47 protein-coding genes (2 of these 47 running past the window's edge) are annotated in these 57,671 nt (G+C 73.6%); 12 read left to right on the top strand and 35 right to left on the bottom strand.

Going from position 1 to position 57,671, the window contains the following annotated elements; genetic code table 11:
- Window positions 1-215, bottom strand: partial view of a DMT family transporter gene (locus tag N0B34_RS12680; protein ID WP_263731761.1) — the 5' portion only. 718 nt of this gene lie to the left of the window's left edge; 215 of the gene's 933 nt are visible here — the first part of the coding sequence; the start codon lies at window positions 213-215; its stop codon lies off the left edge, out of view.
- Between the two features lie 71 nt (window positions 216-286).
- Between N0B34_RS12680 and N0B34_RS12685 the strand changes: the two genes are divergently transcribed.
- Window positions 287-1,189, top strand: a complete 903-nt coding sequence (locus N0B34_RS12685; RefSeq protein ID WP_263731762.1) for a LysR family transcriptional regulator — start codon at window positions 287-289, stop codon at window positions 1,187-1,189.
- A gap of 20 nt (window positions 1,190-1,209) precedes the next feature.
- On the opposite strand, the gene N0B34_RS12690 is transcribed toward N0B34_RS12685, so the two are convergent.
- The 12 genes from N0B34_RS12690 to N0B34_RS12745 form a co-directional block, all read right to left on the bottom strand.
- On the bottom strand, window positions 1,210-2,601 hold the full coding sequence (locus N0B34_RS12690; RefSeq protein WP_263731763.1) for a hemolysin family protein: 1,392 nt from the start codon (window positions 2,599-2,601) through the stop codon (window positions 1,210-1,212).
- Window positions 2,602-2,683: 82 nt separating this feature from the next.
- A complete protein-coding gene (locus tag N0B34_RS12695; protein ID WP_318529988.1) occupies window positions 2,684-3,634 on the bottom strand; it encodes a Ppx/GppA phosphatase family protein in 951 nt (316 codons plus the stop codon).
- Window positions 3,635-3,694: 60 nt separating this feature from the next.
- Window positions 3,695-4,207 carry a DUF501 domain-containing protein gene (locus N0B34_RS12700; protein ID WP_263731765.1) on the bottom strand — a complete coding sequence of 171 codons (513 nt, stop codon included), beginning with the start codon at window positions 4,205-4,207 and terminating at the stop codon, window positions 3,695-3,697.
- A gap of 165 nt (window positions 4,208-4,372) precedes the next feature.
- Complete coding sequence (locus tag N0B34_RS12705; protein WP_263731766.1) at window positions 4,373-5,149, bottom strand: FtsB family cell division protein; 777 nt, start codon at window positions 5,147-5,149, stop codon at window positions 4,373-4,375.
- Window positions 5,150-5,368: 219 nt separating this feature from the next.
- Window positions 5,369-6,649, bottom strand: coding sequence for a phosphopyruvate hydratase (gene eno / locus N0B34_RS12710; protein ID WP_263731767.1), 1,281 nt, complete (start codon window positions 6,647-6,649; stop codon window positions 5,369-5,371).
- 89 nt (window positions 6,650-6,738) lie between these two features.
- Window positions 6,739-8,121 (bottom strand): Re/Si-specific NAD(P)(+) transhydrogenase subunit beta, encoded by a 1,383-nt coding sequence (gene pntB, locus N0B34_RS12715; protein WP_263731851.1) that lies wholly within the window; start codon window positions 8,119-8,121, stop codon window positions 6,739-6,741.
- 5 nt (window positions 8,122-8,126) lie between these two features.
- Window positions 8,127-9,686 (bottom strand): Re/Si-specific NAD(P)(+) transhydrogenase subunit alpha, encoded by a 1,560-nt coding sequence (locus N0B34_RS12720; RefSeq protein ID WP_263731768.1) that lies wholly within the window; start codon window positions 9,684-9,686, stop codon window positions 8,127-8,129.
- 112 nt (window positions 9,687-9,798) lie between these two features.
- A complete protein-coding gene (locus N0B34_RS12725) occupies window positions 9,799-10,518 on the bottom strand; it encodes a MazG family protein (RefSeq protein ID WP_263731769.1) in 720 nt (239 codons plus the stop codon).
- Between the two features lie 24 nt (window positions 10,519-10,542).
- Complete coding sequence (locus N0B34_RS12730; RefSeq protein ID WP_263731770.1) at window positions 10,543-11,172, bottom strand: hypothetical protein; 630 nt, start codon at window positions 11,170-11,172, stop codon at window positions 10,543-10,545.
- 103 nt (window positions 11,173-11,275) lie between these two features.
- Window positions 11,276-14,929 (bottom strand): transcription-repair coupling factor, encoded by a 3,654-nt coding sequence (gene mfd / locus N0B34_RS12735; RefSeq protein ID WP_263731771.1) that lies wholly within the window; start codon window positions 14,927-14,929, stop codon window positions 11,276-11,278.
- A gap of 265 nt (window positions 14,930-15,194) precedes the next feature.
- A complete protein-coding gene (locus N0B34_RS12740; RefSeq protein WP_263731772.1) occupies window positions 15,195-16,565 on the bottom strand; it encodes a GntP family permease in 1,371 nt (456 codons plus the stop codon).
- Window positions 16,565-17,101: a gluconokinase gene (locus N0B34_RS12745; protein ID WP_263731852.1), complete on the bottom strand. Its 537-nt coding sequence runs from the start codon at window positions 17,099-17,101 to the stop codon at window positions 16,565-16,567. Before N0B34_RS12745 ends, N0B34_RS12740 begins: the two co-directional genes overlap by 1 nt.
- 233 nt (window positions 17,102-17,334) lie before the next feature.
- Between N0B34_RS12745 and N0B34_RS12750 the strand changes: the two genes are divergently transcribed.
- Window positions 17,335-18,051 carry a FadR/GntR family transcriptional regulator gene (locus N0B34_RS12750; protein ID WP_263731773.1) on the top strand — a complete coding sequence of 239 codons (717 nt, stop codon included), beginning with the start codon at window positions 17,335-17,337 and terminating at the stop codon, window positions 18,049-18,051.
- Here N0B34_RS12750 and N0B34_RS12755 read toward each other — a convergent pair.
- From N0B34_RS12755 to N0B34_RS12765, 3 genes are read right to left on the bottom strand one after another with little or no spacing between them, the layout of a single operon-like run.
- Window positions 17,984-18,943, bottom strand: a complete 960-nt coding sequence (locus N0B34_RS12755) for a glycosyltransferase family 2 protein (RefSeq protein ID WP_263731774.1) — start codon at window positions 18,941-18,943, stop codon at window positions 17,984-17,986. The two genes, N0B34_RS12750 and N0B34_RS12755, sit on opposite strands and share 68 nt — an antisense overlap.
- The gene (locus N0B34_RS18055; protein WP_318529989.1) at window positions 18,940-19,542 is read right to left on the bottom strand and encodes an acyltransferase; all 603 of its coding nucleotides are present in this window, start codon (window positions 19,540-19,542) and stop codon (window positions 18,940-18,942) included. Before N0B34_RS18055 ends, N0B34_RS12755 begins: the two co-directional genes overlap by 4 nt.
- Entirely contained in the window at window positions 19,539-20,384 is an 846-nt protein-coding gene (locus tag N0B34_RS12765) for a glycosyltransferase (protein WP_263731775.1), read from the bottom strand. The genes N0B34_RS18055 and N0B34_RS12765 overlap by 4 nt, the downstream gene beginning before the upstream one ends.
- Window positions 20,385-20,635: 251 nt before the next feature.
- Between N0B34_RS12765 and lhgO the strand changes: the two genes are divergently transcribed.
- The 5 genes from lhgO to N0B34_RS12790 all read left to right on the top strand — a co-directional run bounded on the left by lhgO (window position 20,636) and on the right by N0B34_RS12790 (window position 26,241).
- Window positions 20,636-21,832 carry an L-2-hydroxyglutarate oxidase gene (lhgO, locus tag N0B34_RS12770; protein ID WP_263731776.1) on the top strand — a complete coding sequence of 399 codons (1,197 nt, stop codon included), beginning with the start codon at window positions 20,636-20,638 and terminating at the stop codon, window positions 21,830-21,832.
- A gap of 130 nt (window positions 21,833-21,962) precedes the next feature.
- Window positions 21,963-22,664: a hypothetical protein gene (locus tag N0B34_RS12775; RefSeq protein WP_263731777.1), complete on the top strand. Its 702-nt coding sequence runs from the start codon at window positions 21,963-21,965 to the stop codon at window positions 22,662-22,664.
- A gap of 103 nt (window positions 22,665-22,767) precedes the next feature.
- Entirely contained in the window at window positions 22,768-24,042 is a 1,275-nt protein-coding gene (locus N0B34_RS12780) for an MFS transporter (RefSeq protein WP_263731778.1), read from the top strand.
- Window positions 24,039-25,064: a hypothetical protein gene (locus N0B34_RS12785; protein ID WP_263731779.1), complete on the top strand. Its 1,026-nt coding sequence runs from the start codon at window positions 24,039-24,041 to the stop codon at window positions 25,062-25,064. Before N0B34_RS12780 ends, N0B34_RS12785 begins: the two co-directional genes overlap by 4 nt.
- A 151-nt stretch (window positions 25,065-25,215) precedes the next feature.
- Window positions 25,216-26,241, top strand: a complete 1,026-nt coding sequence (locus tag N0B34_RS12790) for a hypothetical protein (protein ID WP_263731780.1) — start codon at window positions 25,216-25,218, stop codon at window positions 26,239-26,241.
- On the opposite strand, the gene N0B34_RS12795 is transcribed toward N0B34_RS12790, so the two are convergent.
- Window positions 26,204-27,565 (bottom strand): glycosyltransferase family 4 protein, encoded by a 1,362-nt coding sequence (locus N0B34_RS12795; protein ID WP_263731781.1) that lies wholly within the window; start codon window positions 27,563-27,565, stop codon window positions 26,204-26,206. The two genes, N0B34_RS12790 and N0B34_RS12795, sit on opposite strands and share 38 nt — an antisense overlap.
- A gap of 95 nt (window positions 27,566-27,660) precedes the next feature.
- Complete coding sequence (locus tag N0B34_RS12800) at window positions 27,661-28,848, bottom strand: glycosyltransferase family 4 protein (RefSeq protein ID WP_263731782.1); 1,188 nt, start codon at window positions 28,846-28,848, stop codon at window positions 27,661-27,663.
- A gap of 124 nt (window positions 28,849-28,972) precedes the next feature.
- Between N0B34_RS12800 and N0B34_RS12805 the strand changes: the two genes are divergently transcribed.
- Window positions 28,973-29,719: a polysaccharide deacetylase family protein gene (locus N0B34_RS12805; RefSeq protein WP_263731783.1), complete on the top strand. Its 747-nt coding sequence runs from the start codon at window positions 28,973-28,975 to the stop codon at window positions 29,717-29,719.
- Between the two features lie 6 nt (window positions 29,720-29,725).
- Here N0B34_RS12805 and N0B34_RS12810 read toward each other — a convergent pair whose 3' ends face one another.
- From N0B34_RS12810 to N0B34_RS12820, 3 genes are all read right to left on the bottom strand, one after another.
- Complete coding sequence (locus N0B34_RS12810; protein WP_263731784.1) at window positions 29,726-31,489, bottom strand: hypothetical protein; 1,764 nt, start codon at window positions 31,487-31,489, stop codon at window positions 29,726-29,728.
- Between the two features lie 375 nt (window positions 31,490-31,864).
- On the bottom strand, window positions 31,865-33,418 hold the full coding sequence (locus tag N0B34_RS12815) for a DUF4082 domain-containing protein (protein ID WP_263731785.1): 1,554 nt from the start codon (window positions 33,416-33,418) through the stop codon (window positions 31,865-31,867).
- A gap of 145 nt (window positions 33,419-33,563) precedes the next feature.
- The gene (locus N0B34_RS12820; protein WP_263731786.1) at window positions 33,564-34,229 is read right to left on the bottom strand and encodes a hypothetical protein; all 666 of its coding nucleotides are present in this window, start codon (window positions 34,227-34,229) and stop codon (window positions 33,564-33,566) included.
- A 108-nt stretch (window positions 34,230-34,337) separates the two neighbouring features.
- Here N0B34_RS12820 and N0B34_RS12825 point away from each other — a divergent pair, with 108 nt between their 5' ends.
- The 3 genes from N0B34_RS12825 (at window position 34,338) to N0B34_RS12835 (ending at window position 37,585) form a co-directional block, all read left to right on the top strand.
- Window positions 34,338-35,072, top strand: a complete 735-nt coding sequence (locus N0B34_RS12825) for a hypothetical protein (RefSeq protein ID WP_263731787.1) — start codon at window positions 34,338-34,340, stop codon at window positions 35,070-35,072.
- The gene (locus tag N0B34_RS12830; protein ID WP_263731788.1) at window positions 35,047-36,456 is read left to right on the top strand and encodes an O-antigen ligase family protein; all 1,410 of its coding nucleotides are present in this window, start codon (window positions 35,047-35,049) and stop codon (window positions 36,454-36,456) included. Before N0B34_RS12825 ends, N0B34_RS12830 begins: the two co-directional genes overlap by 26 nt.
- Before the next feature lie 85 nt (window positions 36,457-36,541).
- The gene (locus tag N0B34_RS12835; protein WP_263731789.1) at window positions 36,542-37,585 is read left to right on the top strand and encodes a glycosyltransferase; all 1,044 of its coding nucleotides are present in this window, start codon (window positions 36,542-36,544) and stop codon (window positions 37,583-37,585) included.
- Window positions 37,586-37,639: 54 nt separating this feature from the next.
- Here N0B34_RS12835 and N0B34_RS12840 read toward each other — a convergent pair whose 3' ends face one another.
- The 9 genes from N0B34_RS12840 to N0B34_RS12880 form a co-directional block, all read right to left on the bottom strand.
- Complete coding sequence (locus N0B34_RS12840) at window positions 37,640-38,770, bottom strand: glycosyltransferase family 2 protein (RefSeq protein ID WP_263731790.1); 1,131 nt, start codon at window positions 38,768-38,770, stop codon at window positions 37,640-37,642.
- Entirely contained in the window at window positions 38,767-40,332 is a 1,566-nt protein-coding gene (locus tag N0B34_RS12845) for a lipopolysaccharide biosynthesis protein (protein WP_263731791.1), read from the bottom strand. The genes N0B34_RS12840 and N0B34_RS12845 overlap by 4 nt, the downstream gene beginning before the upstream one ends.
- Window positions 40,329-41,546, bottom strand: a complete 1,218-nt coding sequence (locus N0B34_RS12850) for a glycosyltransferase family 4 protein (protein WP_263731792.1) — start codon at window positions 41,544-41,546, stop codon at window positions 40,329-40,331. Before N0B34_RS12850 ends, N0B34_RS12845 begins: the two co-directional genes overlap by 4 nt.
- Window positions 41,547-41,623: 77 nt before the next feature.
- A complete protein-coding gene (locus tag N0B34_RS12855; protein WP_263731793.1) occupies window positions 41,624-42,739 on the bottom strand; it encodes a DegT/DnrJ/EryC1/StrS family aminotransferase in 1,116 nt (371 codons plus the stop codon).
- Window positions 42,736-43,473 (bottom strand): NeuD/PglB/VioB family sugar acetyltransferase, encoded by a 738-nt coding sequence (locus N0B34_RS12860; protein ID WP_263731794.1) that lies wholly within the window; start codon window positions 43,471-43,473, stop codon window positions 42,736-42,738. The genes N0B34_RS12855 and N0B34_RS12860 overlap by 4 nt, the downstream gene beginning before the upstream one ends.
- Window positions 43,470-44,606 carry a DegT/DnrJ/EryC1/StrS family aminotransferase gene (locus N0B34_RS12865; RefSeq protein ID WP_263731795.1) on the bottom strand — a complete coding sequence of 379 codons (1,137 nt, stop codon included), beginning with the start codon at window positions 44,604-44,606 and terminating at the stop codon, window positions 43,470-43,472. Before N0B34_RS12865 ends, N0B34_RS12860 begins: the two co-directional genes overlap by 4 nt.
- The gene (locus N0B34_RS12870) at window positions 44,606-45,607 is read right to left on the bottom strand and encodes an NAD-dependent epimerase/dehydratase family protein (protein WP_263731796.1); all 1,002 of its coding nucleotides are present in this window, start codon (window positions 45,605-45,607) and stop codon (window positions 44,606-44,608) included. Before N0B34_RS12870 ends, N0B34_RS12865 begins: the two co-directional genes overlap by 1 nt.
- Entirely contained in the window at window positions 45,604-46,677 is a 1,074-nt protein-coding gene (locus N0B34_RS12875; protein ID WP_263731797.1) for a Gfo/Idh/MocA family protein, read from the bottom strand. Before N0B34_RS12875 ends, N0B34_RS12870 begins: the two co-directional genes overlap by 4 nt.
- A 171-nt stretch (window positions 46,678-46,848) precedes the next feature.
- Entirely contained in the window at window positions 46,849-51,555 is a 4,707-nt protein-coding gene (locus N0B34_RS12880; RefSeq protein ID WP_263731798.1) for a DUF4082 domain-containing protein, read from the bottom strand.
- A 234-nt stretch (window positions 51,556-51,789) separates the two neighbouring features.
- On the opposite strand from N0B34_RS12880, the gene N0B34_RS12885 reads away from it, so the two are divergent.
- Complete coding sequence (locus tag N0B34_RS12885) at window positions 51,790-52,437, top strand: DapH/DapD/GlmU-related protein (RefSeq protein WP_412175745.1); 648 nt, start codon at window positions 51,790-51,792, stop codon at window positions 52,435-52,437.
- 98 nt (window positions 52,438-52,535) lie between these two features.
- On the opposite strand, the gene N0B34_RS12890 is transcribed toward N0B34_RS12885, so the two are convergent.
- The 5 genes from N0B34_RS12890 to glmU all read right to left on the bottom strand — a co-directional run.
- Complete coding sequence (locus tag N0B34_RS12890) at window positions 52,536-54,065, bottom strand: sugar transferase (protein ID WP_263731799.1); 1,530 nt, start codon at window positions 54,063-54,065, stop codon at window positions 52,536-52,538.
- A gap of 110 nt (window positions 54,066-54,175) precedes the next feature.
- Window positions 54,176-54,799 (bottom strand): aminoacyl-tRNA hydrolase, encoded by a 624-nt coding sequence (pth, locus tag N0B34_RS12895; RefSeq protein ID WP_263731854.1) that lies wholly within the window; start codon window positions 54,797-54,799, stop codon window positions 54,176-54,178.
- Between the two features lie 93 nt (window positions 54,800-54,892).
- A complete protein-coding gene (locus N0B34_RS12900; RefSeq protein WP_263731800.1) occupies window positions 54,893-55,516 on the bottom strand; it encodes a 50S ribosomal protein L25/general stress protein Ctc in 624 nt (207 codons plus the stop codon).
- A 279-nt stretch (window positions 55,517-55,795) separates the two neighbouring features.
- Window positions 55,796-56,779, bottom strand: coding sequence for a ribose-phosphate diphosphokinase (locus tag N0B34_RS12905; protein ID WP_263731801.1), 984 nt, complete (start codon window positions 56,777-56,779; stop codon window positions 55,796-55,798).
- Window positions 56,776-57,671, bottom strand: partial view of a bifunctional UDP-N-acetylglucosamine diphosphorylase/glucosamine-1-phosphate N-acetyltransferase GlmU gene (glmU, locus tag N0B34_RS12910; protein ID WP_263731802.1) — the 3' portion only. The gene runs 625 nt beyond the window's last position; the window shows 896 of its 1,521 coding nt (coding positions 626-1,521); its start codon lies beyond the right edge, outside the window; it ends in the stop codon at window positions 56,776-56,778. The genes N0B34_RS12905 and glmU overlap by 4 nt, the downstream gene beginning before the upstream one ends.

A 57,671-nucleotide genomic window follows, 5' to 3' on the forward strand; every position in this document is an offset into this window, starting at 1 on the left:
CCGGTGCACAGCTCGGCGCCGCGCGGAAGCGGCATGCGGCGCGCCATGCCCACCGCCGCGAGCGCGACTGCCGAGATCACGTAGCGCAGCGCCAGGACGACGACGACCGGGGCCACCGCGGTCAGCTCCTTCGCCACCAGGTAGCTGCTGCCCCAAACGAGCGCGACGCCCAGCAGCACTGCGTCGACGGCCGAGCGGGACCGAGTGGTGAGCACCGGACGACCTTCCAGGTCCGGACCATGAAGATCAACGATGAGTTTCTGGATCGTTCCTTTAGAATCGCTTCATGGATCTGCGCCAGCTCGCCGTTCTCCGGGAGCTCGGCGACCGCGGCAGCGTGACCGCGGTCGCCGCCGCGCTCTTCGTCACCCCGTCGGCGGTGTCGCAGCAGCTGGCCGCCCTGCAGCGCAGCGCCGCGGTCGCGCTCACCGAGCGCCGCGGTCGCACGCTCGTCCTGACGGACGCCGGGCGCGCCCTCGCGGCAGCCGCCGCCGACGTCGCCACCGCTCTGGCCCGCGCCGAGCGCGCCGTCGACGAGCACCTGGCGGACCCGCGCGGCACGGTGCGGGTCGCGGCCTTCCACAGCGCGGCCGCCACCGTGTTCCCGCGACTGCTCCGAGCCGGCGGGGACGCCGTCCTCGAGCTCGCCGACCAGGACGTCGAGCAGGCCCGGTTCCCGGCGCTCACCGCCGACCACGACATCGTCATCGCCCACCGCCCCGACCACAGCGCGCCGTGGCCGGCGGGCACGTCGGTGACCCCGCTCCTGCACGAGCCCCTCGACGTCGCCCTCCCCGTGGGTCATCCGCTCGCCGGCCGAGCCGAGCTGTCCGTGGCGGACGTCGGCGACGAGCCGTGGATCGCGGTGCAGAGCGGCTACCCGCTGCTCGGGTCCCTCGAGGCGATCGCCGCCGCCGCAGGCCGGCCGGCGCAGCTCCGCCACCGGATCAACGACTTCACCGTCGCGGCCGCCGTCGTCGCAGCGGGCGGCGGCATCGCGCTGATGCCCCGCTACACCGCACCGGTCCGGCCGGACCTGGTGCTCCGTCCGCTGCGCGACCTGCACGTCGCCCGGCGCGTCGACGCCCTGGTGCGACCGGAACGCACCCTGCGCAGATCCGTGAGCAGCACGCTCGGCGCGATCCGCGACATCGCCAGCCGGCTGACCGAGGCCGCCGACAGGCCGTGACGGCCTAGCCGGTCGAGCGCTCAGTCGGTCGCCGGCGGCTCGTCGCCGTGCGCGGCGGAGCCCGGCACCCGGCCCTGCAGCACGGTGGGATCACCCTCCGGGTCCAGACGCACGGCCGCCACACGGTGCCCGTCCACCGCCGTGACCTGCAGCGTCGCGTTGGTCAGCCCCGAGCGCACCGTCTCCACCGGCACCCGGTCGCCGATCGCCGCCATGCGGCCGAGCCTCGACAGCACGTACCCCGCGACCGTCTCGTACGGGCCGTCGTGCAGCAGCACGCCGGTCCGGTCGGCGAACTCCTCGAGGGTCAGCCGCGCGTCGACGTCCGGCCCCGTGCCGCTCGTCTCCGGCTTCACGTCGTGCTCGTCGACGATGTCGCCGACCAGCTCCTCGAGCAGGTCCTCCAGGGTGACGATGCCGTCCGTGCCGCCGTACTCGTCCACCACCAGGGCGATGTGGGTACCCGTCCGACGCATGCTCGAGAGCGTCGGCAGCACCTTGTTGGTGCCGGGCAGCGACGGGATGGGCCGGGCCACGTCCCCGACGGTCGCCTCCGGCTCGTCGCGCACCCCGTCACCCAGGTCCACCGCGACGTCCGCCACGGCCGCGAGCAGGTCCCGCACGTGCACGAAGCCGACCACGTCGTCGAAGTCCGTCCCCGTGACCGGGTAGCGGGAGTAGGGCAGCTGCCGCACCTCCGCCGCCGCGTCGACCGCCGACTGCGCGGCGGACAGGAACCGGACCTCACCGCGCGGACGCATCGCCTCGACCAGCAGCCGGTCACCCGCGTCGAACACGTCGTCGATCAGCCGGCGCTCGTCCTCGGGAAGGTCCGGGTGGGTGGCGACCAGGTCGCGCAGCTCCTCGTCCGTCACCGCCTCACCCTTGGCCTTCGGATCCTGGCCGAGCAGTCGCACCACACCGTTGGTGGACACGGACAGCAACCAGATCACCGGCGTCATCACCCAGGCGAGGCGGTCGACCGCCGAGCCCACGGCGGTGGCGACCTTCGCCGGCCGCTGCATCGCCAGCCGCTTCGGCACCAGCTCGCCGAGCACCAGCGACAGGTACGCGATCACCAGCGTCAGCGCGATCAGCCCCACCGTGTCGGCCGCCCCCTGCGACAGCCCCCAGCGCACCAGCACCGGCGTGACGTGCGGCGCCAGCGTCGAGGCACCGAACGCCGCCGAGAAGAAGCCGGCCACCGTCACGCCGATCTGCACCGCCGCGAGGAACCGGTTCGGGTTGCGCGCCACGCGTGCGACGCGGGCGCCACGGCCGCCCTGCTTGTCCAGCTGCACCAGCTGGCTCTCGCGCAGCGACACCAGCGCCAGCTCGGTGCCGGAGAACAGCCCTCCGATGCCGATGAACAGGAGGACCAGGGCGATGTCTGTCCAGATCTCGGTGGTCACGTCTCATCCCGGGGTCGGTGAAGCTCCAGCCTAGGCACAACGCGACGGACGGACGCGCCCTCCCCTGCGGGGCACGACGCCGTCAGCCGGCGATGCTCCAGGCGATGCCGTCGAGGATGTCGTGCTCGCTGGTGACCACCTCGGTCAGCCGTCGGCCCTCCCCCGCCACCTCTGCCTGCACCCGGCCGATCACCTCGGACCAGATGAGGGCCCCGGCGCCGATCACGTCGACCCGTCCCGGGTGCATGAAGCCGAGGGCGGTGCGCTCGGCACGGCTGCGGTGCAGCAGGTCGTCGCAGGCTGCCAGGACGGTGCGGACGTCGAGCACGGCGCCGTCGATCGCCGTCCGGTCGTACCTGGGCAGCCCCAGCGTGTGGGCGGTCACCGAGGTGACCGACCCCGCCAGGCCGACCAGCGTGACCGTCCGGCCCAGCGGCACCGTCTGCTCCGCCTCGTCGAGCGCCGCGGCCACGTCGGCGCGAGCTGCGGCGATCTGCTCCGCGGTGGGCGGGTCGGACCGCAGGTGCCGCTCGGTCAGCCGCACGGACCCGATGTCCATCGAGACCGCCGCCTCGGGCTCGCGGGTGCCGAGCACCAGCTCGGTCGAGCCACCGCCGAGGTCGACGACGAGGAAGGGTCCCGGATGCGTCGCGGCGAGCACCCCGGTGGCCCCACGGAACGAGAGGGCGGCCTCCTCGTGACCCGTCACCACCTCGGGGTCGACGCCCAGCGCGCCGCGTACCCCCGAGACGAACTCGTCCCGGTTGCGGGCGTCCCGCGTCGCCGACGTCGCGACGAACCGCACCGCCTCGACCCCGTGCTCGCGGCAGGTGGCGGCGTAGCGGGCCGTCATGTCGAGCGTGCGGGCCAGCGCTTCGGGAGCCAGCTCACCGGTCCGGTCCACGCCCTGACCGAGCCGGACGATCTCGGCCTGCCGCACCACCTCGGTCAGCGTGCCGGCCGCCACGTCGAGGTCGGCCACCAGGAGCCGGATGGTGTTCGTCCCGCAGTCGATGGCTGCCACGCGTGTCACCGGCACATCGTGCCATCCGCCCCGGACACCGGCCGGGCCGTCCGGCCTGCCCTCAGCGGCTCAGCACGTGCACCTGTCGGGCCGCCACGTGTCCCTGATCAGGGCGAGCACCTCGTCACCGACCGGGTTCACCCCGGGACCGGCCGCCAGCGCGTGACCGACGAGCACGTGCAGGCACTTCACCCGCGTCGGCATCCCCCCGGCGGAGATCCCCGCGATCTCGGGCACGTGGCCCAGCGCCTCACGGTCGGCCAGGTACGCCTCGTGCGCCCGACGATGCCCCGCCGCCAGCTCCTCGTCGACCGCGAGCCGTGCCGTCAGCTCCTTCATCAGACCCGTCGCCTCGAGCGTGCTCACCGCCGCGACCGCCTGGGGGTTGGTCAGGTAGTACGTCGTCGGGAACGGGGTGCCGTCGTCCAGCCGCGGCGCCGTCTGCACCACCGTCGGGCGCCCGCAGACGCACCGTGCGGCGATCCGCACGACACCCCGGGCGGGCCGCCCCAGCTGCTCCGTCACCACCGCCAGGTCACGAGGGTCGACGGCGGGGTACGGCGGCACGTGCTGCTCGGTCATCGGGAGGGCGTCCTGTCGGGAGGGGGCTTCCATTGTCCCTGACCGCAGTCGCGCGACGCCTCGGCCGTCGTCGGACGCCGCGAACCGGCAGCTGCGCACCTCGCCGCACGCCGGCCCGCCCGTCGAGTGCAGCCGACCCGCCGCTCCGCCCCCGGAGGGGAGGACTCAAGGCTTGGCTGCGCCGGTCGGCGCCGCGGTCGGCGCCCCCGTCGGCACATCTGTCGGCGCGGAGGTCGCCCCCGACGTCGCCCGGGTCGTCGGCACCCCGCCCGCCGTGGGCGCGGTCGTCGGCGCCGCAGCCGCACCCGCAGCCCGGACCGACTGCCACACGTCCAGGTACCACGGCTGCGTCGAGCCCACCGCGGCCGAGCCGTCCTGCGCGCCCGTGGTCGGCGTGTTCGGCGCCGTGTCCGGCACGGTCTGCGGGTCCACCACCCGGAAGGCCTTCTCGCCCGGCATCACGAAGTTGAGCCGTTCCCGCGCCTGCGCCTTGACGTACGCCGGGTCGTCCCAACGCTTCAGGTCCGCCTGCAGGTCGGAGTTGTGCTGCTGCGCCGCGGCCACCTGGGCGCGCAGCTGCGCCAGCTGCGTCTGCTGCTCCAGGTACGAGTGCAGCGTCGGGTACACCAGCACGAACGCGAGCAGCAGCACCAGACCCAGCACCATGGCGCGCACGGTCAGCATCCGCGGGAGCCGCTGCTGGACCACCTCGGCGCGCGGCGTGCCGCGAGGCGGGGTGATGGACGACGGTCGGGTCGACGCCCGAGCAGCAGCCGGACGGCGGGACGCGCGCGGCGGGCTGGTGCGCGGCGCGGTGGTCCGTGGCGGGGCGCCCGTCCTTGGGGTGGTGCGCGGCGCGGCGGCCGACGCCGCCCGCTCGGCCACCCGGGGCGTGCCCGCCGACCGCGCGCCGGGCGCGGCGGGACGACGGGCGGACGGCATGTGCTCGATTGTGCCCCGGTGGGTCACCAACCCCGGGTACCCCGTGCCGCTCCGCCGTGTCCGGGCGCGGCGGACGACGCCTCGTCCCGGCGCCAGCGAGCGCCCGCGGTCCGGCGGAGCGCGTGGTCGGCGCCCCGCACGTGTCCGCACCCGGACGCGCCGAGGGCCGGCGACCTGACGGTCACCGGCCCTCGGGGTGGTGCTGAGCTGCGGAACGCCTCAGCGCTGGAAGCGCGGGAAGGCGGACGCACCGGCGTAGGTGCCGGCGTCGTCGAGCTCCTCCTCGATGCGGAGCAGCTGGTTGTACTTGTTGATGCGCTCGCCACGGGCCGGCGCACCGGTCTTGATCTGGCCGGCGTTCGACGCGACGGACAGGTCCGCGATGGTGGTGTCCTCGGTCTCGCCGGAGCGGTGCGAGGTCATGGTGCGGAAGCCGTTGCGCTGGGCCAGCTCGATCGCGTCGAGCGTCTCCGTCACGGTGCCGATCTGGTTCAGCTTGACCAGGAGGGCGTTGGCGGCCGACAGCTTGATGCCCTTGGCCAGGCGCTCCGGGTTGGTGACGAACAGGTCGTCGCCGACGATCTGCACCTTGGAGCCGATGCGCTCCATGAGGGCCTGCCAGCCCTCCCAGTCGTCCTCGGCCAGCGGGTCCTCGATGGAGACCAGCGGGTAGTCGGCGACGAGCTTCTCGTAGTACTCGATCATCGCGGCCGACTGCAGCTTCTGGCCCTCGAACGCGTACTTGTCCTCGGAGAAGAACTCCGTCGAGGCGACGTCCAGCGCGAGGCCGACGTCCTTGCCCGGCACGTAGCCGGCCTTCTCGATGGCGACGACGATGAGGTCGAGCGCGTCACGGTTGCTCGGCAGGTTGGGGGCGAAGCCGCCCTCGTCGCCGAGGCCCGTGGACAGGCCCTTGCTCTTCAGGACGCTCTTGAGGGAGTGGTACACCTCGGCGCCGGCACGCAGCGCCTCCTTGTACGTCGGCAGGCCGAACGGCGCGACCATGAACTCCTGGATGTCCACGTTGGAGTCGGCGTGCGACCCACCGTTGAGGATGTTCATCATCGGGACCGGCAGCACGTGCGCGTTCGGGCCGCCGAGGTAGCGGAACAGCGGCAGGTCGGCCGAGTCGGCCGCGGCCTTGGCGACGGCGATGGACACGCCGAGGATGGCGTTGGCGCCGAGCTTGCCCTTGTTGGGCGTGCCGTCCAGGTCGATGAGGGCCTGGTCGACCAGGCGCTGCTCGGTCGCCTCGTAGCCGATGAGCTCCGGGGCGATCTCGTCGATCACGGACTGCACCGCACCGGTGACGCCCTTGCCGAGGTACCGGCCCTTGTCGTCGTCACGACGCTCCACGGCCTCGAAGGCGCCGGTGGAGGCGCCCGACGGGACGCCCGCACGAGCCAGGGTGCCGTCGTCGAGGGCGACCTCGACCTCCACGGTGGGGTTGCCGCGCGAGTCGAGGATCTCGCGGGCGCCGACGGCCTCGATGGTGGCCATGGGTGCTCCTTCGGACAGATGGTGGGTTTGCGAAACCACCCTAGTGCGGGCACCGTCGCCGAGCGCCAGGACCTTGGGCCGAAAGGCCCTCAGAGAGCAGCGAGGATGGCCTCCACCTGGGTCTTGGCGTCGCCGAACAGCATCGCGGTGTTCTCCCGGTAGAAGAGGGGGTTCGGCACGCCCGCGTAGCCGGTGGCCATCGACCGCTTGAAGACGATCACCTGGTGCGCCTCCCACACGTGCAGCACCGGCATGCCGGCGATCGGCGAGCCTGGGTCCTCCAGCGCGGCGGGGTTCACGGTGTCGTTGGCGCCGATCACCAGGACGACGTCGGTGTCCTTGAAGTCGTCGTTGATCTCGTCCATCTCCAGGACGATGTCGTAGGGCACCTTCGCCTCGGCGAGCAGCACGTTCATGTGCCCGGGCAGGCGGCCGGCGACCGGGTGCACCCCGAACCGGACGGTGACGCCCTTCTCGCGCAGGCGGGTGACCAGCTCGGCCACCGGGTACTGCGCCTTGGCGACGGCCATGCCGTAGCCGGGGGTGACGATGACCGACCGGGACGACGAGAGGAGCTCGGCCGCCTCGGCGGCGCTGACCTCGCGGTGCTCGCCACCGACCGCCGCAGCGGACACCTTGCCGCCCTCGGCACCGAACCCGCCCAGGATCACGGAGATGAACGACCGGTTCATCGCCTTGCACATCAGGTAGGAGAGGATCGCACCGGAGGAGCCGACCAGGGAGCCGGTGACGATCAGCAGGTCGTTGCCGAGCATGAAGCCCGCGGCGGCCGCGGCCCACCCGGAGTACGAGTTCAGCATCGACACGACCACCGGCATGTCGCCGCCGCCGATCGCGGCGACCAGGTGCAGGCCGAGGGCCAGCGCGATGACCGTCATGATCGCCAGCGGCCAGATCGACGGTGCCGCGACGAACCAGCCCATCAGCGCGAAGGACACCACCAGTGCGCCGAGGTTCAGCCAGTTGCGACCCGGCAGGGTCAGCGGGTTCGACTTGATGCGGGCCGACAGCTTGAGGAACGCGATGATCGAGCCGGTGAACGTCACCGCACCGATCAGCACCCCGAGGAACACCTCGACCAGGTGCGCGCCGCCGGCCTTCTCCGTGAGGTACGAGTTGTAGCCGATGATCACGGCCGCGGCGCCGACGAAGCTGTGCAGCATCGCGATCAGCTCGGGCATCTGGGTCATCTCGACGGTGCGGGCGCGCCACGTGCCGATCACGGCACCGACCACCAGCACCAGCGCGATGAGCAGCGCCGTCACCCACGGCGACCGCACCGAGTCCTTGAGGGACAGGACGATGGTGGCGACGAGCGCGACGCCCATGCCGACCATGCCGAGGACGTTGCCGCGGCGGGCGGTCTCCTGCTTGGACAGGCCCGCCAGCGACAGGATGAACAGGACGGCCGCCACGAGGTAGGCGGCCTGGGCCACCGTGGTGAGACTCACTTCGGTCACGCACCCTTCCGGAACATGCCGAGCATCCGGTACGTGACCAGGAAGCCTCCGAAGACGTTGATGCTGGCGATGGCCGCCGAGACCACGGCGAGGACCGTGACCAGGGTGTCCGCCGAGCCGATCTGCAGCAGCGAGCCGACCAGGATGATCCCGGAGATCGCGTTGGTCTGGGACATCAGCGGGGTGTGCAGCGAGTGGCTGACGTTGCTGATGACGTAGTAGCCGACGAAGACGGCCAGCACGAACACCGTGAACGTCGCCAGGAACGCGACGTCGGTGAACGCCAGGGCGATCGCCAGCACGGCACCCGCGGTCACCATCAGCGTGAGGCTGCGGCGGGAGGCGGCGGCCTTCTTGGCGGCTGCCTCGGCGGCCCGCTGCTCGGGGGTGCGCTCGTCGGCCGCCGCTGGGGCTGCCGCGGGTGCGGCCGAGACCTGCACGGGCGGTGGTGGCCAGAGGACCTCGCCGTCCCGCGTCACCGTCATGCCGCGCTGCACCGGGTCGTCCAGGTCCAGCACCAGCTGCCCGTCCTTGCCGGGGGTCAGCAGCGCCATCAGGTTGACCACGTTGGTGCCGAACAGCTGCGACGTGTGCTGCGGCATGCGGCTCGTCAGGTCCGTGTAGCCGAGGATGATCACGCCGTTGTCGGTGACCACCCGCTCCCCCGGCACCGTCAGCTCGCAGTTGCCGCCGCCGGAGGCGGCCAGGTCGACGATCACCGATCCGGGCCGCATCGCGGCGACCATCTCCGCGGTGATGGTGCGCGGCGCCTGGCCCCGCACCAGCGCGGTGGTGATGACGATGTCCGCGCGGGCCGTCTCGGCCGCGTACAGGGCCAGGGTGGCCTTCTCCTGGTCCTCCGTCAGCGCTGCGGCGTAGCCGGTGGCCGACCGCTCCTGCTGCGCTGCGGCGGACGCCTGCACGAAGGTCGCGCCGAGGGACTCGATCTGCTCACCGGCCTCGGGGCGCACGTCGAACGCCCGCACCTGCGCCCCGAGCGAGGCCGCCGCACCGATCGCCGCGAGCCCCGCGACGCCGCCGCCGATGATGAAGACCGTGGCCGGTGCCGTCTTGCCGGCGGCGGTCACCTGGCCGGTGAACATGCCGCCGTACTCGGCGGCCGCCTCGATCACGGCGCGGTAGCCCGCGACGTTGGACATGGTGGACAGCACGTCGAGCGCCTGCGCCCGGCTGATCCGCGGGACCGCGTCGAGCGCCAGCGCCGTGACGCCCCGCTCGGACAGGGTCTGCACCAGCTCGGGGTGCAGCGCGGGGGCGAGGCTGGCCACGAGCACCTGCCCGGACCGCAGGCCGGCCAGCTCCGCATCGGAGGGCGTGTTCACCGCGGTCACCACGTCCGCCGCCCAGACGGCCGCCGCGTCGGCCACGCGCGCGCCCGCCGCCACGTAGGCCTCGTCCGGGATGCTGGCGGCCGCACCTGCACCGGCCTGCACCACGACGTCGTAGCCCAGCTTCACCAGACCCGCGACGGTGCGTGGCGTGCCGGCCACCAGCCGTTCCCCGGGTCGAGACTCCGTCGGGATCCCGATCAGCATCGATCACTCCTCTGGCTGTGGCCTGCAGCAACAGGCCGTCCCATGGTCCTCACCACGCCACGACGGAGCACTGGACCAAAGGCCCAGGTCAGCGCAGTGACGAGGCACGTCATCAGCTCGGCGAGTCCGGACTGCGCGCGTTGTCAGGTGCAGTGCCGACCTTGTCGCTGGACGCCGTAGCGGTGGCCTCGACGTCGCGGAGCGCGGTCTCCCACGCCGCCGCGGCTCGTCGCAGCGCACCCTCGGCGTCCACGCCCTCGGCGTGGACCCGCCGCACCAGCTCGAGCAGCTGCGCGCCGAGCTCGTCGTCGACCGGCACCGCGGCGTCCAGGCCCGCCCGGGCCGCCCGCGAGGCGATCTTCTGCGCGCGCGCGAGCGCCGGCAGGGAGGCGGGCACCCCGTCGAGCGCCGAGCCACGGTCCTTCTTCTCGCTCCGCTTGATGCGGTCCCACTGGCTGTGCAGGGCGCCCATCGACTCGACCTCGGCGTCCCCGAAGACGTGCGGGTGCCGGCGCACCAGCTTGGCGACCAGGTCCCGGGCGACGTCGTCGACGTCGAAGGGGTCGTCGGGGTGCTCGGTCGCGATCCGCGCGTGGAACACCACCTGGAGCAGCACGTCGCCGAGCTCCTCACGCAGCCCGGCGCGGTCGTCCCCCTCGACGGCCTCCGCCAGCTCGTGCGACTCCTCGAGCAGGTACGGCAGCAGCGAGGTGTGCGTCTGCGCCGCGTCCCAGGGGCAGCCGCCGGGCGAGCGGAGGCGGTCCATCACCGCGACCAACTCGCGCAGCGGGTCCGCCGCCGCGCGCGGCTCGCCGTCCGGGTCGGTGGTCACGAGGTGGTCAGCGCGGGCCGACGGTCAGCTGGCCGACGGTGCCGGGGCAGGGGACTCGGTCGGCACCGGAGCCGAGGAGTCCGTCGGCGCCGGTTGAGCGCCAGGCGTGACGATCCACGGCGAGGCCGTCGGCGCGGCGACGCCGGCCGCCGTCGGGTCGAAGGTGCCGTAGCGCGGGTTCACGGTCACCTTGAGCGCCGACAGGCGCTTCTGCAGGTCCGCGACCGCGGACGCGGAGTCGGACAAGCCCTGCACGTTGTTGGCGGCGAGCTGGTACCGCGCGATCGCCATCGCGCCGGCCGAGTAGTGGGTCGGCGCCGCGACGCCCGCACCCTGGAACGACTGGGCGAGGAACTGGGTCGCCTCGGAGTCGTTGATACCCACGCCCTTGTCCGAGGCGAGCTGCGTCAGCGTCGGCTCGTCGATCAGCACCTGCAGCACCAGCTGCGGCGTCGCACCGTTGAACAGCGGGCCGAGCTGGCTCAGCGCGTCCGACACCTCCGAGGCCGGGATCGTGCGTCCGTCCACCACGGCGGCCGTACCCGGCCGAGCACCGTCGGCGCAGCCCGCCAGGATGCCGGTCACCAGCACCAGCGATCCCACCGTGCCGACCGCCCGGCGCAGCCCCGTCCTCGCGTCGCGCTGCAGCCTCACAGGTCCTCCTCGAGCATCGACCGCTGGTCCGGGCGACATCGTAGGCGGTCCTGCTGACGGACCCGTGCGCCCGGTCGGCACGCGGTCGCCGCCGCCGCCGACGTCAGCGCGCGGCGGTCCCGACGCCCGCCGCAGCCGACACGTCGCCACGGACCACCGCGTCCACCACGGTCCGCGCCCACTCGAGCAGCGCCGCACCGTGCAGCGGCTTGCCGCCCACCCGGGCCGTCGTCGGGAACGGCACCAGGATGGTGCGCACCGCCGGCTTCAGCACCGTGCCCGGGTACAGCCGCTTGGCGCGCAGCTGACCGGACTCGGCGAGCTCGACGGGCGCGAACCGCACGTACCGGCCCTGCGCCGTGATGTCCGTCAGCCCGGCGGCACGCGCGTGCTGCCGGAACGCCGCCACCTCGAACAGGTTGTCCACCGCCGGCGGCACCAGGCCGTACCGGTCCAGCAGCTCGGCGCGGACCGCCTCGAGGCCGGCCTTGTCGGTGGCCGCCGCGATCTTCTGGTACGCCTCGAGACGCAGCCGCTCGTGCGCGATGTAGTCGTGCGGGATGTGCGCGTCCACGGGCAGCTCGAGCGTGACGTCCGGCTGCTCCTCCGGCTGGTCGCCGCGGAACGCCGCCACGGCCTCCCCCACCATCCGCACGTACAGGTCGAAGCCGACCCCCTCGATGTGACCCGACTGCTCCCCACCGAGCAGGTTCCCCGCGCCACGGATCTCCAGGTCCTTCATCGCGACGGCCATACCGGCACCGAGGTCCGTGTTGGCGGCGATCGTGGCGAGCCGGTCGTGGGCGGTCTCGGTGAGGGGAACCTCCGGCGGGTAGAGGAAGTAGGCGTAGGCCCGCTCCCGACCGCGGCCGACACGGCCGCGCAGCTGGTGCAGCTGGGACAGGCCCAGCCGGTCGGCGCGCTCGAGGATCAGGGTGTTGGCGTTGGAGATGTCCAGACCGGTCTCGACGATCGTCGTGCAGACCAGCACGTCGAACCTCTTCTCCCAGAAGTCGACGATCACCTGCTCCAGCTGCTTCTCGTGCATCTTGCCGTGCGCCACGGCGATCCTCGCCTCGGGCACCAGCTCGGACAGGCGCTGGGCGGCCCGCTCGATCGACTCCACCTTGTTGTGGATGTAGAACACCTGGCCCTCGCGCAGCAGCTCGCGGCGGACGGCGGCGGTGATCTGCTTCTCGTCGTACGCACCGACGAAGGTCAGCACGGGGTGCCGCTCCTCGGGCGGCGTGGCCAGCGTGGACATCTCGCGGATGCCGGTGACCGCCATCTCCAGCGTGCGCGGGATGGGCGTGGCGCTCATCGACAGCACGTCCACGTCGGTGCGCAGCGCCTTCAGCGTCTCCTTGTGCTCGACGCCGAACCGCTGCTCCTCGTCGACGATCACCAGGCCGAGGTCCTTGAACCGGACCCCGCCGGCCAGCAGCCGGTGGGTTCCGATCACCACGTCGACGCTGCCGTCGGCCAGCCCGTCGAGCACCTCCTTGGACTCGGACGCCGTCTCGAAGCGCGACAGCGCCTTCACCGTCACCGGGAACGGCGCGTACCGCTCGGAGAACGTCTCCAGGTGCTGCGACACCAGCAGCGTCGTGGGCACCAGCACCGCCACCTGCTTGCCGTCCTGCACCGCCTTGAAGGCGGCGCGCACGGCGATCTCCGTCTTGCCGTAGCCCACGTCGCCGCAGATCAGCCGGTCCATCGGGACCGACTTCTCCATGTCGGCCTTGACCTCGTCGATCGTCGCCAGCTGGTCCGGCGTCTCGACGTACGCGAACGCGTCCTCCAGCTCGCGCTGCCACGGCGTGTCCGGCCCGAAGGCGTAGCCGGGCGTCGCCATGCGAGCCGAGTACAGCCGGATCAGCTCGGCGGCGATCTCCTTGATCGCCTTCTTCGCGCGGCCCTTCGTCTTGGCCCAGTCCGCACCGCCCATCCGGTTGAGCGTCGGCGACTCTCCGCCGACGTACCGGGTCACCTGGTCCAGCTGGTCGGTCGGCACGTACAGCCGGTCACCCGGATGCCCGCGCTTGGCGGAGGCGTACTCGATCACCAGGTACTCGCGGGTCGCGGCCGTCGGACCGGTGCCGATGGTCCGCTGCACCAGCTCGACGAACCGGCCGACACCGTGCTGCTCGTGCACCACGAAGTCGCCCGGGCGCAGCTGCAGGGGGTCGACGACGTTGCGGCGGCGGCTCGGCATCCGCCGCATGTCGCGGGTCGACGTGCCGGCGCGGCCGGTGAGGTCGGCCTCGCTGAACAGCGCCAGGCGCAGGGACTCGGACGCGAACCCGGGGCCCGCGGGTGCAGGCACGACGAGCACCACCCCGGGGTCCAGCTCGTCCGGCACACCGGACACCAGCCGGGCCGGGACGTCCGCCGAGCGCAGCTGCTCCACCATCCGCTGCGCGGAGCCGTGCCCCTCGGTGGTCAGCACCATCCGCCAGCCGTCCTGCTGGTGGGCGCGCAGGTCGGCGATCGCGCGGGCGACGTCCCCGCGGTAGTGCTCCACGTCCCGGGCGGAGACGAGAAGGGTGGTCGCGTCCGACGAGACCGCCGGGCCGTCGTCGGCCGCGTCGTCGTGCTCGCCGTCCGCACCCACCGGAGCCGCCGCCACGTCGAGCGAGAACGACGACAGCGTCCACCAACCCAGCCCACGGACCGCTGCGAGCCCCCGCACCTCGGCGAACGAGTGGAACGACGCCGCCGAGAGGTCCAGCGGCGTCGCGCCACCGGCCGCCGCGCCGGTCCAGGCCGCCGCGAGGAACTCCTGCGTGGTCGCCACCAGGTCGTGCGCGCGGCGCCGCACCCGCTCGGGGTCCGCGACCACCAGCAGGGCGTCGTCGGGCACCAGGTCCAGCACCGGCACCATCCGGTCGACCAGCACGGGCGCAAGGGACTCCATGCCCTCCACGGCGATGCCCTGGGCCAGCCGGTCCAGCATGTCCGTCGCGCCGGGCAGCTGCTCGACCAGGGCGACCGCCCGCTCGCGCACGGCGTCGGTCAGCAGGATCTCGCGGCACGGTGGTGCCCACAGACCGCGGTCGGCCACCTCGAGGCTGCGCTGGTCGGCGACGGAGAACCAGCGGATCTCCTCGACCTGGTCGCCCCACAGCTCGATGCGCAGCGGGTGGTCCTCCGTCGGTGGGAACACGTCGACGATGCCGCCGCGCACCGCGAACTCGCCGCGGCGCTCCACCATGTCCACCCGGGTGTACGCCGCGTCGACCAGCCCCTGCGCCAGCTGGTCGAGATCGACCCGATCCCCCACCGCGAGCTGCACGGGCACCAGCTCGCCGAGCCCGTCCACGACCGGCTGCAGCAGCGCCCGCACCGGCACCACCAGCACCCGCACCGGTCCGGCGGGACCCGGTTCGGCGGGGTGCGCCAGCCGCCGGAACACCGCCAGCCGACGGGCCACCGTGTCGCTGCGAGGCGACAGCCGCTCGTGCGGCAGCGTCTCCCAGGCGGGCAGCACCGCCACGTCGTCGTCGGGCAGGTAGCAGCGCAGCGCGCCGGCCAGCTCGTCCGCGTCGCGGCCGGTGGCGGTGACGACGACGAGGGGCCGTCCGGTCGCCGCGACCGGTGACCCGGCCGGGCGAGCCCCGGCCATCGCCGCGAGCAGGGGCGGACGGACGCCGGCCGGGCTCACCACGTCGAGCTCGCCGCGGGCGCGCACCTGCTGCACGGCCTCGGCGGCCGCGGGGTCGGCGAGCAGCGCAGGCAGCAGTCCGGTCAGGTCCATCGGTCCTCCGCAGCGGGACGGCACCCGGCTCGACGGCCGGCGATCGGCGCCGCGCCACCCGGACGCGGGCAGCACGACAGGCCGGATCCGTTGCCGGACCCGGGGATGCGACCAGTCTACGAAGCGCCACCGACATGCCCGCGGGAGGGCGGCAGCCGTCTCGAACCGGGCCCCCGCCGGAGACGACGCGGTGCCCCGGACCAGGAACCGGTCCGGGGCACCACGCGCCGCTCGTCCCGCCGACCGCTCGGCGGGTGCCGCCGGGCTACACCACCAGGCTCAGCAGCATGATGAACGCCAGCGCCACCACAGACAGGACGCACTCCATCAGCGCCCACGTCTTGAAGGTCTGGCCGACCGTCATCCCGAAGTACTCCTTGACCATCCAGAACCCGGCGTCGTTGACGTGCGACAGGAACACCGAGCCCGCGCCCACCGCCAGCACCATGAGAGCGACGTGCGTCGCCGGCAGCCCGGAGGCCAGCGGCGCGACGATGCCGGACGCCGTGATGGTCGCGACCGTGGCCGACCCGGTGGCGATGCGGATCAGCACCGCGACCAGCCAGGCGGCCAGCAGCGGCGACAGCGCCGACTTCGCCAGCCCGGATGCGATGACGTTGCCCACGCCGGTGTCGACCAGCGTCTGCTTGAAGCCGCCGCCGGCGCCGACGATCAGCAGGATCCCGGCGATGGGACCGAACGACGAGCCGACGATGCCGGACACGTTCGACCGGTTGATCCCGAGGCTGGTGCCGAGCAGCACCAGCGCCAGCAGCGTGGTGATCAGCAGCGCGACCAGCGGGGTGCCGACGAACGTCAACGCCTGGCCGAACGCCGACTTGGCGAAGCCGACCGTCTCGGCCAGCGTCGCGAGCAGCATCAGGATGACCGGCAGCAGGACGACCAGCAGCGCCACTCCGAACCGCGGCCGGCGCTGACCCTCCTCGTGGCTCGCCTCGCCGAGCAGCGCCGGCGCCTCGATCGGGACCCAGCGGGCCATGTAGCGGGCCAGCAGCGGACCGGAGATCGCGACGGTCGGCAGGGCGACGAGCAGGCCGAGTCCCAGGGTCATGCCGAGGTTCGCCTTGAGCGCCGCGATGGCGATCAGCGGCCCGGGGTGCGGCGGGATCAGGCCGTGCAGCGCCGACAGGCCGGCCAGGGCCGGGATGCCGAGCAGCACGAGCGGGACCTTGGCGCGCCGGGCGGCCAGCATGACCACGGGGATCAGCAGCACGACGCCGACCTCGAAGAACAGCGGGATGCCGATGATGAAGGCCACCAGGGCCAGCGCCCACGGCAGCCGCTGCATCGGTGTCTTCGCCAGGACGGTGTCGACGATCTCGTCGGCACCGCCGGAGCGCACCAGCAGCGTGCCGATGGCCGCGCCGAGCGCGATCAGCACGCCCACGCTCGCGACGGTGGAGCCCAGCCCGCTGCTGAAGCTGTTGAAGGCCTTGAGGTAGGGGACACCGGCGACGACGGCCATGAGGCCGGCACCGACGGTCAGGGACAGGAAGGGGTGCAGCTTCAGCCACACGATGAGCAGCACGATCGCCGCGATGCCGATGACGGCTGCGACGATCAGCTGCGGGGTGCCGGCCGTGGTGGTCGGCGCCGCGAGGAGCAGGGACTGCATCAAGACTCCTTTGTCTGTTCTGGTGCTGCGGTGGATTCGGAGGGTGTGCCGGAGGGCTGCAGGCCGAGCGCGACGAGCGCGGCGTCGACGACGGAGTTCGGCGAGACGGACACCGGGACGGTCACGCCGTCCTCGTCCGGTTCCAGGGGCTCGAGCGTGGCGAACTGGGACGGCAGCAGCGTGGTCGGCATGAAGTGGCCGGTCCGGTGCGTCATCCGGTCGCCGATCAGCTCCGGCGAGCCCGCGAGGTGCAGGAACCGGACCCGTCCCGGCGCGGCGGCGAGCACGTCGCGGTAGGCGCGCTTGAGGGCCGAGCACGTGACGACGGACGAGCGGCCCGCCGCGTCCTGCTCGCCGATCCAGGCGGCGATCGCCGCGAGCCACGGCCAGCGGTCCTCGTCCGTCAACGGGTGCCCGGCGGCCATCTTCGCGACGTTGGCAGCCGGGTGGAACTCGTCGGCCTCGGCGACCACCCAGCCGAGACGCTCGCCGAGGATGTGCGCGACCGTCGTCTTGCCGGACCCTGCCACGCCCATCACGACCACGTGCTGACGCTCTTCCACTGCCCGCTCCTGACCTCGTCGTCACCCGTCGACGTCGACGGCGAACACTGTCCCCCAAAGGTGACACCTTTGGCTAGTCAATGGTCATACTTAATGACGTGACGCCCGTCACATCCTGCGACCGGTCCGCCCGCCCGGCCACCGGTCCCGTCCCACGCGTCACGCAGGGCGCTACCCTCGCCAGACCGGGGGGAGGACGAGGGGCGATGGGCGCGGTGCTGCACGACGGCCTGCTCGACGCGCTCGGCCGCGAGATCGTCGACGGCGTCACCCCCGTCGGCTCCGCGCTGACGCTGGACGGCATCTGCGTGCGGTTCGGCGTCTCCCGCACCGTCGCGCGCGAGGCGATGCGCATGCTCGAGTCGATGCGGCTGATCACCTCACGCCGGCGCGTCGGCCTGGTGGTCCGCCCGCGCGAGGAGTGGGACGTCTTCGACCCGCGACTGATCCGGTGGCGGCTGGACGGTCCCCAGCGCGCCGACCAGCTGCGCTCCCTGACCGAGCTCCGGCTCGCCGTCGAGCCGCACGCAGCGGCGTGCGCCGCGGCCGCGGCCGGCCGTCAGGAGGGCGACGAGCTGGTGGCGCTCACCGCGCGGATGCGCCGGCTCGGCGAGGAGGGTCGTCTCGGGGAGTTCATGGAGCTCGACATCGAGTTCCACGCGCGCCTGCTGCGCGCCTCGGGCAACGAGATGTTCGCCGCGCTGACCGACGTGGTGGCGGAGGTGCTGCGGGGCCGCACCGAGCACGGCCTGATGCCGCCGCACCCCGAGGAGGAGGCGCTGGCGGCCCACGAGGCGGTCGCCGCCGCCGTCCGGGCCGGTGACGCCGAGGCGGCCGAGGCCGCGATGAGCCTGATCACCACCGAGGTGCGGCGAGCGCTGGCCGCTGCTCCGGCCACCCCTTCGTCCAGCTCGGGTCGCTGACCAGCGGGACCCATCGCGGTGACGGCGTCCGCCGCACCCGCTCGCCGAGCGCCCGCAGCGCCACCCCCGCCCGCAGCAGGCCGATGCCGAGCCGCGCGCGCACCGGTGACCAGCGGCGCAGCGCGAGCGTCGCCTTGCCGGTGAACAGCAGCCGCATCTTGGTCGCCGACGAGTTGCCCCCGGACGAGGCGCCGACGGCGTGCAGGGCCACCGCATCGGGCGTGATCCGGGGACGCAGCCCCGCGGCAGCGGCGCGCAGCGACAGGTCGGCGTCCTCCCCGTACATGAAGTAGGTCTCGTCCAGCCCGCCCAGCCGGTCCCACGTGGTCCGCTCGGCGATGAGCAGGCACCCCGTGACCACGTCGACCTGCCGCGGGGTGTCCCGCTGCCAACGCCCCAACGACTCGGGGTCGAACAGCCGCGAGCCGCGCAGCACCGAGCTCAGCCCGGTGGCGAAGCAGAACCAGCTCCACAGCGTCGGACGTCCCCAGCAGGAGCTCGGGTCGACCGACCCGTCCGGGCGGACGGTCCGGCCGCCGACCAGACCCGCCTCGGGGTGCGCGTCGAGCGTCCGGACCAGGGCGTCGACGCACCCCGGACGGACCACCGCGTCCGGGTTGAGCAGCAGCACGCGCCGGCCGGTGGTCCGCGCGACCCCGAGGTTGCAGCCCCGGGCGAACCCGACGTTCTCCCCCGCGACCAGCACGTCGACCCGGTCCGACCAGCGCTCCAGCAGGGCGAGCGTCTCGGCGCCGGACCCGCTGTCGACCACCACGGTCTCCGCGCTGACCGACGGCCGGCCGTCGCCGGTCAGGGCCTGCAGGCAGCGCTCGAGCCACTCGGCACCGTCGTGCGACACGACGACCACCGACACCTCGGGCACCGCGGTCACGGTGCCACCGCCGGGTCGGCCTCCTCGGCGGGCACGTAGCCGTCCCGCCAGCCGACCACCCGCGCCGGGCTGCCCACCGCGATGCAGTGCGCGGGCAGCGACCGCGACACCACCGAGGCGGCGCCGACGACGGCACCGTCGCCGATCGTCACGCCGGGCAGCACCACCACCCGGGCGCCGAGCCACACGTCGGAGCCGATCACCACGTCGGCCTCGCGCTTCGGCTGGTCCATCACGGGCGTCCCGTGGGCCAGGCCGTAGTTGCTGGCCGTGATGAACACCTCGGGGGCCAGCAGCACCTTGTCGCCCAGCACGATCCGCCCGGTCGAGTCCCCCGCCCACAGGAAGCACCGCTCGCCGACGTGGACGTCCCGCCCGAGGACGATGCGCTCGCCGTTGCGCAGGCTGGCGACGGGCGACATCCGCAGCCCCGGACCGGCGGTGATCCGGCGCCGCGGCTGCACGTGCGCATAGGAGTAGAACCGCGCGACCTTGGCCAGGTGCACCAGCAGCCCGGGGTCGACGACCCGTCGCAGCGCCCCGAGCAGCCCCTCGCGGCGGCCGTGCCCCGGGACGGGGCCGCGTGTCCCGGCGCTCATGCGGCGACCCGCGAGGTGAGGTCCGTGCCCCAGCGCCGATCGCCGCGCACCCGCCGCACGGCCGCGACGCACCTGCTGGCGGCCGTGACCAGCAGGAACGCCGCGGCATCGACCAGGCCGACCTGACCGCTCCGCACCGAGCCGCGCAGACCGCCCGCGTTGGTGGGGCCGTCCTCCGCACCGAGCCGCACCGCGAGCTCCCGGTTGCCGTTCACGATGCGGGCCCGCCGGGACACCAGTGCACGGGTGGTCCGGGCCGCGTGGGCGACGAACGGCTCCGGCACCAGCACGCGCTCGTGCGGGGCGAACGACCGACGCACCCACCCGTCGTCGTTGGTCACGTCGGGGAGATCGCCGAGCCGTCGCCAGCCCGCCTCGTTCAGGGCGAAGACACCGGAGCCGACCATCCCCTCGCGCACGTACGGCAGCGACGTCCATACCCGGTAGAACCGGCGGACCAGGCCCGACGAGGCCCCGGCAGCCACCGTCAACCGCGCCGAGGCGACGGTGGGGACGTCCGTACCCAGCACGTCCGCCAGCGCGCGAGCCGTCGCCGCGGGGAGCTCGCAGTCCGCGTCGAGGACGATCACCGGCCACACGTCGACGGCCGCGAACCCGGCGCGGAGCGCGCCGATCTTGCCGGCCTGCGCCAGCTCGAGCGTCTCGACCGTGTGGCCCAGCTCGGCGGCGGCTCGGCGTGCCACCGGCAGCGTCGCGTCGGACGAGCCGTTGCTCACCACCAGCACCTTCAGCCGGCCCGGCGGCACGCCCTCGAGCAGCACGCGAAGGCACCGGCCGATCACCGCGGCCTCGTCGTGCGCCGGCACCAGCACGGTCGCCACGGCCCCGCCGTCAGCCTCCGAGCCCTCCATCGCGCACCCCCATGACCGCACGCCACACCCGACGGCCAGTCGAGGCTATTGCACCTTCTGCCCCGATTTCGGGTGAGCGACCGTAATCACCCGGCACATCACCCTCATGGCGCAGCGGCACCGCCGGGTGATCTCTGCCCGGGCCCCCGCCGCCGGTCCCGGGCCGTGGAATCCTGCCGTCGACACCGGCATCCGAACGGTGCACCGAGGAGATGGACGAGATGGCACACGTGGTCGTGGTCGGTGCGGGGATCGTCGGCCTGGCGACCGCGGCACGGCTGGCTGCGGACGGCCACCGGGTGACCGTGCTGGACAAGGAGCGGCGGGTCGCCACCCACCAGACCGGCCGGAACTCGGGCGTCATCCACTCCGGCCTCTACTACGCCCCGGGCAGCCTCAAGGCGACGATGGCCGTCGCCGGGTCCCGCAGCATGGTCGACTTCGCCACCCGGCACCAGGTGGACGTCCGCGTGACCGGCAAGCTCGTGGTCGCGTCGACGGACGACGAGGTCGACGGGCTGCACCGGCTCGCAGAACGAGGGGCTGCGAACGGCGTCGCCGCACGGCTGGTCACCGCAGCCCAGGCGCGCGAGCTCGAGCCGCACGTGGCGTGCGTCGAGGCCCTGCGGGTCGAGCCGACGGGGATCGTCGACTACGTCGGGGTCTGCCGGGCGCTCGCCGACGAGGTGCGCGCCGCAGGCGGGCAGGTGCTCCTCGGCGCCGGGCTGCTCGCGGCGCAGGAGGACACGTCCGGGGTGCGCGTCCGCGCCGCTCACGGTGACGGCTCGGGTCGCCTGGACCTGCAGGCGGACGGGTTGGTGTCCTGCGCCGGGCTGCAGGCGGACCGCGTGGCGCGGGCGTGCGAGGTGGACCCCTCGGCACGCATCGTGCCCTTCCGGGGCGAGTACTTCTCCCTCGCGCCGCGTGCCGCCGCGCTGGTCCAGGGCCTGATCTACCCCGTCCCGGACCCCCGTTTCCCCTTCCTCGGCGTCCACCTGACGCGCGGGGTGGACGGCGGCGTGCACGCGGGGCCCAACGCGGTGCTCGCCCTCGCCCGGGAGGGCTACACGTGGCGGGACGTGGTGCCGGGCGACCTCGCGGACGCGTTGTCCTGGCCGGGCACGTGGCGGATGGCGGTGCACAACGTCGTCCCGGGCGCCCGTGAGGTGGTGCGGTCGCTGTCGAGATCGGCGTTCGCGGCGAGCCTCGTGCGCCTGGTGCCGGGCATCCGGGAGGACGACCTCGTCCCGGCTCCCGCCGGTGTCCGCGCGCAGGCGGTCGAGCGGGACGGGACGCTGGCCGACGACTTCGTCATCCAGCGCACCGCTCGGCAGGTGCACGTCCTCAACGCACCGTCACCGGCCGCCACCGCCGCGCTCGAGATCGCCCGGCACATCGCCGGGGAGCTCCCGCTCTGACGCTTCGCACCCGGGTGAAACCCCGGGGACGGCCCTCCCGGCGGACGCTCCCGTCCTAGGGTTGACCTGTCCCGAATGTCCGTTTGGGGCAGGTATGCCACCACGTCGGTGGTAGCGGAGGCGCGTGATCATGGGTCGTCCAGCGAGACCGTCAGCAGCTCGCACCCTGGCGTGGTGCACGCTGGTCGGGGCGTTGCTCGGGCTGACGGGATGCACGGCCACGCACCAGGCGGCGGATGCCGGCACGCCTGGCGCCGCCCACGCAACGGGCGGCGGCGCGGCGACCGGCATACCCGGGACGTCCGGCGGCACCGGGGACGGCGCAGCGGTCTCGTCGTCCGGGGCGCGCGGCAGCACGCCGTCGCCGTCGGCCGCACCGGGTCGGGAGCAGGCTCCGGGGCCGGCGGCCCCTCCCGTCGTCACGCTGCCCGGTCTGCAGGCGGCGCCGACGGCCCCGGCAGCCGCACCTCTGCTCACGGGCGCCGCCCCGGCGACCGCCGAGCGCAACGGTGCCGTCGTCGCGGGCTTCCCCGTGAAGGTGGTCCCCGTGCCGAAGGGCGTGACGGTCGTCTCGAGCTCCGTCTCCAGCGAGGGCGCCCGGGTGCAGGTCGGTATGCAGGCCTCGAGCTCGGCGTCCCCGGCCGCGGTGCTCGGCGCGTACGACGAGGCGTTCGGCGCGACCGGCTTCACCCCCACCACCAGCCCCGCCCTGCCCGGGACGTCGGCGCACCTCTACCAGCACGGCACGGACGGCGTCGTCGTCACCGTCAAGGCACGCCTCGGTGGCGGGACCGAGATCGCGCTCGCCGGCAGCCTGACCACGGCGGGCTGACGCAGTGCGGAGCACCTCGTCCGCCGAGACGGTGGCCACGGGCGGCGCCTCCTCCGCCACTGCCCTCAGGCGGACCGGCTCGTCCCGCGCCTCGTCACGACCCGTGCGGGTCTCGTCGGTCGTCGTCGCACTCGGGTTCGTCAGCCTGCTGACGGACATCTCGTCGGAGGCCGTCTCCGCGGTGCTGCCGCTGTTCATCACCAGCGCGCTCGGCATGTCCACGCTGACCTACGGGTTCGTCGACGGCCTCATGCAGGGCGCCACCGCCCTGGTGCGCGTGGTCGGTGGCTGGGCGTCCGACCGCGGCGACCACCCGAAGTGGGTCGCCTTCATCGGCTACGGCGTCTCGGCGCTGACCAGGGCGGGTCTGCTGCTCGCGTCCGGCTTCCTGGCGATCACCGCGCTCGTCGCGGTGGACCGCGTCGGCAAGGGCATGCGGACGGCGCCGCGGGACGCGATGATCGCCGCCTCGTCGGACCCGCGCACGCTCGGCCGGTCGTTCGGGGTGCACCGCACGTTCGACACCATCGGCGCCGCGCTCGGCCCCCTCGCCGCGTTCGTGGTGCTGTGGGCGATCCCCGACGGGTACCGGACGGTGTTCGTCATCTCGTTCGGGTGCGCCCTCCTCGGGCTGGCGGTCCTGGGCCTGATGGTGCCGGACCTGCGCCCACGTCGCGCCGCCTGGCTCGAGCGGCACCGTGCGCGCGAGGAGCGTGGGCTGCCCAAGTGCAAGGGCTGCACCTGCGACCTGACCGCGCTGGCGCCGAGCGGCAAGCAGTCGTTCAGCTGGCGGTTCCTCACCGAGCCGGGCGTGCGGCGGCTCATGGGCGTGGCCGCACTGCTTGCCCTCCTCACGGTCGGCGACGGCTTCGTGTACCTCTCGCTGCAGACGCGGGACGGTTTCGCCTCGCAGTGGTTCCCGCTGCTGTACGTGGGCACCAACGCGGCGTACATGTGCCTCGCCACGCCGATGGGCCGCCTGGCCGACCGCATCGGGCGGGCGAAGGTGTTCGTGGCCTCGCACGTCGCGCTGCTCGCCGCCTACCTGTGCGCCGCGGTGGTCGGCGGCGGCACGGCGTCGACGGTCGCGACGCTGGCGCTGCTCGGCCTGTTCTACGCCGGCACCGACGGGGTGCTGTCGGCACTGGCGGGCCGGCTGGCCGGTCCCGCGGTGCGCGGTTCCGCGATCGGCACGGCGCAGGGCGTGGTGGCCGGTTCCCGGATGTGCGCCTCGTGGGCGTTCGGCCTCGCCTGGTTCACGCTGGGCCGCAGCCCCGCGATGCTCCTGGTCGCCGGCCTGCTCGCGGTGGCCGTCCCCGTCGCCTGGCGGACGCTCCGGCCGCTCGACGCCCGTCTGCGGACGCAGGCAGCCGCATGAGCCGGCCCGCACCGCGGCTGGTCGTGCTGGTCGCCGTGGTGCTCGTCGTGACGCTGGGTGTGGGCTGGTACGTCGTCCGGGCCGCCGCGAGCCACCGGGCCCTGGTGTCCTCCGCCCCGTCGGTCGCCAGCACCGACCTCGGCTCCGCCACCACGGTGCCGCACGTCGTGTTCCGGTCCACCCTGCCGGGGACGCACTACGGGGAGGTGGCGGTGGTGCCGCTGACCGACCCGGCCGGCCCCCGGGCGTTCACCGACGTGGCGTGCGACCAGCTCGATACCGTCGGCACCACCACGGTGTGCCTGCGTGTGCTGCGGGACGTGGTCACCCGCTACGAGTCCGCCGTGCTCGACTCCTCGTGGCGCCCCACCGTCACGTGGCCGCTGCCCGGCGTCCCCAGCCGTTCCCGGATCTCGCCGGACGGCGGCCTGGTCGCGACCACCGCCTTCATCACGGAGCAGGCCTGCTCCAAGGCCGGCTCGTCGACCGAGACGCGGATCCACCGCGCCGACGGCACCGACCTGGGCAACCTCGAGGAGTGGGCGTTCACCGTCGACGGCAAGCCCTACACCGCGACGGACCGCAACTTCTGGGGCGTGTCGTTCGTCGACGACGAGACCTTCTACGTCACCGCCGCCTCGCAGTCCGCGAACGCCACCTGGCTGGTGCGGGGGACGGTCTCGGCCCGGACGCTGACCGCCGTCCGGACCGGTGGCGAGTACCCCGCGGTCTCCCCCGACGGCACCCGGGTGGCGTACAAGAAGCTCCTGCGCACCGAAGCCGGCCAGAAGGTGTGGGCGTTCGCCGTCCTCACGCTCGGCACAGGGACCGAGACGGTGTACAACGCCACCGCGGGGACGGACGACCAGGCCAAGTGGCTCGACGACACGACGATCCTGTACGGGCTGGCCCGTGCGGACGAGCCCGGCACCACCGACGTATGGTCCCTCGACGTCGGCACGCTGGCGGCCCGGCCGACCCTCTTCATCCCCGGGGCGTGGTCCCCGGCGGTGGTCCGCTGACGGCCCTCCGGATCACCCGGCAGGACACCGCTGGGGCACTGGGCGCGCGGGTCTCGGTACCCCACACTGGGCGTCAGCCGGCGCCGCCGGGACACCGCTCCCGCGTCCGCAGCGCCCGTGGCAGCCGCCGAGGACCGAGGAGTGACCGCCCGTGAGACGACCGACGCCGCGGCTCGTGGCCCTGGTGGCCGTGGTGCTGGTGGTCACCGTCGGGGTCGGCTGGTACGTGGCCCGGGCGGCAGGCAGCCAGCGGCAGCAGATGACGTCCGCTCCCTCGGTGGCGAGCACCGACCTCGCCTCGGCCCTGGCCACGCCGCACGTCGTCTTCCGCTCCACTCTTCCGGGGCCGCAGTACGGGCAGGTCGCGGTGGTCCCGCTGGCGGACCCCGCCGGACCGCGCGCCTTCGCGGACGCCGCCTGCGACCGGCTCTACACCGTCGGCACCACCACGTCGTGCCTGCGGATCGTCCGGGGTGTCGCCACGCGCTACGAGACCGACGTGCTCGACTCGTCGTGGCGCACAACCGCCACGTGGCCGCTGCCCGGCATCCCGAGCCGGTCGCGGATCTCCCCCGACGGCAGCCTGATCGCGACCACCGCGTTCGTCACCGGGCACTCGTACGCCCAGGTCGGCTTCTCCACCGAGACCAGGATCCACAAGGCCGACGGCACCGACCTCGGCAGCCTGGAGGACTACGCGCTCACCGTGGACGGGAAGCCCTTCACGGCGTCCGACCGCAACTTCTGGGGCGTGTCGTTCGTGGACGACGACACCTTCTACGCGACGGGTGCGTCGCAGTCGGCCAACGCCACCTGGCTGCTGAAGGGCAGCGTGTCCGCCCGGACGCTGACCGCGTTCCGCAGCGGCGGCGAGTGCCCGTCGATCTCCCCGGACCGGACGCACCTGGCCTACAAGAAGGTGGTCCGCACCGACGCCGGGCAGAAGGTGTGGGCCTACGCGGTGCTCACGCTGGCCACCGGGACCGAGCAGCTCTACGACGTGACGGCCGGCTGCGACGACCAGATCGAGTGGCTCGACGACACGACGATCCTCTACGGCATGGCACGGGCGGACGAGCCCGGCACCACCGACGTCTGGTCGCTGGACATCTCGACGCCGGGTGCGAAGCCGAAGGTGTTCATCCCCGGGGCGTGGTCGCCGGCAGTGGTGCGCTGACCTGGCCGTCCGGCGCGGCAGGGGCACCGCCGCGCGCCCGGACGAACTCCTCGAGCCGGTCGAGGGCGACCGCGTCGGCCGGTACCTGCGGGGACGGGTCGACGAACGGGCCCGGGCCGGACCGGTGCCCGGTCAGGGAGTCGTACGTGTGCACGTACGCCGTCGCCTGCGGCGACCAGTCGAGCTCCGCGACCACCCGGTCGCGGGCGCGCAGCGAGAGGTCGACGCGCAGGTCGGGGTCGTCCAGCAGCCGCTCGACGGCGTCGGCGAACGCCGACACGTCACCGGACGGGACGTAGAGGGCCGTGTCCTGCGCCGAGACACGCGTCTCCACCAGGTCGAAGCTGACCGGCGGGACGGCGAACGCCATGTACTCCATCGTCTTGTTCATCGTGGAGCGGTTGTTCAGCGGCGTGTTGCGGTCGGGGCACAGGCCCACGCTGGCGGCCGACAGGTAGGCGGCGATCTTGTCGGGACCGACGCGGCCGGTGAACTCGACGACGTCGTCCAGCCCCAGCTGGTGGCTCAGCGCACGCAGGTCGGCCAGGCAGTCGCCGAACCCGAGCAGCGCCGCGCGCACGTCCGTGCGGCCACGCCGGTGCACCAGCTCGTCCATCACGCGCAGCACCAGGTCGACGTCGTCCTGCGGACCCATGATGCCGAGGTAGACCAGCAGGTGGCCGCCGCGGGCGAGGTGCTCGGTGCCGTGCACGGGTCGCATCACCCGCGTGTCGGGACCGGAGCGGACCACCGTCGTGCGGTCCTTCGGCACCCCGCCCCGGGTCAGCGCGACGTGGCGGTAGGACTCGTTGGTGGACACCACGCGGTCGGCCGCCCGGAAGGTGCGCCGCTCCAACCACCGCAGCCCGGCGAGCTCCGTGCGGGCCTTCGCACCGGTCGGCTCGCCGAAGCGGGACACGAACAGCTCGGGGTTGAGGTCGTGGTGGTCGAAGAGGAACCGCACGCCGCGCAGCCGCCAGAGCCGGGCGAGCAGCCAGTAGGTGTCCGGCGGGTTGCACGCCTGGATCACGTCGAAGCCGCGCTCCCGCCGCACGGTCAGGGAGAGCGCCGCCGTCCGCAGCCAGGAGTAGACGAACTCGACGACGAAGCCGAGCAGGCCCTTCGCCTCGGGCGCGGGCCGGTACTTGTAGATCGCGACGCCGTCGATCGTCTGCCGCGCGGGGTCGCCAGGACCGCGCGGGCAGATCACCGAGACCTGGTACCCCGCCCTGGTCAGCGCACGGCACTCGAGCCAGACGCGGCGGTCGAGGGGCACCGGCAGGTTCTGCACGATGATCAGGACCTTCGTGCGCGGGACGGCCATGACGGCGGCACCTCCGGGTCGACGGTGGACCGTGTGCGGTCGCTCTCGGCACGGTATCGCCGGACAGATCGGGCGCAAACCGGATCAAACGGATGTCACCCGGCTGCGGGCGCACCTTCACCCGGACGGACGCGCAGGCTCTCCTCCGCGGCAGCGACCACCTCGGAGGCCGCACGCTCCCAGCTGAAGTGCCGCCGGCGCCGATCGGCCGCCGCGGCGCACGCCGCGTACAGGGCGTCGTCCGCGAGAGCGTCCGCGACCAGCGCGGCGAGCTCACCTGGGTCCTCCGAGCGGACCAGCCGCCCGCCGTCGTCGTGCCCGATGATCTCCGGCATCGCGCAGGCGTCCCGGCCGATGCACGGCAGCCCGCGCGTGAGCGCCTCGACGAACGCGATGCCGAAGCCCTCCATCCGCGACGGCATGACGAACAGGTCGTGCGTGTCCATCAGCTGTCCGACCTGCGCACCGGGGACCCGGCCGAGGAACGTCACGCCGTCCGGCACGGGTGAGCGCAGCGGCCACTGCGCCGGGCCGGCCACCGTCAGCGTGACGTCAGGCCCGAGCCCGCGGCGCAGCAGCTGATGGGCCGCCACGACCTGCGCCCCACCCTTGGTGTCGAAGTCCCGGCCGACGAAGAGCAGCCGGCGCGCGGTGCCGACCCGCCGGGGCGGTACGGGGGTGCCCACGGGCACCGCCGCGTTGGCGCCGGGGTTGACCACCCGGACCCGGTCGGTCGGCACGCCCTGGCCCCGCAGGTGCGCCGCGAGCCACTCGCTCATCGGCAGCAGCAGCGCCGCCTGGGCGTAGACACGGTCCTGCGCCCGGCGCAGCCGATCGATCCGCCGCCTGCCGAGAGCGCGGAAGTGCGGCACGCCGTCCGGGCCGTACGCGTCCAGCAGCAGCCCGTAGCTGAGGTCCTGCAGCACCGCGAACGGGATCGACGTCACGCCGAGGTCCTGGATCTGGAGCACCAGGTCGGGATGCTGTCGGCCCGCCGCCGTGCGCAGCTGCCGCCGGATCGCCACGCGGCTCAGCGCACCGTGCCGCCAGGTGGACGTCCAGCCGTGCGGCGTGCGCCGGGCCCCGAGGACGCGCGCCACCTGACGCAGCGCCGGTGACAGCTCGAGGGGCAGGTCCTGCACGTCCGCCACCTGCTGCAGAGCCGCCCGCAGGTGCCACGGCGTGCCGGACCAGCTCTGCTCCGGCGGCCGGGTCCAGTGGCAGGCGAAGCCGATGCGGACCGACGACCGGGGCCGCTCCGCTCCTGTCCCGTCCTCCGCCACGGCGGCTCCCTTCGCGCAGCGCCAGGGTAGAGGACGGTCCGCCGCTGGTCCGCGCCGGCCCGGTGCGAAGATGCACGTCGGACCGCCGGTTGGGCGGGTCCGGACCGACGGAGGAGACCGCACCATGAGCCCTCGCGCGCTGCCCGGACCCCTGGCCGCCCTGGGCCCGCGGGGGCGTCGGGCGCTGCGACGGACGGCCGACACCGTGCTGCGTCCGTTCGGATCCGTCAACGGCGGGCGCGACGCCCAGCAGGTCGCGGTCACCTTCGACGACGGACCGGACGCCACCGTGACCCCCCGGCTGCTCGCCGTGCTGGCCCGGCACGGCGTCCGCTGCACCTTCTTCCTGCTGGTCGACCAGGCCGAGCGCCACCCCGAGCTGGTCCGCGCCGTGCGCGACGCCGGCCACGAGATCGCGCTGCACGGCATCGACCACCGGCCGCTGCCGCGGATGGGCCACGGCGGTGCTCTGCGTTACCTGCGCGATGCACGACGCCGGCTCGAGGCGGTGTCCGGCACCACGGTGCGCTGGTACCGGCCTCCGTACGGGCTGCAGTCACCGGCGAGCTGGGCCGCCGCCCGGCGGGCCGGGCTCGACGTGGTCGTCTGGTCCGCCGATGCGGCCGACTGGGAGGACGATCCCGCCGACGTCGTCCTGGCGCGCGCCGCGGCCGGCCTGACGCCGGGCGGCGTGCTGCTGCTGCACGAGCGGCTGGAGCCGGGACCCGACGGCGAGCCCGTGCACACCCGGTTCGACAGAGCCGCGCTCGTCGACCTCCTGCTGACGGAGGCCGACGAGCGCGGCGTGACTGCTGTGACGGTCGGCGAGCTCAGCCGCGGAGGGCCGAGACGGACCGCCTGGTTCCGCTGACCGGCGTCAGGGGTTCACCACCGTGCCGTTGACCAGGGTGTTGCCGTACCAGGTCACCGGGACGTTCACGTTGTCCGGCCCGTACCCGGAGTCGCCGAACACGTTGTTCCGCACGGTGATGTTGCCGACGTAGTACGTGCCGTTGGCACCGTCGACGACGTACAGCGTGAACCCGCCGCCCGCGAGGTAGTTGTTCTCGACCAGGACCGGTCCAGCGGTGCTGGGCCCCAGATCAGGGGCCAGGAACAGGGCCGAGTTCGCACCGTTGGTCGACGTCATGTCGATCGTGTTGTGCCGCACGACCAGGTTGGTCACACCGGACTGCATCTGGCCGCCGTCGGAGTGGGCACCGGCCGCCGGCGTCAGGTCGTGGATCCAGCTGTCCTGCAGCGTGGTGCTCGAGCCGAGCTTGACCCCGTCGCCGGTGTCGCCGTGGATGTTCAGGCGCAGGCCCGTCCAGTGGTCGTAGCCGATGGCGTTCTCGAAGCCGTAGATCTCGCTGTCCTGCACCGTGACGCTGCCGGACAGGACCCGGACGCCGTCGCCGGAGCCGGAGCCGTGGATGCGGCTGTTCTGGATGACGACGTTGGGCGCGTCCACCGTCACGCCGCCGGTGATGTCGAGGTTGCTGATCACCTGACCGGCCGTGGTGGCGTGGATGGAGCCCGACGGCGTGAGCACGGTCCCGGCCGGGACGCCGGTGTTGGCGGCGCCCGGCATCGCGGTCGACGTGCTCACCGGGGTGCTGGTCGCCGTCGGCGAGGGGCTCGCGGTCGGCGTGGCCGTGGCGGTCGGCGTGGGCGTGGCGGTCGCGGTCGGCGACGGGCTGGCCGTCGCGGTCGGCGTCGGCGTGGCGGTGGCCGTGGCCGTCGGCGTGGCGGTCGCCGTCGGCGTCGCCGTGACGGTCGGCGTCGCGGTCGCCGTCGGCGTGGCCGTCGAGGTGGTGGACGGGGTCAGCGCCACCGCCGCGTACGACCAGCTCGAGCTGGCCGGAGCGCTGGTGCCGACCACCAGGGAGCCCGTCGTCGACGGCGTGGTCCTCTGGAACCAGTAGGTGTCACCGACGGACGCGAGGTACTGCGCGGTGAGTGCCTCGTTCGCGAGGGCCGTCCGCTGCGCGGCGGCGTTCCAGTCGTTCCCGACCGCCAGCACCAGCGCACCTGCGGGAGCGTTCACCGTGGTCGCGGCGGCGCCGGACCGGGCCGACGTCCCGGCCGAGGCCGTCACGGTCCCGCCGGAGACGGCGTACAGGGAGGCGGCGCCGAGGTAGCCGGTCTGCGCCAGCTTGGCCGACGGCGCGCACGAGGTCAGGGCCGTCGGGGCGGCCGCCGACCACACCTCGGAGGTGCCCTGCGTGCCGTTCGCCCGTCGGACGAGCGACCACGTCAGGCCGCAGCCGGAGACGGAGGAGACCGACTGGGTGCTGGCGCTCGGCCCGTCGGCCGCCACCAGCAGCACCAGCTGCGACGCCGCCGACGGCGACACGGCCGCCGCGGTGATCGCGGACGACGGGCTGGTGGTCGTGCGAGCGCTGGTCGCCAGCACGCTCATCGTGGTGCTGGACGCGACGGCCGTGGTGGTGGACGACGCCGCGGCCAGCTGGGCTCCGCCGACCGTGCCGACGCCGACGACGGCGAGCGCGGTGGCTGCGGCGACCTGTGCGACGGCGCGGGTGGGTGCCGAGGTGAGGCGGTGGGCGGCAGGGGTCCGCCGGATGGCCCGGGCCGTGCGACGGTGCACGGCTCGGGTGGCGTTGCGAAGTGAGTACATGGGGAGGAGCTGTCCTTCGGTCGTGACGTCGAGGTCGGTCGACGTCGCTGGCACCGCGCGACACGGTCGGGTGGGTTCACCCGTTCGTGTCACTGTAAGGAAGCCAATTCACCCCTTTGGTCCAACGCATCCGTGATCTATCTGTGATATGGGGCGAAGGACGTTCACGACGTAACCGGACAGACCGTCCGCGCAAATGTGTCGCAGATCACACTGTGGTTGGCCCAAATTCGCCACCGTCGCGAACAAATACCTGGTACGGACCGTCCCGTCGCTGGATTCACCCCGGCACCCGGCCTCCGACCGCGACCAAGGTCCCCTGCACGCAGCAGACCTGCAGGTCACCGAGACGCAGCAGCCTCCCTCGCACCCGCCTCAGAGGCTGAGCGGCCGCCCCGCGGCGTCGACGTTCCCGGTGAAGGTGACGGGGACGGTGATCCGGAACTCACCGAAGCCGGAGTTCGCCCCGAAGTGGTTGTCGCTGATGGTGATGTTCCGGACCACGTAGCGGCCGTTGGCACCGTCGAGGCAGAACAGCGCGTAGCCGCCGTAGTCCAGCCAGTTCCCGGTCACCGTGACCGGCCCGTCGGTGCTCGGACCGAGGTCCGGCGCGAGGAAGATCGCGGAGTTCGCAGGGTCACCGGGCTCGATGGTGTTGCCCGCCACCAGCAGGTTGCTCACACCGTCCTGCATCTGCGCGCCGTCGGCGTGGGCGCCGGGCGCCGGCGTCAGGTCGTGGATCCAGCTGGCCCGCAGCGTGACGCGGCTGCCGAGCTTGACGCCGTCACCCGTCACCGAGTGGATGTTCACGCGCTGCGCCGTCCAGTCGTCGCCCGCGATGGCGTTCTCGAAGCCCGAGATCTCGGTGTCCACGATGGTGACGCTGCCGGACTGCACCAGCACCCCGTTGGTGTCCGTACCGGTGATCCGCGACGCCCGTATGACCACGCCGGGCGCCTGGATCACCACGCCGCCGTGGATGTCCAACCCGCTGAGCACCTGGTTCGGCGTCGTGACCGTCAACCCGTCGGCCGGGGAGAGCACGGTCCCGGCGGGCACACCGGTGTTGCCGGCGCCGGGCTTGGCGGAGGCGGGCGGCGGCGGTGCCGCGGGTGCGGCAGCCGCGGGTGGCGCCTTCGCCGGGGGTGCCGCCGGGCGGGGGCTGGGACGGGGCGTCGGCGCCGGCGTGCTCGGCGCCGCGGTCGGCGTCGGCGTCGTGACGGGGCTGACCGACGGCGTCGGCGAGTCGGCCGGTGAGACCTCGGACGGCGTCGTCGTGGGTGCCGAGGCCGCCAGGACCTGCGGGCTCGCACCGGGATCGCCACGGAAGACGACGTCCACCCAGTACTGCGACTGGCGCCAGCTCTGCGTCGGGAACACGTCGTCGCCGCCGTAGCCGTAGACGCCCGACGCGCCGGGGTCGACCTGCAGCAGCGGCGACCGGGAGCCGCCCTGGAACCCCTGGGTCACGGGGTAGCGGCCGGAGGTCACGTGGTAGGAGACGACGTACGCCGTGCCGGCGCTCAGGCGCACCGGGTGGGCCAGCATGACAGTCTGCCAACCCGCTGCGCGCGCCGGCCCGAACCGCGCACCGACCACGAGCTGGCCGGTGGCGTCCCACAGCGCTGCGTCGGGCCCGGTCGACGCCGCTCCGGCGCTCCAGTAGCGCAGCCCGACGACGAGACCCGGGACCGTCGGACGGAACGCGGTCCCGAGGTTCACCGCTAGCGGGTCGGTGGCGACCTGCACACCGGGTGGCGGCGCATCACCCCACATCGACTCGGCCGCCGCGGGCGCGGGTCGGTCGGCGACGAGCAGGGCCGCGGCCAGAACCACCGCCACGACGGCCACGGCACCGCGTCGCAGCCACCGCCGCGCGCGGGCGCCCGCGACGAACCGTCGCGGCAGGTCGCGGGGCGGCAGCGTCACCGGCCGACCTCCGTCGCAGTGCAGCACGGGACCTGGACCCCGTCGCCGGACGTCCCGGCGTCACCCAGTGCACCATCCGACGCATCCGGGCGGAACCCCCACGATCCCGACATCCCGGATCATGGACCGACCGGCGGCCGGTCGGTCAGCGGGTGGGCAGGTCGGTCTCGGCGGTGCGGCGCGGTCGCGGCGCACCCGTGGCCCGCCGCAGCCGCCACCACGTACCCAGCGCGACGGCGCCCGCCACCACCGTCGCAGCGAGGGCTCGCGTGCGACTCCCCTTCTGGAGGGTGTACACGGGGTCGGCGGGGCTCAGCCGCACGCGCACCCGCTGGTCTGCCGGGACCGACTCGCGGTCCTGGATCTTCGTCAGCTCCGAGCCCACGCGGGCCAGCCCGAGGCCGAGCTGCGTCGCCGCGACCTCCTGGGTCGGGCCCACGGCCTGCACGTCGACCACCGGGTCCTGGAAGGAGGTCTCCCACTGACCGCCGAGGCTGGGCTGACGGACGCTGTAGCCCAGCCGCACACCCTGGCTGGCCAGCGTGACGTCCGAGTCCACCGTCTGCGGCCCCTCGAACCCCTCGACCCCGCGGGCGACGACCCCCGCCAGGCTGATCAGGGAGGTCGTGGTCTCCGCGAGGGCGTTGGGCAGCGCGTGGTCCGGCGGCAGGAGGACGACGCGGACCTCTCCGACCACCGTGGCGGACGGCTGCTCCCAGGCGTTCCACGCCGCCGCACCGGTCCCGAGCAGCACGATCGTCGCCGCGACGGGTGACCGCGCAGCACGGATCAGCGTCCGGTGCAGGCTCACGGCATCTCCACCAATTCACCTCGTCACGATCCGGCGCCCAGTTCGTCGGATGAGAGCATTGTGACAACGTCCGAGCCCACCGGACCGTCGCGACGAGGAGCATCCCGGATGGAGTTCAGCGAGATCCTCGCCCAGCTCCGCCGACGCTGGTGGCTGGTCCTGCTGGGGCTCCTCGCCACCGGGGCCATGGCCTACGGCACCACGCTCGCCGTCGCGGTGCAGTACACCGCGCAGTCGTCGCTGGTGCTGATCCCCCCGCAGACCACGACGGACACCCCCGCCAACCCCTTCCTCGGCATCGGCGGCCTGAACCCGGCGGCCGACGTCCTGGTCCGTGCGCTCAACAGCGGCACGTTCCACGACCAGCACGCACCCGCCGGCGGGTCGTCGAAGTACACCGTCGCGCGCGACACCGACGCGAGCGGCCCCCTCCTCGTGGTCGACGCGTCGGCCGCGACCCCGCAGGCTGCGATGGACCTGCTCGACGCCGTGGTGCGGGAAGCCCCCGTCCGGTTGGCCCAGCTCCAGAAGGACGTCGGCGTGCAGGACTCGCTCGCGATCCGGATCACCGAGGTCGCCCGGGTCGCCGCGCCGACGCGGGACACGAAGAGCCAGACGCGTGCGATGGTCGCCGTCGCCGTCGTCGGGCTGGCCGGGACTGTGCTCGTCGTACGGGTCGTCGACACGCTGCTCGGTCGTCGCGCACGGCGGCCGCGCCGTCGCCCTGGCACCGCGCCCGCGCCGCGACCGGCCGTCCCCGACCAGGCCAAGCCGACCCACGAGACCGTGCCCCACGAGACCGTGCCGACCGACTCGCATGAACCGCACGGCGCGCGGCGCTGACCTCTCGACGCCGTTCGAGCCCACGCCGGACGTGGTCGACCTCGGCGCCCGCCGCCCGGACGCCGCGAGCCTCCTCCGGCTGTGGGCGGTGCTGCTGCTCGTGCTGCCCGCCAAGCTGGTGCTCGCGCCACTGGGCTCCGCGGGCAGCCCGGCGCAGGTGCTCGGGATGGCCGGTGCCTTCTGGTGGGCAGCGAGCCACTTCCTCGCCCGCCTGCCGCAGGTCCGCACCCGGCGGCCCGTCCAGCTCGCGATGGGGGTGTTCTGGTTCGCGACCTTGGTGTCGTACATCGTCGCCGTGACGCGACCGATCGAGGGGGTCGAGCTCAGCGCCGCCGACCGCGGCATGCTCGTCGTGCTGTCGTGGGCGGGGATCCTGCTGGTCGCCGGTGACGGAATCACCACCAGGGAGCGGCTGGACGACGTGCTCCGGGTGGTCGTCGCCGGTACTGCGGTCGGTGCGCTGGTGGGCCTGCTCCAGTTCACCACCGGCACGGCCTTCGTCGACCGGATCGTCATCCCCGGCCTCACCCAGAACAGCGCCGTGACCGGGGTGTTCGCGCGGAACGGCTTCTCCCGCGCGGCCGGGACCTCGACGCACCCGATCGAGTTCGGCGTGCTCCTGACGATGGTGCTCCCGCTCGCCCTGCACCTGGCCCTGAACGACCGGCGGCGCGGACCGCTCCGCCGCTGGTTCCCCGTCGTCGCCATCGGGGCCGCGATCCCCGTCACCCTGTCGCGCTCCGCGATCCTGGGGCTGGCCCTCGTCCTGGTCGTGGTGCTGCCGACGTGGCCCAAGGAGCGGCGCCGCTGGGCCTACGTGGCCCTGGTCGCCGGCTTCGGTGCCGTGTACGTGGCCGTGCCGGGCCTGCTCGGCACCATGACCCGGCTGTTCACCGGCATCTCCTCGGACAACAGCGCCCTGTCCCGGGTGGACTCCTACGGGATCGCGCTGCACTACGTGGGCCTCGACCCGCTGTTCGGGCGCGGCTTCGGCACCTTCCTGCCGCGGTACCACATCCTCGACAACCAGTACCTCGGCACGGTCGTCGAGACCGGGCTGGTGGGCCTGGCCACGTTCCTGGCCCTGCTGGTCACCGCGGCCGTGGTCGCCGTGCGGATGGGCCGACGCCTCCCCTCGGTGGCCGACCGCAGCCTGGCTGTCAGCCTCGTGGCAGGCCTGGCCTCGGCCGCCGCGGCCGCCGCGACGTTCGACGCCCTGGGCTTCCCGCAGGTCGCCGGCTGCCTCTTCCTGTTCCTCGGTCTCGTGGCGGCCCTGTCGCGCCTGACCGCGCGCGCCGGCGCGGACCCGGATCCGGCGGCGGCCGCCGCACCCCGGCCGGACGCGGGTGATCTTCCGGGACCCCTCCCGGCAGGCCTGACCTGAGTGGCTACTGTGGCCGCGTGCCCCGCCGAGCCGACGCAGCCCGCGCCCGTCCGGCGAGCCGCCGGGACGTCGTCACCGGTGCGCCGTGAGCGGTCTGCGTGACCGCCTCGCCGACTCGGCGCGGCTGGCGACCGCGGGCGTCCGGCACCTGCGGCCACGCCAGCTGCCCCAGCTCCGGGTGGGCCGGCCCGTCGGACCGCCGACCGCGTACTACCTGACCCCGCACCTCGACAGCCCCAGCGGCGGCGTCCGGGTGCTGTACCGGCACGTCGACACGCTCAACGCCATGGGCATCCCCGCGGCCGTGCTGCACGCGCGGGAGGGGTTCCGGTGCACCTGGTTCGACAACGACACGCGGATCGTCTACCCGCGCGACCTCGTGCTGTCACCGCAGGACGTCCTCGTCGTGCCCGAGTACTACGGCATCGGCCTGCACGCCCTCCCGGCCGACGTGCGCGTGGTGGTGTTCAACCAGAACGCCTACCGCACGTACGACGAGCTGCCGCCGACCGCGGGACCAGGTGCGCCGTACGCCGGTCTGCCGTCGCTGATCGGGCTGATGACCGTGTCGGAGGACAACCGGCGCTTCCTGGAGCTCGCGTTCCCGCAGCTGCCGGTGCACCTGTGCCGGCCCGTGGTGGATGGCGCGGTGTTCCACCCCGGGCCGGACGGTCCTCGGGAGCCGGTGCTCGGCTACGTCCGTGCCCACCGGCGTCGTGAGGCGCAGCTGCTCGAGCACGTGATGGCCAGCCGCAGGACGGGTTGGACCACGGTGGCCGCTTCCGGCCTGAGCGAACGGGCGATCGCGGACCTGATGCGCCGCTGCTCGGTGTTCGTCAGCTTCTCCGAGCTCGAGGGGTTCGGCCTGCCGCCGGCGGAGGCGATGGCCAGCGGGTGCTACGTGGTGGGCTACACCGGCGGCGGTGGCGACGAGTTCTTCGACCCGCAGCTGTGCCGGCCCGTCACCGGCACGCTCGAGCTGGTCGAGGCGACGCTCGCCGCGACCGAGCTGCCTGAGGCGGAGCGACGCCGGCTCGGTCGGCAGGCGTCCCACGCGATCCTCGCCCGGTACTCCGACGAGGGGCTGCGCGAGGACCTGGGCGCGGCCTTCCGGACGATCCTGGGCTGACCTCGGCGTCACCACGGCGGCGGGCGCACGGTGCGCGCCCGGCGGACGGACCGGTCAGCGCGTGCCGCCGTACACGCCGTGCCGGTGCCACCGCCGGACGGCACGCTCGGCCTCCACGCGCGACGCCGCCGAGGCGAGCACGGCCGCCGGACGCCGGGGCGACCAGCCACCCGGCGCCTGCAGCCGGCGCTGGAGCCGCGCCCAGGCAGGCTGCCCCACGACCTCGGGCCACGCGCGGAGCGCGACGGAGGCCAGTCCCTGGGTCACCGAGTCCGACGCGCGGCCCCGGTCCAGGCGGTGCGAGGCGATCTCGAGGGCGCGCAGGGCGACGGCGCGCAGGGCGGTGCTGCGGAGCACGGAGGCGCCCGGGACCTCCCTGACGACGCCGGCGAACAGCACCTCGAACGCCTCGAGACGCTGCTCGAGGTCCTTGACGTCGTCGACCTGCCGCGCGGACAGGCTGTCCGCGTGCTCGCGGTGCAGCGCCTGGTCGCAGCCCCGCACGTACGCGACGTCGGCGAACGCCGCGATCCGGAACCACATCTCCATGTCGTGCGTGTGCGCGAGCGGCTGCTGGCCACCCACGCGCTCGACCACCGACATGCGCATCACCACCTCGGGCGAGGTGATCACGTTGGTGCCGTCGGCGCAGCGGTCCGCGAGCCACTGGGTGCCCGGCCACACCGTCCACCCGCTGGCCCGGTCCCGGCCGCGCCGCAGCGGCGGCGGGTCGCCGTGGAAGTGCACGGGGTGCCCGTACACCAGGCCGACGTCGGGCAACGCCTCTGCGACGGCCACCGCGCGCGCCAGCGAACCCGGCGTGAGCAGGTCGTCGGCGTCCAGGCGGACCAGGTAGTCGCCGCGTGCGGCGGCCAGACCGTCGTTGAACGTCTCGACCGGCCCCCGGTTGGACCCGTGCGCGATCACCTGCACCCGCGGGTCGGCGGCGGCCAGCGAGCGCGCCACCTCGAGGCTGTCGTCCGTGGACGCGTCGTCGACCACCACCACGCTGACGTCGACCCCCGGCTGGGTCAGCACGCTGCCGACCGCCGCGCGCAGGAACCGGCCGTAGTTGAAGCACGGGACGACGACGGCAACGTGCGGACGCGTGCGCAGCGCCACCGGCACGATGTGCCGCACCCGCCCCGAGCGGGTGCGCGCCAGCGTGCTGCGGTCGGCGGTCATGGCGCCAGCCCGGTCGTACCGAGAGCCGCGCCGGCCACCGTGCGGCCCGGCGTGACCGGGCCCGCCTCGGCGGGCGACGCCGGCTCGGGCCCCGCTCCTGGCTCGACCTCCGCGCTGCCACGGCGCAGGCCCGCCACGGCACCGCGGAACCAGCGGAGGGTCAGTGCCGCGTACACCGCGCCACCCACGACGCAACCGACCACCAGGGACACCGCGGGCATCGACACCAGGTGGGCGAGGCCGCCTGCCGCGACGCCGGCGAGCGCCGACGTCGACGCGGGACGGACGAGCGCGCGGCCGAGGGGCCGCCACGGCACGCCGGCGCCGCGCAGCGCCCAGACGTAGGCGGGCAGCACGACGACGAGGGCGACCACGAGGTGCGCCCAACCGGCTCCGGCGATGCCCCAACCGCGTGCACCGACCACCACGCCGACCACCAGGGCGACGAACCACACCACCTGCACCAGCAGCACCGCGCGGGACCGGCCCCTCGCCAGCAGGTACGACGCGAACAGGTCGAACAGCACCCGCATCGCCCCGAAGAGTCCCAGCGCCGCCAGCACGGGCACCGACGGCCGCCACACGTCGCCGTAGACCACGCGCACCACGGGGGTCGCCAGGGCGGCCAGCAGCACCCCGGCCGGCAGCGCCGCCGCGGCGGCCAGCCCGGCGGCCGGCGAGAGGTCGTCGCCCGCCGACCGGCCCTGGTCGGTGCGGGCGCGGCCCTGCACCGCGAACGCCGGCAGCGCGACCGAGCGCACCACCTGCCCGATCGCGGACATCGGCCAGTTCGAGATGTTGAACGCGAGCACGTAGAACCCGAGCGCGGTGGAGCCGAGCAGCCGGGCGACCGCGACGTTGTCCACGTTGAGGAGTGCCCAGGACAGCAGGTTGGCCCCCGCGACCGGCAGGCCGAACAGCAGCGTCGGCCGCAGCACCGCACGGTCGAGCCCGAACCGCGGGCGCGTGCGAGTCAGCGCGAACTGCAGCACCAGCGTCACCAGCTGCGCCGCCACGCGGCCGACCGCCAGCGCCATCGCGCCCCAGCCGGCGGCGAGCAGCCCGAGCGTGACGGCGGTGCCGACGACGAAGTCGACGACGGCGATGGCGAAGATCTTCTTCTGCTCGAAGGCCCGCTGCAGCGCGGCGTACGGCACCACCCCGGCCCCTGCGAGGAGGAGCGTGGTGGACAGCACCGCGACCACGGGCGCCGACTGGGGGCTGCCCATCGCGGTCGCCACGAGCGGGGCCGTCGCCACCATGCCGGCGGTCAGCACACCACCGGCGACCAGCGAGAGCAGACCGACCGTCGGCGCGAGCCGCTCGGGCTCGTGGGAGCGGATCAGGTCCGCGCTGAGCCCCAGGTCGGCGAGGGTCACCAGCACCGCCTGGACGGTCAGCGCGACGGCGTACACGCCGAACTCCGACGGCCCGAGCACCCGGGCCAGCACGATGCCGACCAGGAACCCGCCGACCCGCAGCGTGACGGTGCTCAGCGCGCTCCACGCCAACCCGCGGCGCACGCGAGTCCCGAGGGCTCCGGACGGTGCGGTGCCGGTCATGCGACCACCTGCGCGGCCGCGCCGGCGGTCTCCTCGGCGGCATGCCGCTGCCCCAGCCCGTCGCGGGCGAGCGCGAGCTTCAGGCGCGCGACCCGGGCGGCGGTGGCGACGACGTCCGCGACGCGTCGGGTGGTCGTCGGCCGCTCGTCGACCGCACGCTCGTAGAGGTCCACCAGCCAGCGGCTCGCACGCTCGAGGCTGAACCGCTCCTGGACCAGGGCCCGACCCACCGCTCCGAGCCGTGCCCTCAGCGCCTCGTCCTCGAGCAGCGGCAGGAGGGCGTCCAGCAGGTCGGACCGGCCGCGGCCGCCGACCCCCCACCAGCCCTGGGCGAGGAACTCGTCGACCGTCGTCGGGTCCATCCGCCGCCAGAAGCCCTCCGCACCCTGGACCACCAGGGGCTTGCCGAAGGCCATGCCCTTGAGCGCCGAGCTGCCCATGCCGAGGACCACATCCGCGGCGGCGTACGCGTCCCGAGGGTCCAGCAGCGGGCCGGTGACCACGACCACGCGGCGGCCCCGGCGGTCGTTGACCTCCTCGGCCGCCTGCCGGACCGCCGTGAGCCCGGGACCACCGCCGGCGACGACCAGGCGCACCCCCCGGTCCGCCAGCTGGTCGACGACCGCGATGGCGTCGAGCACCCCGGGCAGCTTGCCGAGGTCGTCCACCAGCCTGCCGACCACCGCCAGCACCACGTCGTCGGGCTGCAGGCCCAGCGCGGCGCGCGCCTGCGCCTCACCCCCCGGCGCGTTGCTGCGCGTGTCGATCGGCGGCTCCATCAGCAGCGTCGGGCCGCGACGTCCCGCGGAGCCGGCGACGAGGTCGGCGGTCCCGACGACCAGCGGCACCTCGCGGGGCACGACGTCGGGCACCGACATCGACAGCACCGTCACCACCAGCGGCACGCCCGTCACCAGGTGCGGACCCAGCGCCGCGTCGACCGCGGGGCCCCACTCGTACGCGTGGACGACGTCGATGGCGCGGTCCCGGACGAGCCTGCGCAGCGCGGCGATGCCGGCGCGGGTGGGCCACGCGTTCTCGCGCGGCGCGACGACGTGCTCGAGGCCGGACGCCAGCACGCGCTCGACGAGCACGCCGGGCGGTCCGTACACGACCACCTCGTGACCGAGGTCGCGGACCGCAGCCGCGAGCTCGATGGCGTTGAGCTGGCTGCCGCCGATCTCCATCATCGCGGGGCAGACGAGAACCCTCATCGGGGCCTGGCGTCCGTCCGCAGCCACGGGCCGCCGGGCTCGGCTGCGCGCCCCCGGCTGCTCGGGCTGCGGCGTCGTCACGGAGCCGTCCGCGCCACGGAGCGCGCGAGCTGCTCCACCACCTGCTCCTGCTGCCCGGCCGTGAGGTGCGGGAACATCGGCAGGGACAGGATGCGGTCCGCCGCCGCCTCGGCGACGGGGAAGGCGCCGCGACCCAGACCGAGGTCGGCGTACGCGGCCGTCAGGTGGACCGGCGTCGGGTAGTGGATGCCGACCCCGATACCGGCGGCCGACAGCTCGGCCAGGACCCGGTCGCGCTCCTCCACCTGCACCACGTACAGGTGCCAGATGTCCTCGTTCCCCTCGGCCGTCGTCGGCAGCTGCACCGCGTCGACACCGTCCAGCAGCACGGCGTAGCGGTCCGCAGCCGCGCGACGGGCGGCGTTCCACGCCTCGAGGCGCCGCAGCTTCGCGGCCAGCACGACGGCCTGCACCGTGTCGAGGCGCGAGTTGAAGCCGATCACCTCGTGGTCGTACTTGTGCGCCGAGCCGTGCGCCGCGATGACCCGGACCGACCGGGCGACCTGGGCGTCCGACGTGGTGACCGCCCCACCGTCACCGGCGGCGCCGAGGTTCTTGCCCGGGTAGAAGCTGGTGCCGGCCGCGAGCCCGAACGTGCCGGCCGAGCGGCCGTTGCGGCGGGCGCCCTGCGCCTGGGCGGCGTCCTCGATCAGCGGGACGCCGGCGTCGGCGGCGATCTTGCCGAGCTCCTCGACGGGCGCCACCTGGCCGAACAGGTGCACCGGGACGATCGCCTCCGTGCGCGGACCCACTGCGGCCCGGACCGCCGCGGGGTCCATCAGCAGGTGCACCGGGTCGACGTCCACGGGGACCGGCACGGCACCGATGCGCGAGGCGGCCTCCGCCGTCGCGATGAACGTGTTGGCCGGGATGATCACCTCGCCACCAGGGCGAACCCCCACGGCGCGCAGCGCGAGCTCGAGCGCGTCGGTGCCGTTGGCGACGCCGACGCAGTGCGCCGCGCCGACATAGGCCGCGTAGTCCGCCTCGAAGGCGCTGACCGCGGGGCCGCCCACGAACGCCGTGGCGGCGAACACCTCGTCCAGGCCGGTTCGGACCTCGTCCGCGACCTCCGCGTGCTGGGCCTTCAGGTCCACGAACGGGATGCTCATGCTGCCCCTGCTCTCTGCTCGTCCGGGGCCGTCCCCGGCCCCGCGTCGTCCGTCGTCTCGACCCGTGCGCTCACGCCGTGCCGGGGTACCCGCACCGCGGCGGCGAGGTGGCGGGCCGGCACGCCCGCCCACGTCTGCCCCGCCGGCAGGTCGGCGACCAGCGCCGCGCCCATGCCGAGCGTCGCGCCCGCACCGACCTGCACGTCCTCGCGGACCGTGGAACCGGTGCCGAGGTACGCCGCCCTGCCGACGCGCACGCGGCCGGCCAGGTGCACGCCGGCGCACACCGTGGCGTAGTCCTCCACCACGTCGTCGTGGGTGAGCGTCACGTGCGGCATCACCGCGACGTGCCGGCCCACGGTCACCGCGGCGGTGAGCACGGTGCCCGCCAGCAGGATGCTGCCGGCACCGACGCTGCAGCCCGGCGGCACCTCGACCCCGGGGTGGACCACGGTGGCGTACCGCTGCTCGTCGACGCCGAGCTGCTCCAGCCGGCCCACGAGGGCCTCGCGGACCGACCCGCGACCGGCGCAGACCAGCACCTGGACGTCTGGGCGGTCGCGGAGGGCCTGCACCGGTCCGAGGACGGGGACGCAGTCGACCGTGGTGCCCTGCCGGACCGGGTCGTCGTCCACGAAGCCGACCACCTGGTACATCGGGTGCATCCGGAGCAGCGCGAGGACCTCCCGCGCCAGGCCGGACGTGGTGACCAGGACCAGGGGCGTGCCGCTCATGCGGACTGCCCGGCGCTGCGGAGCGCGTCGACCACGCGGTGCTGCTCCGACTCCGACATCTGGTGGAACACCGGCAGGATCAGCGTGGTGTCGGTCAGGTGCTCGGTCACCGGCAGAGGGACGTGGTCTGTCGCGGCGTACGCGGGCTGCCGGTGGGACGCCATGATCCCGCGCCGGGCGGAGATGTCCTGGTCGGCCAGGTGCGCCAGCAGCCCCTCCCGGTCGAGCGGGTACTCCGGTCCCACCTCGACCCAGAACGACTGGAAGTTGCACGTCCCCCAGGCAGGGTCGGCCACCGCGCGGAGCCCGGGGATGTCGGCGATGTGCTTGGCGTACGTCGCGGCGATCTCCCTGCGGCGGGCCACCACCTGCGACAGCTTGCCCAGCTGGACGATCCCGACCGCCGCCTGCAGGTCCGTCATCCGGTAGTTGTAGCCGACCTCGAGGTACTCCTCAGGCGGGGCGAGCACGCTGGCGTGCCGGGCCGCCGCGGAGACGCTCATGGCGTGCTCCCGCAGCCGACGTGCCCGCGCGGCCCACTCCTCGTGCGGGGTGGTCAGCATGCCGCCCTCCCCCGTGGTGACGATCTTGCGAGGGTGGAAGGACCACGCGGCGACGTCCGCACCGGCACCGACAGGGCGGCCGCGGTACGTCGAGCCGGCACCGCACGCCGCGTCCTCCACGACGACGATCCCGCGCGGGTCGGTCACCGCCCGGATGGCGTCGAGGTCGACCGGCACGCCGCCCTGGTCGACCACCACGACGGCGCGGGTGCGGTCGGTCAGCACGGCGGCCACCGTCTCGGCCGTGAGGTTGCCGGTGACGGGGTCCACGTCGGCGAACACGGGTCGGGCGCCGACGTACGTCGGGGCGTTCGTGGTGGCGACGAAGGAGAACGACGGCACCACCACCTCGTCGCCCGCCTGCACGCCGGCGACCACCAGCGCCAGGTGCAGCGCCGTGGTGCAGGACGACGTCGCCACGGCGTGCGGCACGTCCATCGCCTGCGCGAACGCCTGCTCGAAGGCGGCGACCCGCGGGCCCTGCGCCACCCAGCCGGACGCGATCACCTCGGTGACCGCCGCGATCTCCTCCGGGCCCAACCAGGGCTGCATCACGTTGATCCGCGACATCAGGCACCCGCCCCGCTCAGCGCCCGGCCCGCCGCGATCTGCTCGCGCTGCGGGCGCCACCACTCCACCAGCTCGCGCAGCCCGTCCTCGAGCCCGACGGTCGCCTCGAAGCCGAGGTCCACCCGCGCGGCGGTGGTGTCCGCGAGCCGCCGGGTCACCCCGTTCACCGCCCGCTCCGGGCCGTGCTCCACCTCGAGGTCGGAGTCCATGGCGCGCAGCAGCGCCTGCGCCAGCTCGAGGAGGCTCGTCTCCGTCCCGCTCGCGACGTTGTAGACGCCGTCGCGGATGTCGGAGGCTGCGGCGAGCAGGTTCGCGCGGGCGATGTCCCGGGTGAAGACGAAGTCCATCGTCTGCTTCCCGTCACCGAAGATCAGCGGCGGCTTGCCGTCGGCGATCCGCTCCATCCAGCGCACCAGCACCTCGGTGTACAGGCCGTGCACGTCCATCCGCGGCCCGTACACGTTGAAGTACCGCAGCACCACGTAGTCCAGGCCGTACATCGCCCTGAAGCTGCGCAGCATCCCCTCGTTGAAGGACTTCGCCGCGCCGTAGAAGGTGTCGTTGTTGTGGTGGTGGTGCCGCTCGGTGGTCGGGAACTCCTCCGCCAGCCCGTAGACCGAGGCGCTGGAGGCGGCGACGACCTTGTCGACCTTGGCCGCCACGGCCGCCTCGAGCACGGTGAACGTGCCGTCCACCAGCACCTCGAGCGCCAGCCGCGGGTCCTCGGCGCACTGGGTGATCCGGATCGCCGCCTGGTGGAACACCAGGTCCTGACCGCGGGTCACGTCGTGCACCAGGTCACGGTCACGCAGGTCCCCCACCACCAGCTCGACCTTGCCGCTGGCCATCGCGTCCGCCAGGTTCTCCCGACGGCCGCGCACCAGGTTGTCCAGCACGACGACGTGCGCGGCGCCCGCGTCGAGCACCTGGTCGACGATCGTCGAGCCGATGGTCCCCGCACCACCCGTCACCAGGACACGAGCTCCGGCGAGGGCGGTCATGCGAGCACCCCCGCCATCGGCTGCGCGACGGTGTCGCGGAGCTGCGTCAACCGACCCCCGTCGGTGAGCGAGAGCGAGGCCGCCTCGAGCACGTCCAGGACCCGGATCCCGGCGCTCGCGTCCGTGCGTGGGGCACGCGCCTCACGGATCGCCGCCGCGAGCTCACCGACCATCACGCCGAGGGCCTCCCGCTCCGGCAGGGCGGGGGCCCACGCGTCGCCGAGCCGGTAGGAGATGTTCACGGCCCGCTTCTGCGCCGCGTCGGCGCCGGCGCCGGCCACCAGGTCGATCCCGCGGTCGTACACCGTCACCCGCTGCTGCGGCTGCAGGTCGTCCCACACGATCGTGCGCTTGCTGCCCCCGATCACCACCTGCCGGATCTTGGTGGGGCTGAGCCAGTTGACGTGCACGTGCGCGATCGCACCGTCCGGCAGCGGGAGCGTCAGGTAGCCGACGCACGCCTGGCCGACACCGAGCGGGTCGGCGCCCTGGGCGGCCACGCCGGTCGGCACCAGTCCACCGGGGAGGATGAAGTCGAGGATCGACAGGTCGTGCGGCGCGAGGTCCCAGAACACGTCGACGTCGGGCTGCACCAGACCGAGGTTGATCCGCACCGAGTCGACGTAGTGGATGTCGCCGAGCGCGCCGTCGGCGATCAGCTCGCGGATCTTCAGCACCGGCGCCGTGTAGCAGAACGTGTGGTCGACCATCAGGACGCGGTCCACCTCGGCCGCGAGGGCCCGCATCTGCCGCGCGGCCGCGCCGCCGTCGGCGATCGGCTTCTCCACGACGACGTGCTTGCCGGCGCGCAGGGCCGCGGTGACCAGGGCGGCGTGCGTGCGGGCGGGCGTCGCCACCGCCACCGCGTCGATGTCGTCGCGCGCCAGAAGGTCGTCCACGGACGTCATCACCTCGACCGTCGAACGCGCCCCGACCACGCGGCGGGCACGGCTCTCGTCCAGGTCGCACACGGCCACCAGGTCCCAGTCGGGGCTGGTGCGGAAGTTGCGGGCCAGGTTGGGGCCCCAGTAGCCGGCGCCGATCACGGCGGCGCGCAACTGGTCGGTCATGACGTCCCTCGATTCGCTCGGTCCGTCCAGTCTCACGGGCGATGCGCCCGCTGTGACCCGGTATGTCGGGTTTTCACCCCGGTGCTGCGGGGTGAACAACCCGTTCGGAGCAGCACGACGCCGGACGCCCCGCGGTGTTCCCGCGGACCGTCCGGCGTCGAGCGGCTCGCGTCAGCCCGCCGGGACGAACACCAGGTCGACCCCGTACCAGGCGTTCGACGACGAGCCGGGGAACCCGGAGCCGTAGACGTAGGCACCGGCGCCCGCCGGTGTGGACAGCACACCGGAGGTGACGGGGCTCGCGAGCATGTTGGGCGTGACGGCGTACCCACCCGTCGAGGACAGGTACGACGCGACGTACGTCTGACCCGCGGTCAGCGTGACGGGTGCCGGGAGCGGAACCGTCTGCCAGCCGGAGGCCGACTCCGACGTGGACGGCGCCTGCGCCATCAGGGTCTGGCTCGGACCCCACAGCATCACGGTGTGCGTGCCGGTGTTCGCCGCTCCCTTGTAGAAGCGGATCGCGGTCACGGAACCGGCCACGCTCGCCGTGAAGGTGGTGCCGACCTGGACGGTGGCCGGGTCGTTCCACGACGGGTAGGTCGGGACGGTGCTGTCCGGCCAGATGGTCACGGCCGTCGGCGCGGGCGCCGCGGTGGTGAACGTCCACGACCCGCCGGTCAGGGCCGTCCCGCCGAGGCTGACCGCCGCCGAGTACGACGTGCCGGCGGCCAGCGCCGCCGACGGCGTGAACGTCACCGTCAGCGAGGTGCTGTCGTAGGACACCGCACCGGCGACCGCACCGGACGGACCGGTCAGGGCCAGCGTGGGCGTACCCGACGCCGGCGCCTTGGACAGGGTCGCCGAGATCGTGGCGCCCGTGGAGACGCCGGTCGCACCGGCCGGTGGCGCCGTGGACGTCACCGTCGGCGGGCTCGGCGGCGCGAGCGTGAACAGCACGTCGACGAAGTAGTTCGACTGCTGCCAGGTGTTCGTCGGGAAGCCGCCGCCGTACAGGTAGCGCCCGTTGCCCGATGCCGGTGCCGTCAACGGCCCGCTGACGACGTCCGCGGTGAAGAAGTTCGACGTCACCGCGTAGTGACCCTGGGGTGCGAGGTACGAGACGACGTAGGTGGTGCCGACCGTGACCTCGTACGGCGTGCTGAAGGTCGCCGTCTGCCAGCCGCTGCTCGTCTCACCGGTGAACGTCACCGTGCGCAGCGCCGTCCCGGTCGAGCTCCACAGCGTGCCGGTGTGGGTACCGCCGTTGCCGGTCCCCTTGTAGAACCGGACGCCGGTGATCAGCCCGCTCTGCGTGGGCGTGAACGCGACACCGAGCTCCACGGAGGACGCGTCGTTGGCGGCCGCCGTCTGCGGTGCGACCGAACCGAACAGCGTGCACGGGCAGCCGCCTGCGCTGGCGGTGGTGAACGACCACGTCACCGGTGCCGACGTCACGCCACCGGTGGAGGTGAGCGAGCTCGTCGTCGCCGTGTACGTCACGCCGGCGGCCAGGGCGGCGGCCGGGGTGAACGTGAGGGTGAGCCCGTCGGCGGACACGGCGCTGGTGCCGGTGACCGGGGTGGACCCGGTCGCGAGCGACAGCGTCGCGCCCGAGGCCAGCGGGGCGCTCATGGTGACGGAGACGGTCGTCCCCGTCGACACGCCGACGTCGCCGTCGGCGGGTGTCTGCGAGACGACGGTGAGCGGTTGGGCCGCCGGGGTGAACACCACGTCGACCAGGTAGCTGGTGGACGTGGTGGAGCCGGGGTACGCGTCGGCGTACGAGTACATGCCGCTGTCGCTCGCCGTCCGGAGCGGCGCACGCTGCACGCCCGTGCCGGAGAACGCGCCGGCGGTGGCGGAGTAGCGCCCGACCGTCGTGCGGTACGAGACGACGTACTCGGTGTCATGGGTGATGTGGACCGGCGTGGAGAACGTCGCCGTCTGCCAGCCCTCGGTGCTCTCGTTGGTGAACGTCACCTGGGCCAGCGGGGTGCTGGACCCGACCGCCCACAGGGCGCCGACGTGCGTGCCGCCGTTGTTCGGCCCCTTGTAGAACCGCACGCCGTTGACCACGCCGTCGGAGCTGCTCGCGAACCGGGTGCCGAGCGTCACCGCCGAGTAGTCCGGCACCTCGAGCGTGGCCGGGGTCGCCGAGTCGTTGTAGAGCGAGACGGGTGAGCCGCCGGCCACCTGGTCGGGCGCCGCGGTGGTGAAGCTCCACGACGCCCCGCCGCTGACGCCGCCGGTGTTCGACGTGGCCGCCGCCGTCACGGTGTACTTCGTCGACGCGGCCAGCGCGGCGCCGGGCGTGAACGTCGCGACGCGGGAGGTCGAGTCGTAGGTCGTCGTGCCGGCCACCGACGTCCCGCTGGAGGACACCATGGTGAGCGCGACGGAGCTGGCCGTGACGTCCTTGGAGAACGTCACCTGGATCGGCGTCCCGGACGGCACGCTGGTCGACCCGGGCAGCGGCGACTGACCGCTGATGGTCAGCGGGGTGGTGTTCACGTCCGAGAACAGGACGTCCACGTAGTACTGCGACGCCCCGTACGTCTGCGTCGGGAAGGCTCCCGCAGCCGCGTAGACGCCGCCGTAGGTGCCGAACCCGCCCGGCGCCGCCAACGGTGCCTGCGTCCGACCCGCGTACCAGAACGCCCCGCTCTGCACGGCGTACCCACCGGCGGGAGCGGTGTAGGAGACCACGTACGTGGTCCCGGCCTGCACGGGGACCGCCTGGGAGAAGGTCGCCTGCTGCCAGCCGCTGGCCGACTCGCCGGAGAACGTCACCGACGCGAGCCGCTGCCCCGAGCTGGTCCACAGCGAGCCGACGTGCGTCCCGGTGTTCGCGGTGGACTTGTAGAACCGCACGCCGGTGACGTACCCGGCGGTCGTCGTGGAGAACTTCAGACCGAGCTCGACGGCCGACGTGTCGGACGCCGCCGGCACTGCCGGGACCGTGGACCCGTACAGCGTGCAGGGGCAGGAGACACCGACGGACACCGAGGCTGTCGCTCCGGTGTTGGCGCTGTCGTCGGTCGCGCGCGCCAGGATCGGGGTGCTGCCCAGCCCCGCCTGCTGGTAGGTGTACGACCAGCTGGTCGTCCCCGTCGCCGGATGCCACGTCGTCCCACCGTCGGTGGACACCTCGACGCCGGCGACGACCCCGCCGCCGCTGTCCGACGCCGTGCCGGTGACCGTGACGTTGGTGCCGTTGGGCACGGCCGCACCGGCGATCGGCGACGTGATGACGGTGGTCGGGCCGACCGTGTCGGTCGAGGCCGTGGCCGCGACCAGGCTGGTGTCGAGGGTCAGCGGCTGGGCGCCCATGTCGGCCAGCAGGTTGACCATCGCCTGCCGCATCCGCGGGTCGGCCGCCGCGCCGTCCCCGTCGTGCGTCTGGTCCAGGCCCCACGACCACTGGATCGAGCCCGCCGAGAACACCAGCGCACCGCTGGCGGCCCGGTACAGCGAGAGGTGGTTGGTCGTCGTGCCCGGCTGCACCACCGTCCCGAAGTCCTGCAGGTACTGCGGCACCGCGCCGACCGTCGTGGACAGGAAGATCTGCCCTGCCGGCCGGAAGCCGTTGTCCGGGCTCTCGTCGGACTCGTACCCGACGGTGTGCGCGGCCAGGGTCGCCGTGGTGCCCGGGGACAGCGACGCCAACGACGTGTTGCGCCACAGCCGCAGCTTGCCCTCGGTCGAGGAGACCTGGACCGCCAGGTCCGTGTTGTTGGACATGTACAGCGTGCCGGTCAGACCGTTCTCCGGCAGCCCGCCACCTTCGGAGGGTGGAGCGAACCGCGGGTCGCGCCAGGTGCCCGTCCACTGCGGCGAGGGGTCGATCTTCGCGTCCGACCAGGTCTCCTTGTAGGACACCAGCGTCCGGTAGCTGGTCGACGTCCCGTCGATCGACGGCTCGTAACGGGTGCGCCAGTACACCTCGTTGCCGCTGAGGAACACGAGGTTGACCCCGGCGTCCCGGGCCGCCTCGACGTTGGCCCGCTGCGCCCCCGACCAGTACTCGTCGTGCCCGACCGACAGGAACGTCTTGTGGTTCTTCAGCAGCGCGCCGTAGCGGTCGGTGTCGACGCCGGACACGTAGCTGACGTCGTACCCGTTCTGCTCGAGGAAGCGGACGGTGGCGTACTCGGAGCTGAAGTAGAAGTCGCGGCCGCTGTTCAGGCCGCGGGTCGAGACGGGGCGGTTGTAGCTGATCTTGTAGGCGCGACCCGGTCCGCCGCCCTGGTAGAAGTCCGACCCGCCGTACGTGTTGTACGCCTGCCAGGTGGGGTCGGACGTCTGCATGACGATGCTCGAGTGGCTCGAGTCGTCACGGACGATGAACGTGATCTGGCTGGAGTCGTTGAGCTTCGGGTCGGTCAGCTTGGCGACGTAGACGCCGGACACGGCGGTGGTGGGCACCGTCCACGTGGCCGAGATCGCCCAGTTGCCGCAGTCGTAGTTCTCCGTCGTGGCGTCGCTGATGCACTGCGGCTGCTTCTGCGGCAGCGTGGCCGACGGCGTCACCGAGGCGATCTTGCGGGCGCCGAGCCCGCCGTACCAGCCGGTCCGGTAGATGTCGATCGTGTAGGCCGACGCGGCGGTGTCGATCTTGAAGCCGATCGTCCCGCCGACGTTGACCGAGATGTCGGTGGCGAAGCCCTGGATGCTCGCGTCACCAGCCCCCGAGATGTCCCACACCGAGGGGTCCGTCCCCGGCTTGGAGTTCTCGCAGACGATCGGGTTGCTGCCGGCGCCGCACGGGTCGGCGGCGCTGGCCGGCACCGCGAGCGCCACGAGCCCCAGGGCTCCCGCGACGGCGGCGACGGTCCATGCGGCGACTGCCCGGCGGACGGTGGTACGACGACCCATGACCTGCTCCGGTCCCGTTCTGCTGGCCGTCGCGGGCCGACCGAGTCATCGGGGCGCGCGACGCACGACCGGCACGTCTACCGGTCCATAACCGGACAATAGGGCCCTAACCGGGCATCGCTGCTACCCGTCGGACAAGATCACCCACCCCGCTCGGCTCGCCGACCCGCCGGCCCGGCAAGATGACGCGGGCGACGCCCCGACACGGCGGCGAGCGTCCGAGGAGGAGGCACCGTGACCGACCAGAACCAGTCGCAGCAGCGCGAGGGCGACACCGCCCCCGGACCGACGATCGCGGCGACCGCCGACGTCGACCCGCGCGCCTCCGTCGGCACGGGCACGCGCGTGTGGCACCTGGCACAGGTGCGGGAGGACGCGGTGGTCGGTGCCGACTGCATCGTCGGCCGGGGCGCCTACATCGGTCCCGGGGTCCGCGTCGGCGACCGGTGCAAGATCCAGAACCACGCGCTCGTCTACGAGCCTGCCGTGCTCGAGGACGGCGCCTTCGTCGGGCCGGCCGTGGTGCTGACGAACGACTACTACCCGCGGGCGGTCAACCCGGACGGCACCCTGAAGTCCGCCGACGACTGGCTCGCGGTCGGGGTGACGGTGCGGACCGGGGCGTCCCTCGGCGCGCGCTCGGTGTGCATCGCGCCGGTCGTCGTGGGGCGCTGGGCGCTGGTGGCGGCCGGTTCGGTGGTGACGACGGACGTGCCCGACTTCGCGCTCGTCGCCGGGGTGCCGGCCCGGCGGATCCGCTGGGTGGGACGCGCCGGGCACCCGCTCGAGGACGCGGGCGACGGACGGTGGCGGTGCCCGGTGACGGGCGAGCTCTACGTGCAGGACGGCGAGACGCTGACGCCGGTCGACCGGTCCGCCTGAGCCCCGGACCGGCGCGGCGACCGTGAGGGGCTACGGTCGCCCGCCCGGGCGGCGGACCGGCCGACGGCAGCTGGTGCCGGACGACCGCACGGAGGCCCTCAGTACGCGCCCGCCGAGCCCAGCACGGCGCGACCCGTCTTCCACAGGATGAGCAGGTCCATCGCGACGGACCAGTTGTCGACGTACCGCAGGTCCAGGCGGACTGACTCGTCCCACGACAGGTCAGACCGGCCGCTGACCTGCCAGAGGCCGGTCAGGCCGGGCCGTACGTGCAGGCGGCGGAAGACGGCGTCCTGGTAGGCGTTGACCTCCTCCGGCAGCGGCGGCCGCGGGCCGACCAAGGACATGTCGCCGCGCGCGACGTTCCACAGCTGCGGCAGCTCGTCGATCGAGAACCGACGCAGCACCCGGCCCACCGGCGTCACGCGGGGGTCGTCGTGCATCTTGAACATCAGACCGTCGCGGTCGCTGCGGTCCAGCAGCGCCGCCTTCCGCTCCTCGGCGTCCACGTACATGCTGCGCAGCTTGACCATGGTGAACGGCCGGCCGTCGATACCCACCCGCTCCTGACGGAAGAACAGCGGACCGGGGCTGGACAGGCGAACACCGAGCGCCGCGAAGGCGATCAGGGGGGCGGCCGCGATCAGCAGCCCCGTGCCGAGCAGCCGGTCGAGCAGGCTCTTGACCAGCAGCCGCCGCCGCGGGGCGACCGTCTGGACCTCCAGGAGCGAGAGTCCGGCGGTCGGACGCACGCTGACCCGCGGACCGAGCACCTCGACCAGGCCCGGCGCCACGACGAGGTCGGCGCCGGTGCGGCCGAGCGCCCAGGACAGGCGACGCAGCGCGTCCCCGGTCAGCACCGCGCCGGCGACGACGACCGTCTCGATCCGGTGGTCGTAGGCCACCTGCGGCACGTCCGCGAGGGCGCCGAGCACGCGGACGCCGTCCTGCGGCGGCTCGTCGGTCACCGACGGCAGGCAGATGCCGACGACGCGGTACCCGTGGTGGGTGGATGCGCGCAGGTCGGTGATCGCCTGGTGCACCGAAGCCGCGTCGCCGACGACCAGGGTGCGCGCCATCGCCAGGCCGTCGCGCCGGTTGCCGTGCAGCCAACGCCGCAGGACGTAGCGCCCGACCGACACCGACGTCGTCAGCAGGGCCGCGAGCACCAGGACGAGGAGGCGGGGGAACGCCACACCGACGAAGGCGCCGGCGAGCGCGGGGACCACCACCGCGGCGAGGCCCGCCCACAGGATCGCCTGGAACTCCCGGGGTCCGTCGCCGACGGCCGTGCGGTCGTACCCGTGGCCGAGCGCGACCGTGCCGAGGAACGCCACGACGGCCGCACCGACCGCCGGCAGCGCAGGGACCTCGAGCTGGGCCAGCACCACCGCCCACGTCGCGCACGCCAGCGTCAGACCGAGGTCGAGCAGCACGGCGCGGCGCGTGTACCGCGCCGACGCGGGTCGCCAGGACTCGGCCTCGGCACCCTCCAGAGCCACCTGCTCGCCCGCCAGGAACGGCTGGGTCGAGGCCCACGACCGGCGCGGTCCGGCCGCGGCGCGTCGGCGCTCCGTGAGCGCGGCCAGCTCGGCCGTCGTCACGGTGAAGTCCCGCAGATCCGTCATGCCCCGCCCCCCGATCAGGTGTGTCGGGGTTGAGGCTATTGCGGATGTTCTGTGGGGATAAGACCCAATTGTCCGATTCGGGAGGCTTTCACCCGCTTCCGACGGGTGATCTAGCCCGGGTCCTTGGTATGGAACCGCTGCTGCGCGACGTGCAGGCCCTCGAGGACGACGGCCTCGACGACGTCCGCCGCGCGGTCCACCAGCCAGGGGACGTCGGCGCGCTCGGCCGACCCGAAGTCGTGCAGCACGTAGTCCGCGGCGTCCATCCGGCCGGGCGGCCGGCCGATGCCGACCCGGACGCGCACGTAGTCCCGCGTCCCCAGGGCCCGGCTGGTGTCGCGCAGACCGTTGTGGCCGCCCTCTCCCCCGCCCTGCTTGACGCGGACGTCGGCGAACGGGATGTCCAGCTCGTCGTGCACCAGCACCGTCCGCTCCGCCGGGACGCCGTAGTAGCGCGCGAGGGCCGCGACGGGACCGCCGGACTCGTTCATGTACGTCGTCGGGCGGGCGAGCACCACGCGGGGACCGGGTGCTCCTCCGGGCAGCGTGCCCAGCCGCGCCTCGGCGACGGTCGCCTGCGGCCGACGGCCGGCGAGGCCACCGGGACGGCCCAGGGTGCTGCCGGTGCGACGGGCCAGCTCCTCGACCACCATCGCGCCGAGGTTGTGCCGGTTGCCCGCGTACTGGGGCCCGGGGTTGCCGAGCCCGACGACGAGCCACGGTGAGTCGGTCACCACGTCAGCCTCCTGCGTGCAGCGGTCGTCGGCCGGGACGTGAACGCGCCCGGCACCGTGTCGGTGCCGGGCGCGTCACGTGGAACCGGTCGGTCAGGCCTCGGCGGCGGCGGCCGAGTGGGCCGACTGCTCGGCGGCGAGCTCGGCGGCGGCCTCCTCGGCAGCCAGGTCCTCGGCGGAGGCGTGCGGCACGGACACCGTCACGACGATGTGCTCGGCGTCGGTGAGCAGCGTGGTGCCGGCCGGCAGGGTCACGTCGCCGGCGTGCACGATCGCGCCGTCCTCGAGACCCTCGATGGAGACCTCGACGGCCTCCGGCAGGTGCGTCGCCTCGGCCTCGAGGGACAGCGACTGGGTCTCGACCACGTGGATGGTGCCGGAGGCCGACTCACCGACGACGTGCACCGGCACGTCGACGGTGACCTTCTCGCCGCGGCGGACGATCAGCAGGTCGACGTGCTCGATCACCTGGTGCACCGGCTCGACCTGGACGTCCTTGGCCAGAGCCAGCGTCGTCTTGCCGTCGAGCTCGATCGCCAGCAGCGCGTTGGAGTGCTTGACCGCCAGCATCAGCTCGTGGCCGGGCAGGGCGACGTGCACGGGCGCGGTGCCGTGGCCGTACAGGACGGCGGGGATCTGGTGGGCGCGGCGCAGGCGACGGGCAGCGCCCTTGCCGAACTCCGTGCGGGCGGTGGCGACGAGCTTGGTCTCGGCCATGGTGTCTCCTCGTGGTCGGTGTCGCGGCCACGAGGCGCACGACGGAAGTCGGAAGCGATGTAGAGCGATCAGGTCGGTGGGCCTCGACGCGGGGCGCTGGACGGGCAGGCGGAGGCATCCGCACCCAGTCGATCACGGAGCCGGGACGCCCGTTCGAGGCCCACATCGCTGCGGGTCCCACGGCCGACCGTCCGACATCCCTCGCCGAGGCAACCCGAGGATCCTACCGGTCGGCGGGAGTGGCTCCCAACCCCGGCCGGCCGGTGCGTGGTGCGAAGGTCAGGCCTGCCCGTCGAACAGCGACGTGACGGAGCCGTCGTCGAACACCTCGCGGATGGCGCGGGCCAGCAGCGGGGCGATGGACAGCACCGTCAGCTTGGGGAACTGCACCTCTTCGGCGATCGGCAGGGTGTCGGTGACGACGACCTCACGGGCGCCGCACGCCTCGAGGCGCGCGACGGCCGGGTCGGACAGCACGCCGTGGGTCGCCGCGACGAGCACGTCCTTGGCACCGGCCTCGAGCACCACGCGCACCGCCTCGGAGATGGTGCCCGCGGTGTCGATCAGGTCGTCGACCAGCACGCAGCTGCGGCCCTCGACGTCACCGACCACCCGGTTGGCCACGGCCTGGTTGGGCCGGCGGATGTCACGGGTCTTGTGCACGAACGCCAGGGGGCCGCCGCCGAGCTTGGCCGCCCACTGCTCGGCGACCCGGATGCGCCCGGCGTCCGGCGAGACGACCGTCACGTTCGAGGTGTCCACCCGGGTACGGACGTACTCGACCAGGATCGGCATTGCCCACAGGTGGTCCACCGGCCCGTCGAAGAACCCCTGGATCTGCGCGGCGTGCAGGTCGACGCTCATGATCCGGTCGGCGCCGGCCGTCTTGAACAGGTCCGCCATCAGGCGGGCGGAGATCGGCTCGCGGCCGCGGTGCTTCTTGTCCTGCCGGGCGTAGCCGTAGAACGGCGCGACGACGGTGACGGTCTTGGCCGAGGCGCGCTTGAGCGCGTCGACCATGAGCAGCTGCTCCATGATCCAGGTGTTCACCGGACGGGTGTGGGACTGCAGGACGAACGCGTCCGCACCCCGGACCGACTCGCCGAACCGCGTGTAGATCTCGCCGTTGGCGAAGTCGTAGGCGGTGGTGGGCACCAGCTCGACGCCCAGGTGCTGCGCCACGTCGGTCGCGAGCTCGGGGTGAGCACGGCCCGAGACCAGCACGAGTCGCTTCTCACCGTCCGTGGTGATGATGCCGGTCATCGGGCGGTGTCCTTGTCCTCGGGTGCAGCGGCGGGGTCGGCGGCGGGGGCATCGGGGTCGACGGGGTCGTCGGGCGGGCGGAGGCCGCGAGCGCGGGCAGCGGCCTCGGCTGCAGCCGAGTCGGGCCGGGTGCGCTGCACCCAGTTCTCCACCGTGCGCTGGCTGGTGGCGTTCACGGCCAGCGCGCCGGGAGGCACGTCGCGGCGGACGACCGTGCCGGCGCCCGTGAACGCGCCGTCGCCGACGGTGACCGGTGCGACCAGCATCGTGTCGGCGCCGATGCGCACGTGCGAGCCGATCGTGGTGCGGTGCTTCGTCGTGCCGTCGTAGTTGGCCGTGACCGAGGCCGCGCCGATGTTGGTGTGGTCGCCGATCTGCGCGTCGCCGATGTACGACAGGTGCGGCACCTTGGACCCCGTGCCGATCACCGCGTTCTTGGTCTCGACGAACGCGCCGATCTTGCCGCCCTCGCCGAGCACGGTGCCGGGACGCAGGTAGGAGAAGGGGCCGACGGTCGCGCCGGCGGCGATCACCGCGAGCGAGCCGTGGGACCGGACGACCGACGCGCCGGGGCCGACCTCGACGTCCGTCAGCGTGGTGTCCGGGCCGATGGTCGCGCCCGTCGCCACCGTGGTGGCGCCGAACAGCTGGGTGCCGGGCAGCAGCGTGACGTCCTGGGCCAGGTCGACGTCCACGTCGACCCAGGTGGTGGCCGGGTCGACCACCGTGACGCCGGACCGCATCCAGTCCTCGAGGATGCGGCGGTTCAGCTCCGCCCGGAGCACGGCCAGCTGCACGCGGTCGTTGACGCCCTCCACCGAGAGGGTGTCGTCCGTGCGCAGGGCCCGCACCCGGCCGCCGTCGCCACGGGCGATGGCCAGGACGTCCGTCA

Source organism: Cellulomonas sp. SG140, assembly GCF_025770785.1.
In the GTDB taxonomy this organism is placed as follows: Bacteria; Actinomycetota; Actinomycetes; order Actinomycetales; family Cellulomonadaceae; genus Cellulomonas.

Excerpts from the sequence above, each read along its gene's own strand:
- N0B34_RS12870 (WP_263731796.1), bottom strand. The coding sequence starts at position 45,607 with ATGACCGCCCTCGCCGGAGCTCGTGTCCTGGTGACGGGTGGTGCGGGG.
- N0B34_RS12805 (WP_263731783.1), top strand. The coding sequence starts at position 28,973 with ATGAGCCCTCGCGCGCTGCCCGGACCCCTGGCCGCCCTGGGCCCGCGG.
- mfd (WP_263731771.1), bottom strand. The coding sequence starts at position 14,929 with ATGGACCTGACCGGACTGCTGCCTGCGCTGCTCGCCGACCCCGCGGCC.
- N0B34_RS12785 (WP_263731779.1), top strand. The coding sequence starts at position 24,039 with ATGAGCCGGCCCGCACCGCGGCTGGTCGTGCTGGTCGCCGTGGTGCTC.
- N0B34_RS12750 (WP_263731773.1), top strand. The coding sequence starts at position 17,335 with ATGGGCGCGGTGCTGCACGACGGCCTGCTCGACGCGCTCGGCCGCGAG.
- N0B34_RS12865 (WP_263731795.1), bottom strand. The coding sequence starts at position 44,606 with ATGTCGCGGATCAACGTGATGCAGCCCTGGTTGGGCCCGGAGGAGATC.
- N0B34_RS12855 (WP_263731793.1), bottom strand. The coding sequence starts at position 42,739 with ATGAGCATCCCGTTCGTGGACCTGAAGGCCCAGCACGCGGAGGTCGCG.
- N0B34_RS12905 (WP_263731801.1), bottom strand. The coding sequence starts at position 56,779 with ATGACCGGCATCATCACCACGGACGGTGAGAAGCGACTCGTGCTGGTC.
- N0B34_RS12850 (WP_263731792.1), bottom strand. The coding sequence starts at position 41,546 with ATGAGGGTTCTCGTCTGCCCCGCGATGATGGAGATCGGCGGCAGCCAG.
- N0B34_RS12900 (WP_263731800.1), bottom strand. The coding sequence starts at position 55,516 with ATGGCCGAGACCAAGCTCGTCGCCACCGCCCGCACGGAGTTCGGCAAG.
- N0B34_RS12830 (WP_263731788.1), top strand. The coding sequence starts at position 35,047 with ATGAACCGCACGGCGCGCGGCGCTGACCTCTCGACGCCGTTCGAGCCC.
- N0B34_RS12880 (WP_263731798.1), bottom strand. The coding sequence starts at position 51,555 with ATGGGTCGTCGTACCACCGTCCGCCGGGCAGTCGCCGCATGGACCGTC.
- N0B34_RS12795 (WP_263731781.1), bottom strand. The coding sequence starts at position 27,565 with ATGGCCGTCCCGCGCACGAAGGTCCTGATCATCGTGCAGAACCTGCCG.
- N0B34_RS12700 (WP_263731765.1), bottom strand. The coding sequence starts at position 4,207 with ATGACCGAGCAGCACGTGCCGCCGTACCCCGCCGTCGACCCTCGTGAC.
- N0B34_RS12740 (WP_263731772.1), bottom strand. The coding sequence starts at position 16,565 with ATGCAGTCCCTGCTCCTCGCGGCGCCGACCACCACGGCCGGCACCCCG.
- eno (WP_263731767.1), bottom strand. The coding sequence starts at position 6,649 with ATGGCCACCATCGAGGCCGTCGGCGCCCGCGAGATCCTCGACTCGCGC.
- N0B34_RS12685 (WP_263731762.1), top strand. The coding sequence starts at position 287 with ATGGATCTGCGCCAGCTCGCCGTTCTCCGGGAGCTCGGCGACCGCGGC.
- lhgO (WP_263731776.1), top strand. The coding sequence starts at position 20,636 with ATGGCACACGTGGTCGTGGTCGGTGCGGGGATCGTCGGCCTGGCGACC.
- N0B34_RS12810 (WP_263731784.1), bottom strand. The coding sequence starts at position 31,489 with ATGTACTCACTTCGCAACGCCACCCGAGCCGTGCACCGTCGCACGGCC.
- N0B34_RS12840 (WP_263731790.1), bottom strand. The coding sequence starts at position 38,770 with ATGACCGCCGACCGCAGCACGCTGGCGCGCACCCGCTCGGGGCGGGTG.
- N0B34_RS12720 (WP_263731768.1), bottom strand. The coding sequence starts at position 9,686 with ATGCTGATCGGGATCCCGACGGAGTCTCGACCCGGGGAACGGCTGGTG.
- N0B34_RS12825 (WP_263731787.1), top strand. The coding sequence starts at position 34,338 with ATGGAGTTCAGCGAGATCCTCGCCCAGCTCCGCCGACGCTGGTGGCTG.
- N0B34_RS18055 (WP_318529989.1), bottom strand. The coding sequence starts at position 19,542 with ATGAGCGCCGGGACACGCGGCCCCGTCCCGGGGCACGGCCGCCGCGAG.
- N0B34_RS12845 (WP_263731791.1), bottom strand. The coding sequence starts at position 40,332 with ATGACCGGCACCGCACCGTCCGGAGCCCTCGGGACTCGCGTGCGCCGC.
- N0B34_RS12890 (WP_263731799.1), bottom strand. The coding sequence starts at position 54,065 with ATGACGGATCTGCGGGACTTCACCGTGACGACGGCCGAGCTGGCCGCG.
- N0B34_RS12875 (WP_263731797.1), bottom strand. The coding sequence starts at position 46,677 with ATGACCGACCAGTTGCGCGCCGCCGTGATCGGCGCCGGCTACTGGGGC.
- N0B34_RS12705 (WP_263731766.1), bottom strand. The coding sequence starts at position 5,149 with ATGCCGTCCGCCCGTCGTCCCGCCGCGCCCGGCGCGCGGTCGGCGGGC.
- N0B34_RS12745 (WP_263731852.1), bottom strand. The coding sequence starts at position 17,101 with ATGGGCGTGGCAGGGTCCGGCAAGACGACGGTCGCGCACATCCTCGGC.
- N0B34_RS12775 (WP_263731777.1), top strand. The coding sequence starts at position 21,963 with ATGGGTCGTCCAGCGAGACCGTCAGCAGCTCGCACCCTGGCGTGGTGC.
- N0B34_RS12860 (WP_263731794.1), bottom strand. The coding sequence starts at position 43,473 with ATGAGCGGCACGCCCCTGGTCCTGGTCACCACGTCCGGCCTGGCGCGG.